This is a genomic window from Cryobacterium sp. PH31-AA6 (assembly GCF_030063195.1).
Lineage (GTDB): Bacteria > Actinomycetota > Actinomycetes > Actinomycetales > Microbacteriaceae > Cryobacterium.
The window spans coordinates 225875-281940 of the sequence record NZ_JASISS010000002.1; the positions used below are offsets into that span (position 1 = coordinate 225875).

General features: G+C 66.7%; 59 protein-coding genes (2 of these 59 running past the window's edge). 25 read left to right on the top strand and 34 right to left on the bottom strand.

Going from position 1 to position 56066, the window contains the following annotated elements; translation table 11 throughout:
• On the top strand, positions 1–116 hold the 3' end of the coding sequence (locus QMG61_RS02915; RefSeq protein WP_283492827.1) for a TetR/AcrR family transcriptional regulator. Its footprint begins 529 nt before the window's first position; 116 of the gene's 645 nt are visible here — the last part of the coding sequence; its start codon lies beyond the left edge, outside the window; the stop codon is at positions 114–116.
• 152 nt (positions 117–268) lie between these two features.
• Positions 269–2785: an FAD-dependent oxidoreductase gene (locus QMG61_RS02920; RefSeq protein WP_283492828.1), complete on the top strand. Its 2517-nt coding sequence runs from the start codon at positions 269–271 to the stop codon at positions 2783–2785.
• A gap of 79 nt (positions 2786–2864) precedes the next feature.
• Here the strand turns inward: QMG61_RS02920 and QMG61_RS02925 are convergent, their stop codons facing one another.
• The gene (locus QMG61_RS02925; RefSeq protein ID WP_283492829.1) at positions 2865–3227 is read right to left on the bottom strand and encodes a hypothetical protein; all 363 of its coding nucleotides are present in this window, start codon (positions 3225–3227) and stop codon (positions 2865–2867) included.
• A 130-nt stretch (positions 3228–3357) separates the two neighbouring features.
• Here QMG61_RS02925 and QMG61_RS02930 point away from each other — a divergent pair, with 130 nt between their 5' ends.
• Positions 3358–4233 (top strand): hypothetical protein, encoded by an 876-nt coding sequence (locus QMG61_RS02930; RefSeq protein ID WP_283492830.1) that lies wholly within the window; start codon positions 3358–3360, stop codon positions 4231–4233.
• On the opposite strand, the gene QMG61_RS02935 is transcribed toward QMG61_RS02930, so the two are convergent.
• The gene (locus QMG61_RS02935; RefSeq protein WP_283492831.1) at positions 4230–5156 is read right to left on the bottom strand and encodes a DnaJ domain-containing protein; all 927 of its coding nucleotides are present in this window, start codon (positions 5154–5156) and stop codon (positions 4230–4232) included. The genes QMG61_RS02930 and QMG61_RS02935 overlap by 4 nt on opposite strands.
• A gap of 129 nt (positions 5157–5285) precedes the next feature.
• On the opposite strand from QMG61_RS02935, the gene QMG61_RS02940 reads away from it, so the two are divergent.
• Positions 5286–5936, top strand: coding sequence for a DUF1345 domain-containing protein (locus tag QMG61_RS02940; protein ID WP_283492832.1), 651 nt, complete (start codon positions 5286–5288; stop codon positions 5934–5936).
• A 1-nt stretch (position 5937) separates the two neighbouring features.
• Here QMG61_RS02940 and QMG61_RS02945 read toward each other — a convergent pair whose 3' ends face one another.
• The 3 genes from QMG61_RS02945 to QMG61_RS02955 form a co-directional block, all read right to left on the bottom strand.
• The gene (locus QMG61_RS02945) at positions 5938–6783 is read right to left on the bottom strand and encodes an SMP-30/gluconolactonase/LRE family protein (protein ID WP_283492833.1); all 846 of its coding nucleotides are present in this window, start codon (positions 6781–6783) and stop codon (positions 5938–5940) included.
• 6 nt (positions 6784–6789) lie between these two features.
• Positions 6790–6954 (bottom strand): hypothetical protein, encoded by a 165-nt coding sequence (locus QMG61_RS02950; RefSeq protein WP_283492834.1) that lies wholly within the window; start codon positions 6952–6954, stop codon positions 6790–6792.
• Positions 6955–7046: 92 nt separating this feature from the next.
• On the bottom strand, positions 7047–7760 hold the full coding sequence (locus QMG61_RS02955; RefSeq protein ID WP_283492835.1) for an SOS response-associated peptidase: 714 nt from the start codon (positions 7758–7760) through the stop codon (positions 7047–7049).
• A gap of 169 nt (positions 7761–7929) precedes the next feature.
• Here QMG61_RS02955 and QMG61_RS02960 point away from each other — a divergent pair, with 169 nt between their 5' ends.
• Positions 7930–8781, top strand: a complete 852-nt coding sequence (locus QMG61_RS02960) for a DUF3097 domain-containing protein (protein WP_283492836.1) — start codon at positions 7930–7932, stop codon at positions 8779–8781.
• 248 nt (positions 8782–9029) lie between these two features.
• Positions 9030–9233: a transcription antiterminator/RNA stability regulator CspE gene (gene cspE / locus QMG61_RS02965; RefSeq protein ID WP_035840308.1), complete on the top strand. Its 204-nt coding sequence runs from the start codon at positions 9030–9032 to the stop codon at positions 9231–9233.
• 106 nt (positions 9234–9339) lie between these two features.
• On the opposite strand, the gene QMG61_RS02970 is transcribed toward cspE, so the two are convergent.
• Both QMG61_RS02970 and QMG61_RS02975 read right to left on the bottom strand, forming a co-directional pair.
• Positions 9340–9927: a TMEM175 family protein gene (locus tag QMG61_RS02970; RefSeq protein WP_283492837.1), complete on the bottom strand. Its 588-nt coding sequence runs from the start codon at positions 9925–9927 to the stop codon at positions 9340–9342.
• A gap of 58 nt (positions 9928–9985) precedes the next feature.
• Entirely contained in the window at positions 9986–10465 is a 480-nt protein-coding gene (locus tag QMG61_RS02975) for an Lrp/AsnC family transcriptional regulator (protein WP_134506540.1), read from the bottom strand.
• 106 nt (positions 10466–10571) lie between these two features.
• Between QMG61_RS02975 and QMG61_RS02980 the strand changes: the two genes are divergently transcribed.
• Positions 10572–11801: a trans-sulfuration enzyme family protein gene (locus QMG61_RS02980; RefSeq protein ID WP_283492838.1), complete on the top strand. Its 1230-nt coding sequence runs from the start codon at positions 10572–10574 to the stop codon at positions 11799–11801.
• A gap of 12 nt (positions 11802–11813) precedes the next feature.
• Here QMG61_RS02980 and QMG61_RS02985 read toward each other — a convergent pair whose 3' ends face one another.
• Positions 11814–13628 (bottom strand): DEAD/DEAH box helicase, encoded by a 1815-nt coding sequence (locus tag QMG61_RS02985; RefSeq protein ID WP_283492839.1) that lies wholly within the window; start codon positions 13626–13628, stop codon positions 11814–11816.
• Between the two features lie 90 nt (positions 13629–13718).
• On the opposite strand from QMG61_RS02985, the gene QMG61_RS02990 reads away from it, so the two are divergent.
• Positions 13719–14507 (top strand): SGNH/GDSL hydrolase family protein, encoded by a 789-nt coding sequence (locus QMG61_RS02990; RefSeq protein ID WP_283492840.1) that lies wholly within the window; start codon positions 13719–13721, stop codon positions 14505–14507.
• A gap of 21 nt (positions 14508–14528) precedes the next feature.
• Here the strand turns inward: QMG61_RS02990 and QMG61_RS02995 are convergent, their stop codons facing one another.
• Together QMG61_RS02995 and QMG61_RS03000 are read right to left on the bottom strand one after the other, a co-directional pair.
• Positions 14529–15767: a D-alanyl-D-alanine carboxypeptidase family protein gene (locus QMG61_RS02995; protein ID WP_283492841.1), complete on the bottom strand. Its 1239-nt coding sequence runs from the start codon at positions 15765–15767 to the stop codon at positions 14529–14531.
• Complete coding sequence (locus QMG61_RS03000; protein ID WP_283492842.1) at positions 15767–16597, bottom strand: TrmH family RNA methyltransferase; 831 nt, start codon at positions 16595–16597, stop codon at positions 15767–15769. Before QMG61_RS03000 ends, QMG61_RS02995 begins: the two co-directional genes overlap by 1 nt.
• 103 nt (positions 16598–16700) lie before the next feature.
• Between QMG61_RS03000 and QMG61_RS03005 the strand changes: the two genes are divergently transcribed.
• Together QMG61_RS03005 and QMG61_RS03010 are read left to right on the top strand one after the other, a co-directional pair.
• Positions 16701–17552 carry a Sir2 family NAD-dependent protein deacetylase gene (locus QMG61_RS03005; RefSeq protein ID WP_283492843.1) on the top strand — a complete coding sequence of 284 codons (852 nt, stop codon included), beginning with the start codon at positions 16701–16703 and terminating at the stop codon, positions 17550–17552.
• Between the two features lie 32 nt (positions 17553–17584).
• Entirely contained in the window at positions 17585–18184 is a 600-nt protein-coding gene (locus QMG61_RS03010) for a histidine phosphatase family protein (RefSeq protein ID WP_283492844.1), read from the top strand.
• Between the two features lie 21 nt (positions 18185–18205).
• Here the strand turns inward: QMG61_RS03010 and QMG61_RS03015 are convergent, their stop codons facing one another.
• Positions 18206–19318 carry a glycosyltransferase family 4 protein gene (locus tag QMG61_RS03015; RefSeq protein WP_283492845.1) on the bottom strand — a complete coding sequence of 371 codons (1113 nt, stop codon included), beginning with the start codon at positions 19316–19318 and terminating at the stop codon, positions 18206–18208.
• Entirely contained in the window at positions 19315–20238 is a 924-nt protein-coding gene (locus tag QMG61_RS03020) for an alpha/beta fold hydrolase (RefSeq protein WP_283492846.1), read from the bottom strand. Before QMG61_RS03020 ends, QMG61_RS03015 begins: the two co-directional genes overlap by 4 nt.
• Positions 20239–20304: 66 nt before the next feature.
• Between QMG61_RS03020 and QMG61_RS03025 the strand changes: the two genes are divergently transcribed.
• Together QMG61_RS03025 and QMG61_RS03030 are read left to right on the top strand one after the other, a co-directional pair.
• Positions 20305–20508 (top strand): hypothetical protein, encoded by a 204-nt coding sequence (locus tag QMG61_RS03025; protein ID WP_283492847.1) that lies wholly within the window; start codon positions 20305–20307, stop codon positions 20506–20508.
• A gap of 25 nt (positions 20509–20533) precedes the next feature.
• Positions 20534–21220 (top strand): exonuclease domain-containing protein, encoded by a 687-nt coding sequence (locus QMG61_RS03030; protein ID WP_283492848.1) that lies wholly within the window; start codon positions 20534–20536, stop codon positions 21218–21220.
• A gap of 106 nt (positions 21221–21326) precedes the next feature.
• Here QMG61_RS03030 and QMG61_RS03035 read toward each other — a convergent pair whose 3' ends face one another.
• The 3 genes from QMG61_RS03035 to glgA form a co-directional block, all read right to left on the bottom strand.
• Positions 21327–21578 (bottom strand): type B 50S ribosomal protein L31, encoded by a 252-nt coding sequence (locus tag QMG61_RS03035; protein ID WP_134506572.1) that lies wholly within the window; start codon positions 21576–21578, stop codon positions 21327–21329.
• Between the two features lie 158 nt (positions 21579–21736).
• The gene (locus tag QMG61_RS03040) at positions 21737–22519 is read right to left on the bottom strand and encodes an ABC transporter ATP-binding protein (protein ID WP_283492849.1); all 783 of its coding nucleotides are present in this window, start codon (positions 22517–22519) and stop codon (positions 21737–21739) included.
• 50 nt (positions 22520–22569) lie between these two features.
• Positions 22570–23751: a glycogen synthase gene (gene glgA / locus QMG61_RS03045; RefSeq protein ID WP_283492850.1), complete on the bottom strand. Its 1182-nt coding sequence runs from the start codon at positions 23749–23751 to the stop codon at positions 22570–22572.
• An 80-nt stretch (positions 23752–23831) separates the two neighbouring features.
• On the opposite strand from glgA, the gene QMG61_RS03050 reads away from it, so the two are divergent.
• Both QMG61_RS03050 and serB read left to right on the top strand, forming a co-directional pair.
• Positions 23832–25076, top strand: coding sequence for a glucose-1-phosphate adenylyltransferase (locus QMG61_RS03050; protein WP_283492851.1), 1245 nt, complete (start codon positions 23832–23834; stop codon positions 25074–25076).
• The gene (gene serB / locus QMG61_RS03055; protein WP_283492852.1) at positions 25073–25720 is read left to right on the top strand and encodes a phosphoserine phosphatase SerB; all 648 of its coding nucleotides are present in this window, start codon (positions 25073–25075) and stop codon (positions 25718–25720) included. The genes QMG61_RS03050 and serB overlap by 4 nt, the downstream gene beginning before the upstream one ends.
• On the opposite strand, the gene fabG is transcribed toward serB, so the two are convergent.
• Positions 25717–26427: a 3-oxoacyl-ACP reductase FabG gene (fabG, locus tag QMG61_RS03060; protein ID WP_283492853.1), complete on the bottom strand. Its 711-nt coding sequence runs from the start codon at positions 26425–26427 to the stop codon at positions 25717–25719. The genes serB and fabG overlap by 4 nt on opposite strands.
• 137 nt (positions 26428–26564) lie before the next feature.
• On the opposite strand from fabG, the gene QMG61_RS03065 reads away from it, so the two are divergent.
• The 3 genes from QMG61_RS03065 to QMG61_RS03075 are packed head-to-tail and all read left to right on the top strand — an operon-like array spanning position 26565 to position 27909.
• Positions 26565–26846, top strand: coding sequence for a DUF3099 domain-containing protein (locus QMG61_RS03065; protein WP_283492854.1), 282 nt, complete (start codon positions 26565–26567; stop codon positions 26844–26846).
• Entirely contained in the window at positions 26843–27070 is a 228-nt protein-coding gene (locus tag QMG61_RS03070; protein WP_283492855.1) for a hypothetical protein, read from the top strand. Before QMG61_RS03065 ends, QMG61_RS03070 begins: the two co-directional genes overlap by 4 nt.
• On the top strand, positions 27067–27909 hold the full coding sequence (locus QMG61_RS03075) for an SURF1 family cytochrome oxidase biogenesis protein (protein ID WP_283492856.1): 843 nt from the start codon (positions 27067–27069) through the stop codon (positions 27907–27909). Before QMG61_RS03070 ends, QMG61_RS03075 begins: the two co-directional genes overlap by 4 nt.
• A gap of 73 nt (positions 27910–27982) precedes the next feature.
• On the opposite strand, the gene QMG61_RS03080 is transcribed toward QMG61_RS03075, so the two are convergent.
• Positions 27983–29581 (bottom strand): ABC-F family ATP-binding cassette domain-containing protein, encoded by a 1599-nt coding sequence (locus QMG61_RS03080; protein ID WP_283492857.1) that lies wholly within the window; start codon positions 29579–29581, stop codon positions 27983–27985.
• A gap of 95 nt (positions 29582–29676) precedes the next feature.
• Complete coding sequence (locus QMG61_RS03085; protein WP_283492858.1) at positions 29677–30306, bottom strand: TetR/AcrR family transcriptional regulator; 630 nt, start codon at positions 30304–30306, stop codon at positions 29677–29679.
• Positions 30307–30389: 83 nt separating this feature from the next.
• On the opposite strand from QMG61_RS03085, the gene QMG61_RS03090 reads away from it, so the two are divergent.
• On the top strand, positions 30390–31469 hold the full coding sequence (locus QMG61_RS03090) for a flavin-containing monooxygenase (protein WP_283492859.1): 1080 nt from the start codon (positions 30390–30392) through the stop codon (positions 31467–31469).
• A 33-nt stretch (positions 31470–31502) separates the two neighbouring features.
• Here the strand turns inward: QMG61_RS03090 and QMG61_RS03095 are convergent, their stop codons facing one another.
• From QMG61_RS03095 to sufB, 5 genes are all read right to left on the bottom strand, one after another.
• Positions 31503–31832, bottom strand: coding sequence for a metal-sulfur cluster assembly factor (locus QMG61_RS03095; protein ID WP_283492860.1), 330 nt, complete (start codon positions 31830–31832; stop codon positions 31503–31505).
• A 4-nt stretch (positions 31833–31836) separates the two neighbouring features.
• On the bottom strand, positions 31837–32601 hold the full coding sequence (gene sufC, locus QMG61_RS03100) for a Fe-S cluster assembly ATPase SufC (protein WP_283492861.1): 765 nt from the start codon (positions 32599–32601) through the stop codon (positions 31837–31839).
• An 80-nt stretch (positions 32602–32681) separates the two neighbouring features.
• Complete coding sequence (locus tag QMG61_RS03105) at positions 32682–33008, bottom strand: non-heme iron oxygenase ferredoxin subunit (protein ID WP_283492862.1); 327 nt, start codon at positions 33006–33008, stop codon at positions 32682–32684.
• Position 33009: 1 nt separating this feature from the next.
• Positions 33010–34179 (bottom strand): Fe-S cluster assembly protein SufD, encoded by a 1170-nt coding sequence (sufD, locus tag QMG61_RS03110; protein WP_283492863.1) that lies wholly within the window; start codon positions 34177–34179, stop codon positions 33010–33012.
• 81 nt (positions 34180–34260) lie between these two features.
• Complete coding sequence (gene sufB / locus QMG61_RS03115) at positions 34261–35679, bottom strand: Fe-S cluster assembly protein SufB (RefSeq protein ID WP_283492864.1); 1419 nt, start codon at positions 35677–35679, stop codon at positions 34261–34263.
• Between the two features lie 267 nt (positions 35680–35946).
• Between sufB and QMG61_RS03120 the strand changes: the two genes are divergently transcribed.
• Positions 35947–36888, top strand: coding sequence for a COX15/CtaA family protein (locus QMG61_RS03120; RefSeq protein ID WP_283492865.1), 942 nt, complete (start codon positions 35947–35949; stop codon positions 36886–36888).
• A gap of 79 nt (positions 36889–36967) precedes the next feature.
• On the opposite strand, the gene QMG61_RS03125 is transcribed toward QMG61_RS03120, so the two are convergent.
• Positions 36968–37888, bottom strand: a complete 921-nt coding sequence (locus tag QMG61_RS03125; RefSeq protein ID WP_283492866.1) for a heme o synthase — start codon at positions 37886–37888, stop codon at positions 36968–36970.
• A 291-nt stretch (positions 37889–38179) separates the two neighbouring features.
• Between QMG61_RS03125 and tkt the strand changes: the two genes are divergently transcribed.
• From tkt to pgl, 6 genes are all read left to right on the top strand, one after another.
• Positions 38180–40273 (top strand): transketolase, encoded by a 2094-nt coding sequence (gene tkt / locus QMG61_RS03130; RefSeq protein WP_283492867.1) that lies wholly within the window; start codon positions 38180–38182, stop codon positions 40271–40273.
• Positions 40274–40329: 56 nt separating this feature from the next.
• Positions 40330–41463, top strand: coding sequence for a transaldolase (gene tal, locus QMG61_RS03135; RefSeq protein ID WP_283492868.1), 1134 nt, complete (start codon positions 40330–40332; stop codon positions 41461–41463).
• A complete protein-coding gene (locus QMG61_RS03140; RefSeq protein ID WP_283492869.1) occupies positions 41460–43067 on the top strand; it encodes a glucose-6-phosphate isomerase in 1608 nt (535 codons plus the stop codon). The genes tal and QMG61_RS03140 overlap by 4 nt, the downstream gene beginning before the upstream one ends.
• Positions 43068–43150: 83 nt before the next feature.
• Complete coding sequence (gene zwf, locus QMG61_RS03145; protein WP_283492870.1) at positions 43151–44692, top strand: glucose-6-phosphate dehydrogenase; 1542 nt, start codon at positions 43151–43153, stop codon at positions 44690–44692.
• Positions 44689–45657 (top strand): glucose-6-phosphate dehydrogenase assembly protein OpcA, encoded by a 969-nt coding sequence (locus QMG61_RS03150; RefSeq protein WP_283492871.1) that lies wholly within the window; start codon positions 44689–44691, stop codon positions 45655–45657. The genes zwf and QMG61_RS03150 overlap by 4 nt, the downstream gene beginning before the upstream one ends.
• On the top strand, positions 45654–46424 hold the full coding sequence (gene pgl / locus QMG61_RS03155; RefSeq protein WP_283492872.1) for a 6-phosphogluconolactonase: 771 nt from the start codon (positions 45654–45656) through the stop codon (positions 46422–46424). Before QMG61_RS03150 ends, pgl begins: the two co-directional genes overlap by 4 nt.
• A gap of 142 nt (positions 46425–46566) precedes the next feature.
• Here pgl and QMG61_RS03160 read toward each other — a convergent pair whose 3' ends face one another.
• The 10 genes from QMG61_RS03160 to uvrA form a co-directional block, all read right to left on the bottom strand.
• A complete protein-coding gene (locus tag QMG61_RS03160) occupies positions 46567–46935 on the bottom strand; it encodes an RNA polymerase-binding protein RbpA (RefSeq protein ID WP_283492873.1) in 369 nt (122 codons plus the stop codon).
• 129 nt (positions 46936–47064) lie between these two features.
• Positions 47065–47316, bottom strand: coding sequence for a preprotein translocase subunit SecG (gene secG, locus QMG61_RS03165; RefSeq protein ID WP_283492874.1), 252 nt, complete (start codon positions 47314–47316; stop codon positions 47065–47067).
• A 148-nt stretch (positions 47317–47464) separates the two neighbouring features.
• Entirely contained in the window at positions 47465–48265 is an 801-nt protein-coding gene (tpiA, locus tag QMG61_RS03170; protein ID WP_283492875.1) for a triose-phosphate isomerase, read from the bottom strand.
• Positions 48259–49470 (bottom strand): phosphoglycerate kinase, encoded by a 1212-nt coding sequence (locus QMG61_RS03175; RefSeq protein ID WP_283492876.1) that lies wholly within the window; start codon positions 49468–49470, stop codon positions 48259–48261. Before QMG61_RS03175 ends, tpiA begins: the two co-directional genes overlap by 7 nt.
• Positions 49471–49482: 12 nt before the next feature.
• Positions 49483–50487 (bottom strand): type I glyceraldehyde-3-phosphate dehydrogenase, encoded by a 1005-nt coding sequence (gene gap, locus QMG61_RS03180; protein ID WP_283492877.1) that lies wholly within the window; start codon positions 50485–50487, stop codon positions 49483–49485.
• Between the two features lie 87 nt (positions 50488–50574).
• Positions 50575–51201 (bottom strand): superoxide dismutase, encoded by a 627-nt coding sequence (locus QMG61_RS03185; protein ID WP_283492878.1) that lies wholly within the window; start codon positions 51199–51201, stop codon positions 50575–50577.
• A gap of 105 nt (positions 51202–51306) precedes the next feature.
• Complete coding sequence (gene whiA / locus QMG61_RS03190; protein WP_283492937.1) at positions 51307–52287, bottom strand: DNA-binding protein WhiA; 981 nt, start codon at positions 52285–52287, stop codon at positions 51307–51309.
• 89 nt (positions 52288–52376) lie between these two features.
• Entirely contained in the window at positions 52377–53252 is an 876-nt protein-coding gene (gene rapZ, locus QMG61_RS03195) for an RNase adapter RapZ (RefSeq protein WP_283492879.1), read from the bottom strand.
• Positions 53253–53316: 64 nt separating this feature from the next.
• The gene (uvrC, locus tag QMG61_RS03200; RefSeq protein ID WP_283492880.1) at positions 53317–55185 is read right to left on the bottom strand and encodes an excinuclease ABC subunit UvrC; all 1869 of its coding nucleotides are present in this window, start codon (positions 55183–55185) and stop codon (positions 53317–53319) included.
• Positions 55186–55203: 18 nt separating this feature from the next.
• Positions 55204–56066: the final stretch of an excinuclease ABC subunit UvrA gene (gene uvrA / locus QMG61_RS03205; protein ID WP_283492881.1), read on the bottom strand. 2005 nt of this gene lie beyond the right edge of the window; only the last 863 of its 2868 coding nucleotides appear in the window; its start codon lies off the right edge, out of view; its stop codon occupies positions 55204–55206.

A 56066-nucleotide genomic window follows, 5' to 3' on the forward strand; every position in this document is an offset into this window, starting at 1 on the left:
CGCTGCACATGGAACTGATCCGGGTCAGTCTCGGCCGCCAGGACCCCCAGACCCTGACCGCGACCCTCGCCTCCCACATCGACGTGCTCCTGCTGGGAATACTCGACCCCGAGTAGGCACAGGCCGCCGGAGGCCAGAGGTCAGGCGCCGTCCATGCGTGCGCGCTCGCCGCGCCTGAGGTGTACCCTGAGCAGAAGCCCCAACATACCCGTGGGGGTATCTGCCGGGTTGGCCCCACCGCTCGTCCGGCCAACCGAAAGGCATTCCCATGAAGATCGTCGTCGTTGGCGGGGTCGCCGCTGGCGCCTCTGTCGCCGCACGAGCTCGCCGTCTGGATGAGTTCGCTGAAATTATCGTCCTTGAGCGGGGCCACCACGTCTCGTTCGCCAATTGCGGGCTGCCGTACCACATCGGCGAAGTCATCGCCGATCGCAGCCGACTCCTCTTACAAACCCCGGAAAGCCTGCGTGAGTCCCTCGACATCGACGTGCGGGTCGGGAACGAGGTCACCGCGATCGACCGGGTGAATAAGACGGTGACCATCCGAGAGGTCGACAGCGGACGAGAATACATCGAAAATTACGATGCTCTGGCCCTGTGCACCGGCGCCGAACCCTTACGCCCGCCCCTTCCCGGCATCGACCTCCCCGGCGTACACGTGCTGCGGCGGATCGGCGACATGGACGTGATCAAAGCCGAGCTCGATGCCGCCATCGGCCAGGCGGCCGGCGGAGCACGAGGCCCGGTCCGGGCCGTCGTGATCGGCGCCGGCTACATCGGTCTCGAAATGGCCGAGAACCTCAAACACCGCGGCGCCCTCGTCGATGTGGTCGAGATGAGCGACCAGATCCTCCCCCCGCTCGACCACGAGCTGTCCGTGCCGGTGGAACACCACCTGCGCAGCAGGGGTATCACCCTGCATCTGTCGACCGCAGCCGCCGCTTTCACCGAGCGGAAGGGCGGCGGGCTGAATGTCGAGCTGACGGACCTGTCCGTGCTCGAGGCCGACCTGGTCATCCTCTCCGCCGGCGTGCGCCCGAACACCGTGCTGGCCAAGGCCGCCGGGCTGGACCTCGGCGCGCGCGGCGGCGTGACCGTCGACACCCACATGCGCACCTCCGACCCTCACATCTGGGCGGCCGGTGACTCCGTCGAAACCCCGCACACAGTACTGCCCGGTCAGTGGCTGGCCCCTCTCGCCGGACCGGCGAACCGGGAGGCTCGAGTCGCCGCGGAGAACATCTGCGGGCGCACGACCGAATACCGGTCAACCCAGGGCACCTCGATCGTGAAGATCTTCGACATGGTCGCCGGCGGCACCGGCGCCACTGAACGACAGCTGCTCGCCGCCGAGGTGCCGTACCGGGCGGTGCACGTGCACCCCTCCGGGCACGCCGGCTACTACCCCGGCACGTCGATGATGCAGCTCAAGGTGCTCTTCTCCCCCGAGACCGGACGCATCCTCGGCGCGCAGGCCGCGGGCTTCGACGGCGTGGACAAGCGTCTCGACGTGCTCGCCACCGCGGTGCGCGCCGGCTTGACGGTCTACGACCTCGAGGAACTCGAGCTTGCCTACGCCCCGCCGTTCGGTTCGGCCAAGGACCCGGTCAATATGGCCGGTTTCGTCGCCAGCAACGTGCTGCGCGGCGACCTCACCCTCTGGTACGCCCAGGATTACCCGGAAGCAACCAGAGGCACCCGCCTGATCGACGTGCGCACTCCGGAGGAATTCTCCATCTGGCACCTGCCGGGTGCCGAGAACGTGCCGCTCGGCAGCATCCGCGAGATCAGCGAGTCCTGGGACAGGGAAGTGGCCATCCGGCTGTACTGCGCCGTCGGCTTCCGAAGCTACCTGGCGTACCGTTCACTGGTGCAGCGCGGATTCACCGACCTCGCCACCCTCTCCGGCGGGTCGGACACGTTCCGGTCCTGGCACGAGGTCAAGCCCGACAGCGACAAGCCGCCCCTGCCGATGACCGCGTACGCGGAATCCGTCGACATCGTCGCGGCGGCGGCCAAGTCGAACGCCCTGAGCCAGGGCACCGGCCTCAGCGTCGACCTGGATTGCTCCGGACTGGCCTGCCCCGGCCCGATCATGAAGCTTTCCGACAAGATGAAGGCACTGACCCCGGGCGACGAACTCGTCGTGCACGTCTCCGACCCGGGATTCGCCAGTGACGCTCCGGTCTGGGCGCGCCGCAACGGCCACCAGCTTCTGGCCATCGAGCCGGAGGGCTCCGGTTACGTCGCCACAATGCGCAAGGGCGGAGCCGTAGCCGCGACCGCCGCGGCGACCACCCCGGCGGAGCCCCGGCCCGGCAAGACGTCCTTCGTCCTGTTCTCCGGGGACCTCGACAAGGTCATCGCGGCCTTCATCATCGCCAACGGCGCCATCGCCATGGGCGAGGAGGTGTCAATGTTCTTCACGTTCTGGGCGCTCAACTCGCTCCGCCGCATTGACCCTCCCAAGCGCGAGAAGAAGTTGATGGACAAGATGTTCGCGACCATGATGCCCTCCAGCGCCGCACGCATGCCGTTGTCCCAGATGAACATGCTCGGCGCAGGAGCCGCGATGATCAAGAAGGTCATGAAGGACAACTCTGTTGCCTCCCTGCCCGAGCTGATCGCCTCGGCCCAGGCCGGCGGTGCGCGCCTGATCGCCTGCACCATGACGATGGATCTGCTCGGCATCGCGCCGTCCGACCTGATGGAGAACGTGGAACTCGGCGGGGTCGCGACGTTCCTCGGCGAGGCGTCGGAGTCCAACACCACCCTGTTCATCTAGACCACGCTCATCCGAGCGCCTGAGGAGCGGGCCACGAACCGGTGGCCCGCCCCTCAGGCGCTCGGGCCGGGGATCAGGTTCAGGGCGTCCCGTCGACGATGCCGATGAACCGACTGCCTATTCCGTCGACCTCTGTGCGGCTGAGGCCGGCCTCCGGGTCGGGAAGCTCATCGGAACCGTGGAAGTCACAGGTCAGGTAGCTGAAGCTGGGCCACCATTTCTTCGGACGTGCCGCCTCGGAGAAACCGCACACGTCACAGCGAAGTTCGACCCACACCGGCTTCTTCCCCGTGCGATTGGCCCGCGACTGCACCAGCCAGGCCGGTGGGTTGCGCTCGATGGCACTGAGTTCGGCCTCGGTCATCCGCGAGGGGAGCTCGTGCCGCTGCGCCATCTCCAGCGGAATATCCAGCCGCAGGGCGGCCATTCGTCTCGTAATCATCTCGATCAAGAATAGGCGCTGGGCGAGCCTTCGTCCGCCTCGGTGCCCGCGGGCGGATCCGCCCTTTCGCGACTGGGAGACGCGGGCAGGGTCGGGCCGGCTCCCCCGCAGCGCATGGAACAATGAGGGCATGCCCGAACCACTCTCCCCCCTTGGCCTCCTTCTCGACGTGGATGGACCGATCGCCAGCCCGGTGACCCGCACGATCGCCACCCCGAGCATCATCACCGACCTGATCACCCTGGCCGGAGCCAATGTTCCGATCGCCTTCGTCACCGGCCGTTCGGTCGCATTCATCAGGGACCAGGTCGTTGTTCCCCTCCGCGCAGCCGGTCTGCCGGGCACGATGCGGATGTATGGCGTCTGCGAAAAAGGCGCGGTCTGGTTTCCGATCACCGCCGACGGCATCGGCGAAGTCGTCGTCGACGACTCCGTGGCTCTCCCGGCTGCGGCGATCGACGGCGTGCGCCGGCTGGTGGCCGACCGGTTCGCCGACACCATGTTCTTCGACGAGACCAAGCAGGCGATGGTGTCGGTCGAGCAGCGCACGGATGCCGACCATGGTGACTACCGGGCCGCCGCCCCCGCGTTCAACGACGCCGCATTCTCGTTGCTCACCGGCCTCGGCCTCGGCCTGCGCTTCGGCGACCGGGTCGTCGCCGACACGGATGGCGAGGTGCCCTTCCGGATCGACCCGACGATCATCTCGACCGATATCGAGTCGGTCACCCTCGACAAGGACCGCGGTGCCGAACGCGCGCTCGCCTTCTTCGCCGAGTCCGGGCCGCTGCCCAGCGTCTGGCGCTCGGTCGGTGACTCACGCAGCGACTATCTGATGGCCGACCACCTGCACGCGGCAGGATACGACGTCTCGCACGTCGATGTGCGGCCGGCCGACGGCATCCTCGACCGGCCGTACCCGATCATCGTCGAGGGCGATCTGATCCACGACGAGGCCGGGGCGGCCTTCCTCGGCTACTGGGTGGACAAGCTCGGCCTGCGCTAATCAGCGATGAGGCGGATGCCGTCCTGTAGGCGGCTCCTCACTTCAAACACCTTCTCGAAGCTGCCGCGTTCCACCCCCGGCAGTCCTTCGCGCAACAGTCCGACCAACCGGGATCGGGGCACGGTGATCATCGTGGGACGCCGCCCCCGGCCGGGAACGGTCAATGGCTCGGACACCGAGTCGTCTGGCAGCACGATGATGATGGCAGTGAACCGGATTCGCAGGGACTTGGCCAGGGCTCGGGCGGCATCCGTGAATTCGCTGACGGGGTGGTCCTCGTCGTGGAGCGCCTCCCCGACGAGCTCGCCCCGCCGGAGCTGAACGGGCGAGCCCCAGTCCTCGGAGAGCACGCCGAAGAGTCCGGCCGGTCCCAGCACGACGTGGTCGACTTTGTCGACATTGCTGCCGGCCGCGACGTCGTGCCACGCGGTGAAACCGATTCCCAAGCCGCTGATCTGCTGCGCCGTCGCCTCCTCGGCGAGTGCCTTTGCGAGGCAGTGGCGGATCTCACGGGGAGCCGAGCGCACGAGGTCCGGCGCGAAGGCGTCCTCGATTGTGGTGCCACGGCCGGCCCACTCCCGAAGGAGTTCCAGGTATCGTTGCCGGGCCAGTCCACCCGGGTGGCCGTACATCCGAGCCTTGGGCCCGGTGCGGGTGGCCGGACCCGACGCGCGCGCCGTGGTGTGCACCGGCTGTTCGGTGGTGTCCGGGTAGCGCCGACGATCGTAGTCCGCCCGCCTGTCGGGGTTGCCCACCCGCTCCCAGGCCACCTGGACCGCGTGGAATTGTGCGGCGCTGCCGCCGACATCGGGATGCGTCCGGCGAAGCAGACGGCGGTAGGCACGCCGAAGCTCTTCGTCACTCGCCGACGGGGTGACGTCCAACACCTCATACGGTGAAGCCGCGGCCGGGCTTTCAGACATCCTCGCGGTCACTTTCAGGTTCAACGTTCGGGTTTGCTGACTTCACCCTATCGATCGTTGCTGGACTCTCGCCGGACGCGCCGCGCAGTCCGCCCCTGCCGAAGGCGGATTCTGTGCGACGATCAGCGTGTGAAGTCGACCATTCGCCTGAGAGTCCACCACTCGAGCACGCGCCTGATCGTCATGGCCGTCGTGGGGATGCTGATCGGGGTGCTGACCGGGGCCACGTTCGGCTGGGAGCTCGCGCCGATTCTCGGTTGGGCGGCCGCCTGCGTCGTGTATGTGGCCTGGGTGTGGCTGACGGTCGCCCCGATGGATGCCGCAACGACCGCCGGGCACGCGACCAGAGAGGATCCCTCCCGCGGAGTGGCCGATCTCCTCATCCTGCTCACCAGCCTGGCCAGCCTGGGCGTCCTCGGTGTGTTGCTGATCGGAACGCAGGCGCCGGCTGGTGGCCAACGGGGCCTCCTGGCGGGGATCGCCGTGCTCAGCGTCGCCCTGTCCTGGGCCCTGCTGCACACGCTCTTCACCCTCCGTTACGCGTCCCTCTACTACTCCGGCGTCGACGGCGGGGTCGATTTCAACCAGGCAGAGCCGCCCTGCTACGGCGACTTCGCCTACCTGTCCTTCACCCTGGGGATGACCTTCCAGGTCTCCGACACCAACCTGCAGAACCATCTGGTGCGGATGACGGCGCTACGGCACGCTCTGTTGTCCTACCTGTTCGGGTCGGTCATCCTGGCGACCCTGATCAATCTCGTCGCAGGTCTGCTGCACTGATTCAGCCGGCGAACTCCCGCACGGGCCGCCCGGTCACGCCCACATCGGCCACGAACAGTGATCCGGCCAAGGCATCCTCCCCCGGTGCCAGGCCTTCCCTGGACGTGGTGATGAACAGGCGATCGAGACGAGCGCCGCCGAAGGTGCACGCCGTCACCCGGTGCGCCCCCACTTCTACGACTCCGTCGAGGACGCCGGCGGGCGTGTAGCGGCGCACAGCGCCACCGGCATACAGCGCCACCCAGACCCCGCCCTCACTGTCGACGGTCAGGCCGTCCGGATACCCGGCCTCCGAGGGGATCTCTGCGAAGGTGCGCATCCCGGTCAGGCCCGATTCGGCGTCGTAGTCGAAGACGGCCACGCGGCCGGTCGGAGTGTCGTTGTAATAGGCCAGGGAGCCGTCGGGGCTCCACTCCAGTCCGTTGGAAATGGTCACGTTGTCCCGCACCACGGTGACCCGGCCGTCACCGTCAAGACGGTAGAGCGCGCCGGCTCCCTGCCGCTGGTCCCAGGCCATCGAGCCGCAATAGAACCGTCCGTCGGGGTCGCAGCCACCCTCGTTCAGGCGCAGGTCAGCGCCACTCCACAGCTCGTCCTGTCTCGTCAGTCGCCCGGAGGCATCCTCCAGGGCGAAGCCGCGCTCGAGGGCGATCACGGAGCCCCCCGCCCGGCGGGGACGCAGCGCGGCCACGAAGGAGCCGACGTTGCGGCGGTTGACCGTGTCACCGTCGAGGGAGAGGATGTCGCCGGCGAACATGTCAACCCAGCGCAGGCCGCCCCAGGCCTCCGACCAGACGGGGCCCTCCGCGTGGAAGGCGACCGGGTCGGTGAACTGCTCGGCGAGCACGGCGGGTTAGTCGCGCAGCAACTGGACCGGGATGAAGACGGCCAGGGAGACGCAGAGGATTCCGGCGAAGAAGATCGGCAGTTGGCCGGCGGTCACCGCAAAGGCGAGCCCGAAGAGCCAGAATCCCAGGATGAAAATCGCCAGGGCGACGATGAAGGCGACGACATTCACGGTGTGGTCCTCTCGAGCGGTGCCCGCACAGGTTTGCCGGGCCGATGAGTCGAGCGTACCGGTTCGCCGCCGTGCCGGCGGCACCGCCGAGATCAGATCGAGGCGCGTTCGCCCACCGGTTCGATCAGCTCCGGGCCGTTGCCGGTCACCGGGGCGACCTCATGGAAACGCAGCGCCGCTCCGGTCTCTCTGGACGCCGCCACGGCCGCGTCGAGGAGGGCCTGGTCGCCGAGCGTGTGCGGGTCGAGCCACTGGTCCCACCATTCCTCGGCGAGAACAACGGGCATCCGGTCGTGGAGGCCTCGAAGCGGCCCCTCGGCCTCGGTGGTGAGGATCGTGGCCGTGAGCACCCAACGCGCCGGATCGTCGGCGGCGAGCACCGGATTGCGCCACCAGGAGTAGAGGCCGGCGAACGCCAGCGGAAGACCGTCATCCGAGTGAATGAAGTACGGCGTTTTCGTCGTGCCGACCGTGTGCCACTCGAAGTAGCCGGTTGCGGGGACGAGCGCGCGTTTGGCCGCGACCGAAGCCCGAAAGGAGGGCTTCTCGGCGGCCGTCTCCGCGCGGGCGTTGAAGGTGGGGTAGCCGACCGCGAGCTCCGTCGCGGATGAGGGGACGAGCGACCAGCGCGCCGATTCGAGACGACGCACGACCGGACCGGACTTCGCCGACTCGAGGACGACCGGGATCTGTTCGGTGGGCTTGATGTTCCACGAGGGTTCGGGGAGGTTCTCACCCTCGTGCTCGACGTCGAACATGGCGGCGAGGTCAGGCGCCGTCTCCGTGATGATGAATCGCCCGCACATAGCCACAGGTTACTACCCGTCCCGTCCGGTGCGCCGGACGATGCGAGCCGCCCACCATCGCGGTAGCGACGTCGTCACGCGACTTCCGCTAGCGTCGATCGAGGCGGACTTCCCCGCCCGCACGGCTGAGGCCGGAGCCGGGCGACACTCACGAACGGACGAACGAGACATGCACGATCGCAACCCGCAGGACAGGTACAGCGCGGACGTGCTCAAACCGGGCTGGCGCGACGTGGGCCGAACGGCGATACCAACGCAGGAGGCCACCGCAGACCTTGTCGTCGAGGAGGTCGCCACCGGTTTCTGCGGTGCGGTCGTGCGGATCGAGAAGAGCATCGTCACGCTCGAGGACCGGCACGGCAAACTGCGACTCTTCCCCCTCGGCGGAGGTTTCCTGATCGACGGCCGGCCGGTCGTGCTCGTCGCTCCCACCCGCACGGCACCCCGAAAACCCGCGCGCACCGCGTCCGGCTCCGTGGCGGTGGCGGATGCCCCGGCCAGGGTCGCCCGCGGCAGCCGGATTTTCGTCGAGGGTCGGCATGACGCCGAGCTGGTCGAGAAGGTGTGGGGCGCCGACCTGCGGATCGAGGGCGTCGTCGTCGAGTACATCGAGGGCGTGGACAACCTCGAAGAGCTCCTGGCCGTGTTCAAGCCGGGCCCGACCCGCAAGATCGGGATGTTGGTCGACCACCTCGTCGCCGGGTCCAAGGAAAGCCGGATCGCCGATGCCGTGGGGCGTGGCCCATACGGCCAACACGTGCTCGTGGTCGGGCATCCCTACGTGGATGTCTGGCAGGCGGTCAAACCGGCGCGCCTCGGACTCACAGCCTGGCCGGCCGTTCCCCGCAGCATCGAGTGGAAGCACGGGATCTGCGCGGCCCTCGGCTGGCCGCACGACGATCAGGCCGACATCGCCAGGGCCTGGCAGCGAATCCTCGGCCGGGTTCGCACCTTCGCCGACCTCGAGCCCCAATTCCTCGGCCGGGTCGAACACCTCATCGACTTCGTGACCGTGGAGTAGAGCGTGCAGCCCCCTGATTGTGTATATCTTTCAGCGAACGTAACGCTTTAGCCTCGAAATCTCCCAGGATTCAGTTTGTTTCGGGCAATGTGAGCTAGTGTTATCTCAGTAGTTGTAGTGCTTGCACGTCTTAAAACGCGTTGACCTCGGTCATCGCGGCGTATTCCTTTCGGAAGCGGACGACGAATACCGCGACGAACGGCCTCGAAAGTCGAGGTCTTTCTAACACTCCTGGAGGAGTTTCAAAAATGGCAACAGGTACCGTGAAATGGTTCAACGCTGAAAAGGGCTTCGGCTTCATCGCTCCCGACGACGGAAGCGCCGATGTCTTCGCGCACTACTCCGCGATCGCATCGAACGGCTACAAGTCGCTCGACGAGAACCAGAAGGTCGAGTTCGAGGTAACCCAGGGCCCCAAGGGTCCCCAGGCCGAGAACATCCGCGCCCTCTAAATAACAGCTACACACAAAGCTGCTTCAACGCTCCCCGCTTCGGCGGGGGGCGTTGTTTTTTAACGCCTCGCGGGCGAGTGCGTGCCGGCCCAGGTGACTCCCCGGCTCATTCCCCCGTAGACGCAGCGACGAACCGCTCGGCCCTTCGGTCCGGCACAAGCCAGATCAGCGCGACGACGAGGTAGGCCGCCATTCCCGCCAGCGGGTGCGCCAGTGCCAGCACGAGCCCGGCAAGGTAGATCACCGGCGAGGACTTCCCCTTCCAATCCCGGCCGAGCGCACGGGCGAGCGGACCATCCCTGCCCTGCTGGCGCACCAGAGTCGACTGCAGGATGTAGAACGCCAGGGCCGCCAACAGCAGGTTCCCGCCGTAGACGAGCACAGGCACGAGTGCGAAACCGGAATCATCGGTCCACCGGGTCGTGAACGGGAACAGGGACAGCCAGAACAACAGGTGCAGGTTCGCCCAGAGAATGGCGCCGTTCACGCGGCCGGCCAGCTGGAACAGGTGATGGTGGTTGTTCCAGTAGATGCCCACATAGACGAAGCTCAGCAGGTAGCTCAGGAAGGTGGGCACCACCCCGGCCACCCCGGCCCAGCTCGGCTCCTCCGGCACCCGCAACTCAAGCACCATGATCGTGATGACGATGGCCAGTACCCCGTCGCTGAAGGCCTCGAGCCTGCTCTTGTTCATGCCGCATCCTCCTCGACGGCACACTAGTCGCTCCGGGCGTATCCCGCCCGGCTGCGGCCTACTTCACCAGGTCCTGCCAGCCGTCACCGTCGACGTACTCGAAGATCAGATTGGTTTCGGTGTGAGCGACGGCCGGGTGCTCCGCCAGGTGTTCCAGCACGAAGTCCCGCAGATCGGAGGCGTCGGCGGCGGCCACGTGCAGGAGGTAGTCATCGGCGCCGGCCGTGTGGAACAGGCCGATCACTCCGGGCCAGTGCGGGGCGGCGTTCCGGAAGTCATCGATCTGCACCCTGGCATGCTTGACCAGCCGCACCGAGATCAGCGCCTGCAGGGAGGCGCCGAGGGCGGCGAGGTCGATGTTCGCGCGGTAGCCCCGAATGTGGCCGAGTTGTTGCAGGCGGCGCAGTCGGAGGGACACGGTCGACTCGGCAACACCGATCTCCGCGGCCAGCGCAGCCCCCGATGCCCTGGCATTGACCGACAGGGCACGCAGAAGAGCGCGGTCGACCCGGTCGATTTCGGACTTCTTCGGTTCCATGGATCCACTCTTTCCTCGCAGTACAGTTTATGCGACATTCCGGGGCGTAACAGAAGACCCTGCAGGCACTCTTGCGTTCGGGCACAGAATCTGTTTTCGTCGGGGGATGATGCCAAAGACGCCGCACCTGGAAACCATCGCCGTCCACGCTGGGATGGGTGGCCTGACCGAGTCAGGAGTCCACGTTCCCGGGATCGACCTCTCCACCACGAATCCACTGGCCGGGGTCGAGTCCGGCGGTGACTCCTACGAGAACCTCGCGACGGGCGGCACGATCGTTCCCGGCGAGTCAGCGGTCTATCAGCGTCTCTGGCAGCCGGGTGTCGCCAGGTTCGAGACCGCGCTCTCTGCGCTGGAGGGCGCCGAGGCCACCGTCGCCTTCGCCAGTGGGATGGCCGCCCTTTCCGCCGTGCTGATCGCGACCGTTGCCGCCGGTAAGCCGCACGTGGTGGCGCTGCGGCCGATCTACGGCGGCACGGACCATGTGCTGGCGACCGGGCTGCTCGGCACGACGGTGACCTGGGTTGACGCGTCCGGTGTTGCGGCCGCGATCCGGGCCGACACCGGGCTGGTGCTGCTCGAGACGCCGGCCAACCCGACCCTGGAACTGACCGACATCCGTGCCGTTGCGAATGCCGCCGGCCGGGTTCCGGTGCTGGTTGACAACACGTTCGCGACGCCCGTCCTCCAGCGTCCGTTGGAGTCGGGGGCCACCCTGGTGTTGCACAGCGCCACGAAGTTCCTCGGCGGCCACGGCGACGCGATGGGCGGGACCGTGTCCGGTCCGGCCGACTGGATCGTGCGCCTGCGCCAGGTGCGCGCGCTCACCGGAGGGATTCTGCACCCGTTCGGGGCCTACCTGTTGCACCGGGGACTGCGCACCCTGCCGGTTCGGGTGCTCGCCCAGCAGGCGACGGCCGCGGAGATCGCACGGCGACTGGTCGGTCACCCGGCCCTGGTCAGGGTCGCCTACCCCGGCCTGCCCGGCCAGGACCCGAAGGCACTGCTGGGCCACCAGAGCAGCGGAGCCGGGTCGATCATCGCCCTCGAGCTGGCCGGCGGCTTCGACGCGGCCGTGCGCTTCACCGAGGCCTGTCGTCTGATCACCCACGCGGTCTCGCTCGGCGGCATCGACTCGCTCGTGCAGCACCCGGCGTCGCTCACGCACCGCCCCGTCGAGGCGAATGCCCGGCCGGCCGCCGCCGTCGTGCGGCTCTCGATCGGGCTGGAGCACGTGGACGACCTGATGGCGGACATCCAGACCGCCCTCAGCGCGGCGCTGGCAGAGCCGGTCAGTGCCGCATTCGCGGACCTGGTCGAGGCCGGCACGAGCTGATCGCCTCAGGGCTCAGCTGCGGCCGAGGCGCCGACGGAGCAGGTCGATCCGCTTCTGGAGCTGGGTGACGCTGGCCTGGGCAACGGCGGGGCCGCCGCATTCGCGACGGAGTTCAGCGTGCACCATGCCGTGCGGCTCACCGGCGAGCTTGGACCACATGCCGACGAGGCTGGCGAGCAGCGTGCGCTGTTCCTTGAGCGTCCGGTACAGCGGTTGCGGCTCCTCCGGCGCGATCTCCCCGGTGACCGGGTCCTTACGCCGGTCGGTCGACCGCTTCGCCTGGCGGGTCTGGCGCTGGCGGAGCAGCTCGGAGACCTGTTCCGGTTCGAGCAGACCCGGGATCCCGATGAAATCGAACTCCTCGTCGGTTCCGGGTTCCGCCAGTTGGCCGAACTCGTCGCCGTTGAACATGACCATGTCGAAGGTGGCCTGGGAATCGATGGCCTGCCAGAGGAATTCCTCCCCGAGTTCGTCAGAGCCCTTCTCCTGCTTGTTCGCGGCGGCCACCATGGCGTCCTCCGGGTTGTACATCCCATCGTCGCCGTCATCGCGGTTGCTGCGATCAAGGGCGTGGTCGCGCTCGAGCTCCAGCGCGTTCGCGAGGCTGAGAAGACCCGGCACGTTGGGCAGGAAAATCGAGGCGGTCTCGCCGCGACGCCTGGCGCGCACGAACCTCCCGATCGCCTGGGCGAAGAACAGTGGGGTGGACGCGCTGGTGGCGTAGACGCCGACGGCGAGCCGGGGCACGTCGACGCCCTCTGACACCATCCGCACCGCCACCATCCAGCGCCGGGTGTTGTGCGAGAACTCGTCGATCCGGTCGCTGGATTCCTTTTCGTCGGAGAGCACGACCGTGACCGGCTCGCCGGAGATCTCTTCCAGGATCGTTGCATACGCGCGCGCCGTGGTCTGGTCGGTCGCGATGACGAGCCCTCCGGCGTCGGGAATGCCGTGACGCACCTGGCTGAGTCGGGAGTCCGCAGCGCGCAGCACGGCGGGGATCCACTGCCCGGTCGGTTCGAGGGCCGTGCGCCAGGCTTGCGAAGTGATGTCCTTCGTGTTGCCCTCGCCGAGCTTGGCCTCCATCTCGTCGCCGGCCCTGGTGCGCCACTTCATGTGACCGGCATAGACCATGAACATCACCGGGCGCACCACGCCGTCCTCGAGGGCGCGGCCGTAACCGTAGTTGTAGTCGCTCTGGGACAACCGGATGCCGTGCTCGTCGGGCAGATAGCTCACGAACGGGATCGGGGACGTGTCGGAACGGAACGGGGTCCCGGTCAAGGACAGCCGGCGGGTGGCCGGCTCGAAGGCCTCCCGAATCGCGTCGCCCCAGCTCAGGGCGTCGCCGCCGTGGTGCACCTCGTCGAGGATGACCAGGGTGCGGCTGGACTGGGTCAGCTCCCGGTGCAGGGCCGCCCGGCTGGCCACCTGGGCGTAGGTGACGGCCACACCGTGGAAATGGCTGCCGTAGCGCCCGTTCGCGTTCTTGAAGCTCGGGTCCAGCCGGATACCCGCCCGCGCCGCGGCATCAGCCCACTGGCGTTTGAGGTGCTCCGTCGGCGCGACCACGGTGATCCGGTCGATCAGCCGACGCGCCTTGAGCTCGGCCGCCAGCCGGAGCGCGAAGGTGGTCTTTCCGGCGCCGGGGGTGGCTGCGGCCAGGAAATCGCGCGGCTGGTGCAGGAAGTACGCCTCGAGGGCCTCGGCCTGCCAAGCCCGGAGCTTGTTCGCGGTGCCCCAGGCGGCGCGCTCGGGGAAGGACGGGGACAGGTGTTCGGCTGCACTCGTTCCCTGGATTGGTTCGAAGGCAGGCAAAGTAGTCACTCCCTAAAATCTAGCAAGGTGCGCCGACAGTTTGGTGCGAACGGGGACGAGGTGCGCCGACAGTTTGCTGCGAACGGGGACAATGGAAGCATGACGACGCCGATGCATCCGTGGTCCCGTTACATCGCCCTCGGCGATTCCTTCACCGAGGGTGTGGGCGATCCGGAGCCGACCAGCCGGGGCGGGCACCGCGGCTGGTCGGATCGGGTGGCCGAGGTGCTCAGCCAGGGTACCGAGGATTTCGCCTACGCGAACCTTGCGGTGCGCGGAAAATTGATCGGCCAGATCATCGACGAGCAGCTCGAGCCCGCCGTCGCCCTGCACCCTGACCTGATCACGATCTCTGCGGGCGGAAACGACGTGCTGCGCCCCGGCTCCGACCCCGACCTGATCGCTGCCAGGTGTGAGGAGGCCGTGCGGCGGCTCGCCGTCGACGGTGCGACGATCGTGCTGTTCACGGGCGCCGACGTCGGGTTCTCCCCCGTCTTCAGAGGAATCCGGGGCAAGGTCGCGATCTACAATGAGAATATCCGCGCCGTCGCGGCCCGATACGACTGCGTGGTCGCCGACCTCTGGTCGCTGACCGAGATTCAGGAGGCGGGCATGTGGGCTCCGGACCGGTTGCACCTGAACGCCCTCGGCCACCACACCGTCGCGCGAATGGTGCTGGGGGTGCTCAATGTGCCCAACACGCTCGAGGCGACGGCTCCGGAGCCGATGCCGGGAACGACCTGGCGCAAGGCCCGCAGCGAAGACATCCTCTGGGCGCGCGAGTACCTGGTGCCGTGGGTGTTGCGGCGAATCCGCCACCAGTCGTCCGGCGACCACGTTCTGCCCAAACGCCCGGAGGCCGGACCGCTCGAGCACACTTCTGCCTGAGCCGGCCACCCGTTCCGGGTGCTAATTCTCCGCTGAGGCCAGCACGCCCGGATGGCTGAAGCGCCACTCCGGTCCGGGGTCGCTGATCGTCTTATCGAGCACGAGCGGCACGCTCACGATCTTGCCGCCCACGGTGAAGTCGACCGCTCCCACCGCGTCACCGGCGTCACCGAGCGTGATCGGGCGCGCCACGGCAGAGGCGGTCACCGGGGTATCGGACCAGACGAGAGCGGATGCCGCCTCGGCGGTGACCGCCTGACTGTCCTGGCCCCATTTCGTCCCGTAAGAGGCATAGGCCGCTCCCTTGTCGGTCAGGGTGACTTCCCGGAACCCGGGCTTGACGCTCTCGATCAGGGCCGTGATCCCGGCGTTCAGCTCGGTGTGGGTGTCGCCGCCGAGCATGACGCCGACCAGCGTGACGGTTTCAGCACCGACGGCGAATTCCGCGGAGAAGAGCAGGCAGGCTCCGGCTTCGTCGGTGGTGCCGGTCTTCAGCCCGGTCACACCGTTCTTGCCGAGGAGCTTGTTGGTGTTGGTGACGGTCCCGATGGTGGGCAGGTCGGCGGTGCGCTCCGAGACGATGGAGGCCAGCGCCGGATTCGCGAGGACGAGTTTGCCGATTTCGATCAGGTTCGCGGGGCTGCTCTTGCTGCCCGGCGAGAGACCGCTCGTGTCGGCCACGGCCGTCGCGTCGAGGCCGTGCGCGTCGAGCCAGTCCTGCGCGGCCGCGAGATAGGCGTCCATCGAGCCGAACGCCCAGACGGCCAGGGACACGCTGTAGTTGTTCGCCGAGGGCAGGATCATCGCTTCCATGGTCTGGCGCTGGGTGAGTACCATCCCCGCGGAGACGGGCGCGACCGAGCCGTCCTCGGCGATGGTGTCGTAGTAGATGTCGACGTCCTTGTCGGTGAAACGGATCTCCGGGCCGGGCTCCGTGCCGGTCAGGGGCTTCTTCTCCAACACGACGAGTGAGGTGATCATCTTGGTGATGCTCGCGATGGGAACGGTGTCCTGTGTTCCGGCGGAGCCGAGCACGCCGGGGTAGCCGACGGCACCGATGGCACCGAAACCCTGGCCAGGCCAGCTCAACTCGGCGACGGGCTGGGTGAGGGCGGCCGGCTGGCTGAGTGCGGCCGTGACCTCAGGGACCGGGGCCAGGCCGGTGCCGGCGAGATAACCGACGCCGCCGAGGAAGACGACGAGAACCCCGACGAAGGCCAGGCGTCGGCGGCGGAAGGTCTGTTCTCGGGTCAGCGACATCAGTCGATTCTACCGAAGCCGGGAGTGGGGACGCGCAGCGCGTACAGGGCGACGGCGCTGGCCGACGCGACATTGAGGGAGTCGACGCCGTGCAGCATCGGGATCGTCACGACCGTGTCTGCGGCGGAAATGGCCTGCGGGCTGAGCCCGTCTCCCTCCGCGCCGAGAATCAGCGCCAGGCGCTCCGGCGGATCGGCGGCGAAGGTTTCGAGACTGACGGCGTTGTCCGAGAGGGCAAGCGCGGCGAGGTGGAATCCGGCCTGGTGGAGAAGTGGGGCGGCATCGGCCCACTCCGGCAGCCTGGTCCAGGGAACCTGGAGCACGGTTCCCATGCTCACCCTGACGCTCCGCCGGTAGAGCGGGTCGGCGCAGCGCGGGGTGATCAATACGGCGTCGGCTCCGAGGCCCGCCACGGAGCGGAAGATCGCGCCGACGTTGGTATGGTCGACGATGTCCTCGAGGATCACTATTCGGCGGGCATCCCGAATCAGGTCGGCGGCCGCGGCGAGCGGCGGCCGGTGCATTGCGGCGAGGGCGCCGCGGTGAAGGTTGTACCCGGTGAGCCGTTCGAGTACGGCGGCCTCGCCGACATAGACCGGAACGTCCGGCCAGGTTTCCAGGAGCGGCAGCACATCGGGCAACCACTGTTCCTGCACGAGCACGGACCTGGGCCGATGTCCGGCCGCCAGGGCACGCACGATGACCTTGCTCGACTCGGCGATGTACAGGCCGCCGGCCGGTTCGGCGACACGCCGCAGGGCGACATCCGTGAGTCGCGCGTAGTCGGAGAGACCGGGCAGGTCAAGGTCGGTGATGTGAACGATCTGCACCAGATGACGCCTTTCGAGGGAGTGAGCGACTCCAGCCTGTCAGGAACGTCACCCAGACGAAAACCAGCGAGTTTAGACTCGGGTGTACAGAGGATGGAGCACCATGACCACCGAGACGATTCCGGTCTCCGACGCGGTCGCCGCCGAGGCGCTGGACACCGTCGCCGAATTGCTGCGCGGCAAACAGACCGTGGTGCTCACCGGAGCCGGGATGAGCACTGACTCCGGCATCCCCGATTACCGGGGTAAGGGCGCTCCGGTGCGCACCCCGATGAATTTTCAGACCTTCGTCGGTGACGAACGGGCGAGGAAGCGATACTGGGCCGGCAGCCACCTCGGCTGGCACCGCTTCCGGGCCGCCGAGCCCAACCTCGGCCACCGTTCGCTGGCGCGGCTCGAGCAGCACGGCGCCATCTCCGGCGTGATCACCCAGAACGTCGACGGCCTGCACACGAGGGCCGGTTCCCGGCACGTCGTCGATCTGCACGGATCGATGGACCTCGTGGTGTGCCTGGCCTGTGGGCAGGCGTTCGGTCGGGACAGCGTCGCGGCCCGTCTCGAAGCGGCGAACCCGTTCCTGGAGTCTTCGGACTCGGTTCGGGTGGCCCCGGACGGCGACGCCGAGGTCACCGACGTCGACGCGTTCGTCATCCCGGCCTGCACGGTCTGCGGCGGCATGCTCAAACCGAACGTCGTCTTCTTCGGCGAGCTTGTGCCGACGGTCAAGTTCACCGAGGCCACCGCTCTGGTCGCCGGGGCGGAGGCGCTCGTCATCGCCGGGTCGTCGCTCGTGGTGAATTCGGGCATCCGCCTGCTCGAACAGGCGAGACGCCGCAAACTGCCGATTGTGGTCATCAACCGGGGATTCACCAAGGGCGATGGGCGGGCGCTGATTAAGCTTGAGGCCGGGACGTCGGAGACGCTCGCGGGTCTCGCGGTCCGTCTGGTCGGCTGACCCGGCCCATGCTCGAGGACGGAACGGCGGCAATGACCAGACTCTCGATAGTGCGGCACGGGCAGACCGAGTGGAACCTGCGGACCAGGATTCAGGGCAGCACGGATATTCCGCTCAACTCGACCGGTCGCGCCCAGGCTGCCGAGACGGGCCTGCGTCTGCGCGCCAGGCACTGGGACGCTGTCGTGACGAGCCCCCTGGATCGGGCGCACGAGACGGCACGGATCCTGGCCGGCGAGTTGGGACTTGCCCAGCCTGAGGTGGTTGCGGCGCTCACCGAGCGTCATCACGGCCAGATCGAGGGGCTCACTTTCGCCGAACGTCAGTCCCGCTTCCCCAACGGCGTCGCGGTGCCCGGCCTGGAGACACGGCAGGAGGTGCTGGACCGGGTGGTGCCGGCCCTCGGCCTGATCGCCGCGGCCCGACCGGGACAGGCCGTGCTCGTGGTCTGTCACGGCGGGGTGATCGGCACCCTGCTCCGCGAGAGCACGGGCGGAGAACGGCCACGGCACGACGAGCTCATCGCCAACGGCTCCGTGCACGACTTTGTCTGGCGTGATGGGCGGCTCGACCTCGAGTTCTTCGACGCGACCGTGCGTACCCTGGCGGAGAACACCCACTACACCGGCTGAGAGCGGGCGGGCTGTCCAGGGTCAGTGCGGCGCGGCCTCGGCCGAGTCGGGATCAGAGGACGCAACAGAAGCCGGGGCCGTGTCCGTGATGAGCGCCAGCAGTGTTCGGGCGGATTCGGCCCAGGTGAACCGTCCCGCCGTGGTGATCGATCGCCGTGAGCGTTCGGCCCACTCCCCCGGCTGGTCCAGCCGGGTGACGGCCTCGACCAGGGCCCGCGGGTCCGTCGGGTGGAAGTAGAGCGCGGCATCTCCCCCGATTTCGCGGAAGATGGGGATGTCGCTGACCACGATGGGGATGCCCTGACTCATCGCTTCGACCAGGGGAATTCCGAATCCCTCGTCGAGGCTGGCGGTGACCAGCGCCGTCGCCCCGCGCAGCACCCTCGAGTACTCCTCGTCGCTGGCGCCGTCGTGGAAAATGAGCTTCGCCTGCGGGGCGAGCGCGGTCAACCTGGCGCGTTCCGGCCCGCCGACCCGGCTCATCAGGTGCAGTTCGTGTTCCGGCAACTCGGCGACGGCTCTCACGAGCGTATCCACGTTCTTGTACGGCATGAACGAACCCATGTAGACGAGCCGCCCGGTCTCCGCCGTCTCGCGGCGCACCGGACCCTGACCGAGCGCACCCGCGGCGTTGGGGACCACGGTGACCGGCCGGTGGGTGAGATGATGTTTCCGGATCAGATCGCGGGTGGTGTCCGAGACCGTGACAATCGCGTCCGCCCGGTTCAGGAGCATCCGTTGCGGCCACCAGGCCAGGTGGTAGAGACGCCACAGCAGGCGCACGGCGGCGGGGAAATCCCGAGGTGGTGTGCGATTGCGGTAGTAGATCAGATCGTGCACGGTGAGGATGAGCCGGTAGCGGCGCCCCCAGGAGCCCATGGTCTGCATGGGGCTGAAGACGACGTCCGGGCGCAGCCGGTTGACCTGAAGGGCGACCAGGGGTTCCCGAATGCTGGTGGGGGCGCTCACGAGCTGCCAGGGCAGGGCGGGCAGGAGGGCCAGCTGCCGGTGGTCGCTGATCAGCATGATCACGGGGTGCAGCTTGCCGAGTTCGGTGACCAGACCGGCGGTGTACCGGCTGATCCCGTCATGCCGGTCGAACCGGGTGTAGCGACAATCCACGACGACCCTCATGCGGTGGCCTCCCGGCTGAGGAAGTGACGGATCTCGTCCGCGGCCTGCGCCGGAACCTCGTAGTGGATCAGGTGCCCGACGTCGGGGATCACCCGCAGGCTCGCGTTCGGGAACAGCGTCTGCAGCCGGTGCTGGGCGGCAACCGGGGTGATGTCGTCCTTCTCAGCGGCCACGAGCAGGGTCGGTTGCGGAATGGAGCCGGCGAACTCGGTGACATCGGAGCCGACTGACGCGGTGAACGCCTCGAGCACGACCGATCGGTCGGCAAAGGCGGAGAAGTACCGGTCGTGCTGATCATGAATCCAGCGGCGGAGCTCCCTGTCCCCGGTCTTGGCCATCGTGATACTCATCACCCGAACAATCGCTCGGTTGCGGAGCAGGGCGAAGCCGAGCCGTTCCGGCAGTTTCGCCGCCGCCCAGTAGTAGAACACGGCCAGGCGGGTCAGGAGGCCCCGAGGCCCCGAGAGCGCGGGCGCGGCAATCGGATTCACGAGCACGACCTCGTCCGCGTCGAGGCCGCCCGCCATCGCCGCGGCGACGATGATCGAACCGAATGAGTGCCCGAGAATCACGGTTCGCCCGCCGAGGGGCAGCACATCGACCAGTTCGGACAGCCAGCGACCGTAACCGGCGATGTCGTGCCGGATCGGGGTGAGCGGGCCGGACTCTCCGAAGCCCGGCAGGTCAGGGGAAATGATCCGGAAACCGGGTAGTTGGGCGACGACCGGCTCGAGACCGTGGTGGTCACCCCGGAACCCGTGGACCATGACGATGGTCGTGGTCGTGGTCGTGGTCGTGGTCGTGGTCGTGGCCGGATCGCCGTATTCCCAGTACCTGGTCCGGCTGCCGAGCACGTCAACGGTGTGCACGGTGACGGGGATCCGGGCGAGCAGTTCGTCGTACGGCGAAGGAACATTCATCAGTCCCAGTTTAGGGCTGACTCTGCACAGGGGCTGGACAGATGAGGTGCCGATGAATCTAGACTCGTGCTGCCCTACGGAGACTTCTACGTGTGGAGCGACGACGACAAGAAGTATCCGTCCATCCGGATCATCTTCACCGACACCGACACCGAGGAATCCAATGCGGTCGGAGACGACGGACATCCCCAAGGCGGCCGGCTGCGGCGTGAGATCGGCCTGGGCGACACGATCTGGCTGCCCGACCGGGACGGTGGCGGCGGCCGGTGACGGTGGTCGCCCGTAGGCTGTGCCCATGAGCAACTGGAGCGACACCCTGGCCGTATTCGACCTCGAGACGACCGGCATCGATGTGGAGACGAGCCGGATCGTGTCGGCGACCGTGGCCATCATCGACCGGGAAGGGGCGGTGCTCGAACGGGTTGACTGGCTTCTCGACCCGGGCATCGAGATCCCCGCCCAGGCCACCAATGTGCACGGCATCACCACCGAAGACGCCGTGGCGAACGGGAGAGGAGCCGCTGAGGGTGTCGCCGAGATCGTGGCGACGATTCGTGAGCACCTCGGTCGCGGACTGCCCCTGGTGGCCTACAACGCCCCCTACGACCTCACGCTGCTCAACCGGGAGTCGCTGCGCCACGGCGTTCTGCCGCTCGTGGCGCCCTCGCCGGTCGTCGACCCGCTCGTGATCGACAAGGCCATCGACCGGTACCGTAAGGGCAAGCGCACCCTGGAAGTGACCAGTGCGTTCTATGGCGTCACCCTCGACGACGCGCATGATTCCGCGGCCGATGCGATCGCGGCGGGCCGGGTGGCGCAGGCCATCGTGCGCGCCCACGGGGGCAAACTCCCCGCCACTGTCACGGAACTGCACGAGCTGCAGGCGAAGTGGTCGCTCGAGCAGGCAGAGAGCTTCCAGGCGTACATGCGCCGAGAACGCGACCCGGAGTTCGTGGCGGCCGGCGGTTGGCCAGAACGCTGACCCGGCTCCCGGAACGCCGGTCACGTGAAAATGAAGAAGGCGACCAGCCGAAGCTGGTCGCCTTCTTCGTTGCCGCGCGACGTGGCGCCGCGGGCCTGGGGCCTGGTTACTTGCCGAAGCCCTTGTAACGCGAGTTGAACTTCTCGACCCGTCCGGCGGAGTCCATGATGCGCTGCTTGCCGGTGTAGAACGGGTGCGACTCTGAGGAGATTTCCACGTCGATGACCGGGTAGGTGGCGCCGTCTTCCCAGTCGATGGTCTTGGAGCTGGAGACCGTCGAACGGGTAAGGAACGTCGCACCCGACGCGAGGTCGCGGAAAACCACGGGAGCGTACGTGGGGTGAATGTCAGACTTCATGAAGACTTCCTTATTGCTGTTCGATTGGTGAGGTGCGCTTCGATCGGCGAGATCAGTCTCGCCAGGTGCGGCAGAAAAACTCTGTGGTCCTAGGACCGACTGTCGAGTTTAGCAGAACAAGGCCGCGGCGACGGCCATTTCGCCGGGGTGGGTGCCGGTCACACCGCTCGCGCGCTGTAGCGACCGTCGATTTCGTTCAATTCGATCGGCAGTCCGAACGTTTCGGTGAGCAAATCCGCGGTGAGCGCCTCGGCGAGTGGTCCGGCACTGACCACGCGGCCGCCGGAGAGGAGCAGCACGTGGGTGAAGCCGACCGGGATCTCCTCGACGTGGTGGGTGACCATGATGATGGCCGGCGAGTTAGCTTCGCTGGCGAAACCGCCGAGCAGGCGAAGCAGTTCCTCACGGGCCCCCAGATCGAGGCTGGCGGCCGGTTCGTCCAGGAGCAGGGCTTCCGGGTCGGTCATGATCGCGCGCGCAATCTGCACGCGCTTCTGTTCCCCGTCGCTGAGCGTGCCGAATTTGCGTTCGGCGAGGTGGTCCAGGCTCCATTCGGCCAGCACCCGCAGCGCGCGGCGTTCGTCGATGGCCTCGTACTCCTCGTTCCAGCGTCCCGTCACCGAATAGGCGGCCGTCATGACGACATCGAGGACCTTCTCGTTCGCAGGGACCTTGCGTGCCATCGCGGTCGACGCGAAACCGATCCGGGGGCGCAACTCGAACAGGTCGGTGCCGCCGATCGGCTCCTCGAGAACCTCGGCGCGACCGCTTGACGGGTGCATCAGCGCCGCCGCAATCTGCAGCAGCGTCGTCTTCCCCGCGCCGTTCGGACCGAGAATGACCCAGCGCTCATTGTCATCAACGCTCCAGTTCACTGAGTCGAGGATGGTTGTGCCAGCCCGGACGACGGAGACGTCGGTGAAGTGAAGAACGTTGACCATATAGCCATGTTATCTGCCGCCGCGGGGCGCCGGGCACGCCCGGCCGGTCGCTACAGCAGCGAGGCGTAGATCTCGCGGGTACGGGTGGCGATCTGGCTCCAGCTGAACATTTCCTCCGCGCGGACCCGCCCGGCGCGGCCCATTCCGGCGGCGAGATCCGGATCGGAGAGCACCTCGACCAGGGTCCGAGCCAGATCGGCGACGAAACGTTCAGGGTCGAGCGGCGTCCCGGTGCCGTCGGTCGCCTGGTCGATCGGCACGAGCCGTCCGGTGACGCCATCGGCGACGACCTCGGGGATTCCACCGGTTGCGGTGCCGACGACCGGCAGGCCGCAGGCCATCGCCTCAAGGTTGACGATTCCGAGCGGCTCGTAGACCGACGGGCAGACGAAGACGGTTCCGGCGGTGAGAACGGCCGCGAGCTCGTGTTGTGGGAGCAACCGATCGATCCAGACGACGCCGGTGCGCTCGCGTTGCAACGCCTCGACCCCGGCGGTGACCTCGGCGAGGATGCCGGGAGTGTCGGGCGCCCCGGCACAGAGGACAAGCTGTACGTCTGCGGGAAGGGTCGCGGCGGCCCGGAGGAGGTAGGGCAGGCCTTTCTGCCGGGTGATGCGGCCGACGAAGACCACGGAGGGTCGATCGGGGTCGATGCCCAGCGCGCGTACCGTATCGGTGTCGACGGTGGGCTTCCACCGTTCGAGGTCGATGCCGTTGTACACCGTCTGCACCCGGGACTCGTCCAGTGCCGGGTAGCTGCGGAGGATGTCGCGGCGCATGCCATCGCTGACGGCGATCACGGCATCCGCACCCTCGAACGCTGTGCGCTCGATCCAGCTGGACACCCGGTAGCCGCCGCCGAGCTGTTCGGCCTTCCACGGCCGAAGCGGTTCCAGGCTGTGCGCCGTGACCACGTGCGGCACCCCGTGGAGCAGCTTGGCGATGTGGCCGGCTCCGTTCGCGTACCAGGTGTGCGAGTGCACGATATCGGCACCCTGCACGTCCTGGGCCATCTGCAGGTCGACGCCCAGGGTGGCCAGCGTCGCGTTTGCGTCCGCGAGTTGGGCGGGGACGCCGTAGGCGAAGGTGTCGGCGGCTTCTCGTGGAGCACCGAAACAGCGAACGACCACCTCGATGTCCGTGCGCAGGGCTCGCACGAGTTCGGCAACGTGCACGCCGGCTCCGCCGTAAATCTCCGGGGGGTATTCCTTGGTCAACAGATCCACTCGCATGCAGTAAAGCTAGCGCAGGCGGACCGAAGACACACCCATCCGTGCTGGTCCGGTGCCCCGGTTGGCCCTACTGTAAGGGTATGGAGTCGAAGAAGATCTTTGGAATCGTGCTTGCTGGCGGCGAGGGAAAACGGCTGATGCCGTTGACCGAGGACCGCGCGAAGCCGGCAGTGCCGTTCGGCGGCCACTACCGGTTGATTGACTTCGCGCTGTCCAATCTCATCAACTCGGGGCTCACCCAGATCGTGGTGCTCACCCAGTACAAATCGCACAGCCTTGACCGGCACGTCTCACAGACGTGGCATGTCACCGGCGGCCTGTTCAACTCGTACATCGCCTCGGTGCCTGCTCAGCAGCGGCTCGGCAAGCGCTGGTTCAGCGGCTCGGCCGACGCCATCCTGCAGAGCCTGAACCTCATCCACGATGAGAAGCCGGACATCGTCGTCGTCGTCGGCGCCGACCACGTGTACCGCATGGACTTCAGCCAGATGATCGCCGCACACATCGCTTCGGGGGCTGCCGCCACCGTGGCCGCCATCCGCCAGCCGATTGAGCTGGCCGACCAGTTCGGCGTCATCGAGGTCGACGCGGCCACCCCGGACCACATTCGGGACTTCCGCGAGAAGCCGAAGGATGCAGTCGGGCTCGCCGACGCCCCGCACGAGGTCTTCGCCTCGATGGGTAACTACGTCTTCAACGCTGACGCGCTGATCGAGGCCGTTCTCCGTGACGGCGAACGCACCGACTCCAGCCACGACATGGGTGGCGACATCATCCCGGACTTCGTGTCCCGTGGTGAAGCCGGCGTCTACGATCTGCAGCGCAACGTGGTGCCCGGCTCGACCGACCGCGACCGGTATTACTGGCGCGATGTCGGAACCATGGACTCCTTCTTCGAGGCTCACCAGGACCTGATCAGCGCCCTGCCCGTCTTCAACCTGTACAACCAGAAGTGGCCGATCTTCAGCCAGCAGCTGAACTCGCCTCCTGCGAAATTCGTGCGTGACGCCCATGGTGCCCTCGGCACCATGATCGACTCGATCGTCTCCCTCGGCTGTGTCATCTCCGGCGCGCACATTGAACGGAGCGTGCTCGGCCCCTGGGTCGCGATCGACTCCGGTTCCCAGGTGGTGGACTCGATCGTCTTCGACCGGGTGCAGATCAAGCCGGGCGCGATCGTGCGCCGGGCGATCCTCGACAAGGACGTTTTGGTTGAGGCCGGAGCCGAGATCGGGGTCAACCGTGACCGAGACCTCGCCAGGGGCTTCAGCGTGACCGATTCCGGCATCACCGTGGTCGGCAAGGGCGTGCACGTACACCCGTGACCGTTCCTGCCCCATTCCTCGTCGTCCTTGACGCCGATTCCACCCTGATCGAAAACGAGGTCATCGAGTTGCTGGCGGATGAGGCCGGCTCCCTCGAACTCGTCGCCGACGTCACCGAGCGGGCGATGCGTGGTGAGATCGACTTCGCCGAGAGCCTCCGGGCTCGGGTGAAGACTCTCGCGGGGCTGTCCACCGGTGTCTTCGCGGACGTCTTGCCGATGATCCGACCGACGCCGGGGGTGCACGAGCTGATCGCCGGGCTGCACGCCAACGGCTGCAGGGTCGGCGTGGTGTCCGGCGGCTTCCACGAGGTGCTCGATCTCCTCGCGGTCGATTTCGGCCTCGACCACTGGCGGGCAAACCGGCTGGAAGCCATCGACGGCAAACTGACCGGGGGTCTGGTCGGGCCCATCATCGACGCCGGGGCCAAGGCCGCGGCCCTCACCGAATGGGCCGCGGCGGAGTCGTTGCCGCTCCGTCAGACCGTCGCGGTCGGGGACGGCGCGAACGACCTGCTGATGATGCATGCCGCCGGACTCGGCGTCGCGTTCAACGCCAAGCCGCTCGTACGGGCGAGGGCGGACCTGGCGATCGACGTCTGCGATCTCAGCCAGATCCTGCCTCTGCTCGGCCTGCGGGGTTAGTGGCCCATGCCCAATCCGCCGTCAACGGGGATGACCGCCCCGGAGATGTAGGCGGCGTCGTCTCCGGCCAGCCAGGCGACAACCCGGGCGACCTCACCGGGGGTGGCGAACCGGCCGGCCGGGATGCTCTTCCGGTAGTCGGCTTGCTGGGTTTCCGACAGCTGGGCGGTCATGTCTGTTTCGATGAAGCCGGGCGCGACGACATTCGCCGTGATTCCCCTGGCCCCGAGTTCCCTGGTGACGGAGCGGGCCAGCCCGATCAGTCCGCTCTTGGACGCGGAGTAGTTCACCTGTCCGGCGGAACCGTACAGGCCGACGACGCTCGAGATCAAGACGATCCGGCCGAACCTGGCCTTGAGCATCCCCTTCGAAGCCCGCTTCACGACCCGGAACGCGCCGCTGAGGTTCGTGTCGATCACCGTGGTGAAGTCGTCTTCCGTCATCCGCATCAGCAACGTGTCGCGGGTGATTCCCGCGTTGGCCACAACGACCTCGACCGGGCCCAGCGCGGCCTCGATCTCGGTGAACGCGGCGTCGATCGACGTCGCGTCCGTGACGTCCGCGCGCACGGTCAGGCTGCCCTCGGGGCCCTGCCCGGAGCGGGCGGTCACCGCTACCCGGTGACCTTGCCTGACGAATTCCTCGGCGATGGAAAACCCGATTCCCCGGTTTCCCCCGGTCACGAGAACGGTCCTGACAGTCGTCATGCGGTGGTCCTATCTTTTCCCAGCGAACGAACAGCCGCGCGCACGTAGATTTCAGTTTACGGCGTCGTCGTCGACGGTCGACGAGACGTAGGCTTATCAGGCAAATATTTCGCGGGCTGACCGAAGCGATGACATCCATGAAACAGCAGTCGATCACCTCTTTACCTCCCTCACCGGAGGCCGAACGACGCGCCCGGATGATCAAGTATTCGATTGCGATGGGCATCCGCATGGTCTGCATCCTGCTCATGCTGTTCGTGCACGGCTGGTGGCTGCTGGTCTGCGCCGTCGGGGCGATCGTCCTGCCCTATTTCGCCGTGGTTGCCGCGAACGTTCACGGCGGTGCCGCGGCGGGCACCGTGGTGCGGCCCGGCGCGATCGAGGTCTACCGCAAACCCGACGATCGGGGTCGGCAGTGATCGGTCTGGGCGCCGACCTGGAGACGCCCACCTGCTCGAGGGCAGGCTGCCGTCTCGATGCCCTCTGGCGCCTGGACTGGCGCAACCCGCGCATCCACACTGGAGAACGCTTCAAGACCTGGCTCGCTTGCGACCTGCACCTCGACTATCTCCGGGACTTCCTCACGACACGCGACTTCCCGCTCACGGTTTCTCCCCTCTCCGGCGAGACGGCCCAGGCGTGATCGGCTGGAAATTCGCCTTCACCCGCCGGTGGGCCGGCTATCTCGCGCTCACCATCGTTTTCGCCGCGATCTGCGCGGGACTCGGCACCTGGCAGCTCGCGCGCCGCGCCGAGGCCCTGGCCGAGATCGTCAAAGTGGACACCAATTACGATTCGGAGCCGGTCCCGCTCGCGGAGGCCCTGCCGGATCGGACGGACTTCACCGAGTCCCAGAAGTGGTTGCCCGTCGTGATGACCGGCACCTACCTCAAGGCGGACGAGCTCATCGTGCGGAATCGTCCGTTGAACATCCACCCCGGCTTCGAGGTGCTCACCCCGCTCCGGCTGGTCGACGGCACGGTCTTCATCGTCGATCGAGGCTGGCTGCCCACCGGGGACACACCCGACGCTCCTTCCTCGGTCCCGGAGGCACCCGACGGAGTGGTGACGGTCGTCGCCAGACTGAAGGCCGGCGAACCCCAGCTGGCCGGTCGCACCGCCCTGGGGAACCAGATCGCCACGATCAACCTCACCGAGGTGCAGGGCAGGCTCGACCTGCCGACCTACACCGGAGCCTACGGACTGGTGAAGTCAGAGGACCCGGCGCCGGGCGAACGGCCGGTGCCGGTCACCAGGCCGGTCAGGGACGAGGGCCCGCACCTGTCCTACGCCTTCCAATGGTTCGTCTTCGCGCTGATGGCGTTCATCGGTCTTGGCTGGTCGGTTCGCCAGGAGTTCAGGGCGGTCAACGCCGACGACCCGCAGGAGCGTTCCCGGGCTCAGGAGCGGGCCAGGCGCCAGGCCGCGAAGCCGCGCAGCGACGCCGAGATCGAGGACGATCTCATCGATTTCCCCCGCTGACGCCCGAAGCCCGGGCGTCAGGCCAGGGTGATCAGGCCAGGGTGATCAGGCCTGGGTGATCAGGCCAGGGTGATCAGGCCAGGGTGATCAGGTCGAGGTAGTCCTTGTTCCAGTGGTCCTCGGTGCCGTCCGGCATGATCAGGACCCGCTCGGGGTTGAGGGCCTCGACGGCACCCTCATCGTGGCTGACGAGCACCACCGCGCCGCTGTAGTGCGCGAGGGCATCGAGGATCTCCTCGCGACTGGCCGGGTCCAGGTTGTTGGTCGGTTCGTCCAGCAGCAGCACGTTCGCCCCCGACACGACAATCATGGCCAGGGCAAGCCGGGTCTTCTCGCCACCCGAGAGTACGCCAGCCGGCTTGTGTGAATCGTCTCCGGTGAAGAGAAACGAGCCGAGCACCCGCCTGGCCTCCATCTCGGTGATGTTGGGTGAGGACGAGACCATGTTCTCGAGCACGCTGCGCTTGACGTCGATGGTCTCGTGTTCCTGGGCGTAATAGCCGATTCGCAGGCCGTGGCCCGGCTCGATCCGTCCGGTGTCCGGCTTGTCCACGCCCGCGAGCATTCGCAGCAGGGTGGTCTTGCCCGCGCCGTTCAGGCCGAGGATGACGACCTTGGACCCGCGGTCGATGGCGAGGTCGACCGCGGCGAAGATCTCCAGGGAACCGTAGCTCTTGGACAGGTCGGTCGCCATCAGCGGGGTGCGGCCACACGGGGCCGGCTCGGGGAAACGCAGCTTGGCCACGCGATCGACGGCGCGCACGGCGTCGAGCCCCGACAGAAGCTTCTCGGCGCGGGCCACCATCTGGTGGGCCGCGGCCGCCTTGCTCGCCTTGGCACCGAACTTGGCGGCCTGCAGCTGCAGCGTGGAGGCCTTCTTCTCCGCGTTGGCGCGTTCCTTCTTGCGGCGGTCGGCATCCGCGACGCGCTGGCGCTGGTAGTTCTTCCAGTTCATGTTGTAGATGTCGATGACCATGCGGTTGGCATCGAGGTAGAAGACCCGGTTGACGGTGTCTCCGACGAGTTCGATGTCGTGGCTGATGATGATGCAGCCGCCGCGGTAGCTCTTCACGAATTCGCGCAGCCAGACGACGGAGTCGGCGTCGAGGTGGTTGGTCGGTTCGTCGAGGATCATCGTTTCGGCGGCGGAGAAGAGGATGCGCGCGAGTTCGATCCTGCGCCGCTGGCCACCGGAGAGCGTCTTCAGCTGCTGGTCGAGGATGCGGTCGGGAAGATTGAGGTTGCTGGCGATCGAGGCTGCTTCCGCCTCGGCGGCGTACCCGCCCAGGGCGTTGAACTGGTCGGTCAGCGACCCGTAAGTGCGCATCGCCTTGGCGGAGACCTTGGGGTCCGTGCTGCCCATGTCGAGGCCGGCCTGGTTGAGTCCCAGGGAGATCGTGCCGAGACCGCGGGCGTCCAGGATCCGGGTGCGGGCGAGCATCTCCGGGTCGCCGGAGCGGGGGTCCTGGGGCAGGTAGCCGATCTCGCCGGTGCGGCCGATCTCGCCCTTCGTCGGCACGGTCTCCCCCGCCAGTGTCTTGGTCAGGGTCGTCTTTCCCGCACCGTTGCGGCCGACCAGGCCGATTTTGTCACCGGCTGAGACCCGGAAACTGACGTCTTCCATGAGCACGCGCGCCCCAACTCGGATCTCGAGATTTTGCACACTGAGCACAGCAATAGTCCGTTCACGGGGGTTGTGGGATTTATCGGCCCAACCGGGCCAGCTATCCAGTATATTTGTTCGCTCGTCCCCGCGCGCGCAGGGAGCTAAGTCAGTGCCCCGCTGAGCGTCTTGAGCACCCACTCACGGTAGGCCGGGACAGACCAGCCCAGGTCGATCACCAGCGACCGGTAGACCTGCGGATGACCGATCGCCCAGATCGCGGCGGCGGCCTCATGATCGCTCAGGCCCGAGCGAAGTCCGCGCAAAGTCCGCAGGGTGGATGCGGCCTCACCGTAGTTGTGCAGACGCTGCGCCGCCCGACGCAGTTCGAGCTTCGCCACCTCCGGGTCGACGCCCGCGGCCTGGGTGATCACCCGGTGAACGCCCGCGGTGCGGGCGTTCACCTCGACGAACCAGTCCGCGAGGATTCCGACCACCTCCGCTGACGTACCCGCGGCCGCGACTCGCTTCCGCATGAAGGTCGGCACGAGCGTCGGAGCATCGGGACCGGCGGCCGAGCGATCGAGCACGGCCGACAGCACGTCGGCCTTTCCACCGATCGAGTTGTAGATGGTCTGCACGGCGACGCCCGCGCTCTCCGCGATGGCGGCGATCGAGGTCGGTACATAGCCCCGTTCGAGCATCAGGCGCGAGGCGGCCTCGACGATCACCGCTCGGGTGGCCGCACTCTGTCTCGTGCGCCGCGTGGCCTGTGTTTCAGGGGGGAAATCCATTTCATTAGCATATCGTTCCAGTGACTGTAATGGTATTCTAATTGCATCATCGGAGCGTGCGACGAGGAAAAACGGAGGTCAGAATGACCGGGCCAGTGGAAACGACGGATGTCTGCATCATCGGAGCGGGGCAGGCAGGCCTGGCGATGGCCCGCGAGCTCGCCGGCCGGTCTCGCGAGTGTCTCGTGATCGACCGGACGGAGCGGATCGGCGATTCCTGGCGGGAACGTTGGGATTCGCTTCGACTCTTCACCCCCGCCGAACACGACGGCCTGCCGGGACTCCCGTTCCCCGGCGCGCGGGGCACGTTTCCGACCAAGAACGAGATGGCGGACTACCTGGCCGTCGCTGCGGCGGATGTCGGTGACCGGCTCCGACTTGACCGGGAGGTGCGCGCCATCGCGCCGGAGGGCGGAGGCTGGCGCGTCGAGACCGCTGTCGGCACCGTGGCTGCCCGGTTCGTCGTGGTGGCAACGGGTGCGCACGACCGGCCCCACGTCCCCGCCCTGGCCGGCGGCCTCGCACCGGAGATCCGGCAGATCCACTCTGCGGAGTACCGGAACCCGTCGTCGGTGGCCGACGGCCCGGTCATCGTGGTCGGGGCGGGCACGTCGGGCACGCAGATCGCGATCGAGCTGGCCGCCTCGCGCCCGGTCTTCCTCGCCGGGCGACCGACCCCCGAGATCCCGCCGGTTCTGCTGCGGCGCGCCGGCGGGCTGTACTGGCGGTTCGTGAACGGAGTGCTGACCAGGCGCACGCCGATCGGACGCCGCGTCGCCGCCGGGTTCCACGACCGGGGCGCGCCCCTGATCGGCGTCGGCGCGAGGCAGCTGAGCGCGGCAGGGGTTCGGCGCCTGTCCCGCTTCGAATCGGTGGGGAACGGGCGCCCGGTCACGCCGGAGTACCCGTCAGCGGGTGAGAGCGTCGCAACGGTCGTCTGGTGCACCGGATACCGGCCCGATTTCGACTGGGTTCCCGGTCTCCCCTGTGACGCCACGGGCTGGCCGGTGCATGAGCGCGGCGTCGTGTCGGCCAGGCCCGGGCTCTTCTTCCTCGGGCTGCCGTTCCAGTACGCCCTGACCAGCGCCCTGATCGGCGGCGTCGGCCGTGATGCGCGCCACCTCGCCGACCAGATGACACAGCGGATGCCCACGCGAGTGTGATCGCGCGGGCATCCGCTGGCTGAACGAGGTCGGCTAGATCGAGAAGCCGAGGGCGCGCATCATGTCGCGGCCGTCGTCGGTGATCTTCTCCGGGCCCCACGGCGGCATCCACACCCAGTTGATCCGGAACTGGTCGACGACGCCGTCCAGGGCCTCGGCAGTCTGCTCCTCGAGCACGTCGGTCAGCGGGCAGCCCGCCGAGGTCAACGTCATGTGGATGATCAGGGCGTCATTCTCTTCGTCCCAACCCAGGTCGTAGATCAGACCGAGGTCGACGACGTTGATGCCCAGTTCGGGGTCCATGACGTCTTTGAGCGCCTCTTCGATTTCGTCGAATCGCGCCGGTGTGAGCGATGAAACCATGCTTTTAGCCTACGTTCGATTCGGTCAGAAAGCGATCGTAGCCCTCGTCCTCAAGCCGGTCTGCGAGCTCAGGTCCACCCTGCTCCGCGATGCGTCCGTCAACGAAGACGTGGACGAAGTCGGGCGTGATGTACCGCAGGATGCGGGTGTAGTGAGTGATCAGGAGCAGACCGAGGCCGGTGTTCTCCTTGGCCCGGTTCACGCCTTCCGACACGATCTTGAGCGCGTCGACGTCGAGGCCGGAGTCCGTCTCGTCGAGAACGGCGAACCGGGGCTTGAGCAGTTCGAGCTGGAGGATCTCGTTGCGCTTCTTCTCACCGCCGGAGAACCCTTCGTTGACGTTGCGCTCGGCGAAGCTCTTGTCCATGCGCAGTCGGGACATCGACTCGCGAACGTCCTTGATCCAGGTGCGGATGGCCGGCGCCTCACCGTCGATCGCCGTCTTGGCCGTGCGGAGGAAGTTGGTGACGGTGACGCCGGGAATCTCGACCGGGTACTGCATGGCCAGGAAGAGTCCGGCCCTCGCGCGCTGGTCGACGGTCATGGTGGTGACCTCTTCGCCATCGAGCAGGATGGAACCGCTGTCGACGTGGTACTTGGGGTGGCCGGCGATTGTGTAGGCGAGGGTGGACTTGCCCGAGCCGTTCGGGCCCATGATGGCGTGGATTTCGCCCTCGTTGATGGTCAGGTTGACCCCGCGCAGGATCTGCTTGGTGCCCTGGTCGGTCTCGACGCTGACGTGCAGGTCTTTGATCTCAAGAACAGACATGAATTCGCAATCTCTTTCATTCTTCGGCGCTGAGGCCGGTAAGTTGGTGGCGCTTCGGCCGGGGAGGAAGGTGCCGAGGTTCAGACGGGAACGATGACGGCAGGGTCGATGTAGACGTCACCGTCGATCAGCTCGACCTTGAAGACCGGGACGGGCTCATAGGCCGGCAGGTTCAGGGGCTTGCCCGTCTTCAGGGAGAACTTGGAGCCGTGAGCCCAGCACTCGACGGTGTCGTCCTCGACGAACCCCTCGGACAGGGAGATGTCCCCGTGCGTGCACGTGTCGCCGATGGCGAAAACATCGCCGGCCGCGTCACGGACGACCACGATGGGCACCCCGTCAATTTCGACCTTGACGGCCTCATTGGCTTCGAGTTCGTCGAACGCGCAGATTTTCGTGGACGCCATGTTACTTTTCCTCTGTTCCGCGGAGTTCCGCTTCGATCGCTGCCTGGAGGCGGTCTTCGAGTGCTGGGGAGCCGATCTGCTGCACGATTTCAATGAGGAAGCCACGCACGACGAGTCGGCGAGCTTCCTCTTCCGTGATGCCCCTGGACTGCAGGTAGAAGAGCTGCTCGTCGTCGAAGCGTCCGGTCGCGCTGGCGTGGCCCGCACCCTTGATGTCGCCGGTCTCGATTTCCAGGTTCGGAATCGAGTCGGCGCGGGTGCCCTCGGTGAGCACCAGGTTGCGGTTCTGCTCGTAGCTGTCAGTGCCGGCCGCCTGTCGGCCGATCAGAACGTCGCCGATCCAGACGGTGCGTGCGCCCTTGCCCTGCAGCGCACCCTTGTAGGTAACGCGGCTGCGGCTGTTCGGGGCGTCGTGGTTGACGTAGACCTGCTGTTCGAGGTGCTGTCCGGCATCGGCAAAGTAGAGGCCGAGGAGCTCGGTGTCCGAACCCGAACCGGCCAGGCGTACCGACGGGTTCACCCGCACGATGCTGCCGCCGAGCGAAACGACGATGTGCTTGAGGCGCGCGTCTCGTCCGATCGTCGCGAAGTGATTCGCGAGGTGCACGGCACCGTCGTTCCATTCCTGGAGGGTCACCACCGTGAGGTTCGCCGAATCGCCGAGGATGATCTCCACGTTCTCAGTCAGTCGTGCCTCGCCGACGTTCTCGAGGATCACGACCGCCTGGCTGAACGGCTTCGCTTCGATGATGGTGTGCGCCCCGCGCGGCGCGGAGCCGAGGTGAGCGCGGGACACCGTGATCTCCTTGGCTTCCTCGCCACCGACGGTGATCGCGAGGGCCTGCTCGAAGCTCGTCCAGGCATTGGCCGCTGCTCGTTCTTCGGGCGCGCCGGCGGTACCGATCCGGGGATCGGTCCGATCGACCCAGGCGACGGTCACGTCGGCGCTCGGGGTGGAGTCGACCTGGTAGGTCGATCCGTCGAGGTCACCGGCCGTGAGATCGGTGAACTTGGCGACAGGGGAGAGCTTCCAGACGGCTTCCCGACCGGTCACCGGCGCGAAGTCCGCGACGTTGACGCTCTTGAACCGGCCGGAACGGGTCTGGACCGGCACAAAACCGAACCGCCCGTCCGAATGTTCCTTGATTCCGTGCTGCTCTTCGGTGGGCATTGCTTCGGTTGTAGGCACCGTGGGGGTCACTGCCGATTCTTGAGTGGGTGAGACGTGTGTAGGTGTGGGGGCGGCGGACATTTAGCCGACGGATCCTTCCATGCCCATTTCAATGAGCTTGTTGAGTTCGAGGGCGTACTCCATCGGGAGCTCCCGTGCGATGGGCTCGATGAAGCCGCGCACGATCATGGCCATGGCTTCGTCCTCCGGCATGCCGCGGCTCATCAGGTAGAACAGCTGCTCTTCACTGACCCGTGAAACCGTGGCCTCGTGGCCGAGCTGCACGTCGTCGACACGGATGTCGATCGACGGGTAGGTGTCGGAGCGCGACTTGGTGTCGACCAGAAGGGCGTCACAGCGCACGGTGTTCGCCGAGTGGTGCGCGGTGGCATCCACCCGCACTTCGCCGCGGTAGCCGGAGCGGCCGCCGCCTCTGGCGATGGACTTCGACACGATCGACGACTGCGTGTACGGCGCCATGTGGATCATCTTGGCGCCCGCGTCCTGGTGCTGGCCGGGGCCGGCGAAGGCCACGGAGAGGGTTTCGCCCTTGGCGTGCTCCCCCATCAGGTAGATCGACGGGTACTTCATCGTCACCTTGGAGCCGATGTTGCCGTCGATCCATTCCATCGTGGCCCCCTCGGCGGCCGTGGCGCGCTTGGTGACGAGGTTGTAGACGTTGGTCGACCAGTTCTGGATGGTCGTGTAGCGAACGCGGGCGTCCTTCTTCACGATGATCTCGACGACCGCGGAGTGCAGCGAGTCGGACGAGTAGATCGGGGCGGTGCAGCCCTCGATGTAGTGCACGTAGCTGCCCTCGTCGGCGATGATCAGCGTGCGCTCGAACTGGCCCATGTTCTCGGTGTTGATCCGGAAGTAGGCCTGGAGCGGGATTTCAACGTGCACGCCGGGCGGCACGTAGACGAAGGAACCGCCGGACCAGACCGACGTGTTCAGCGCGGCGAACTTGTTGTCGCCGGAGGGAATGACGGTGCCGAAGTACTCCTCAAAGATCTCCGGGTGCTCCTTGAGAGCCGTGTCGGTGTCCATGAAGATGACACCCTGGGCTTCGAGCTCCTCGTTGATCTGGTGGTAGACCACCTCGGACTCGTACTGGGCCGCGACGCCGGACACGAGGCGCTGGCGCTCAGCCTCGGGGATGCCGAGCTTTTCGTAGGTGTTCTTAATGTCGTCGGGCAGGTCGTCCCAGGTCTGGGCCTGCTTCTCGGTCGACCGCACGAAGTACTTGATGTTGTCGAAGTCGATGCCGGACAGGTCGGCACCCCAGGTCGGCATGGGCTTGCGCTCGAACAACTCGAGGGCCTTCAGCCGTCGCTTGAGCATCCAGGCCGGCTCGTTCTTGAGCTTGGAGATGTCGGTGACAACCTCCGGCGAGATTCCACGGCGGGCGGATGCGCCGGCCGCGTCGGAGTCGGACCAACCGAATTCGTAGACACCGAGCCCCGCGAGTTCGGGGCGGTCGAGCAGGACGTCAGACATATTTACCTCTTCTCCCATCCACGGCAACCCGGATATTAGTCCGGTCATTCCCGGACAGGTCTTCCGAAGGAGGCCTGTCAGGGAACGGGTTGCGTGGGCGGCTACGTTGCGTACCTAAGATGTTTCAAGACGACGTGGTTCTCTTCCGCGGTTGAGTCAACCGCGGTCGAGCCGCCCAGGAAACACCTAATTCTACAGGCTAGCGATGGGATTAGTAGTGCGATCCGGCGTTTTCACATGTGCCACAGCGAAGAGGAAGTAGAACCGGTGAAGCGGATTTTGGAATGGTTGCCGATGAGCGTCGACGGACGGGTCCGGGTTATCGCCTGGATCTACCTCGCCACCCAGATCCTTCTCGTCGGCACCGGAGGCCTCGTGCGCCTGACCGGCTCCGGCCTCGGCTGCCCCACCTGGCCGCGCTGCACGGACGGATCCTTCGTCAATACACCCGAGATGGGCATCCACGGGGTGATCGAATTCGGCAATCGCCTGCTCGGCGTCGTGCTGGGACTCGTGGCCATCGCCGCGTTCCTGGCCGTCGTGCGGCTGCGCCGTTCTCGCCCCGACCTGTTCCGGATCGCACTCCTGGCGGGCCTGGGCATCCCTGCGCAGGCCGTCATCGGCGGTGTGAGCGTGCTCGTGAAGCTGAACCCGTATGTGGTCGGGCTGCACTTCGTCATCTCGGTGGCTCTGGTGGCGCTCTGCACGGTCTTCGTCTTCCGGGTCTACACCGGCAACTCGCCCAGGGTGTCGGCGGTGCCCGGCTGGTTTCGGTTCCTGGCCCACGTCACGGCGGTGGTCATCCTGGTCACGATTCTCGTCGGCATCGTCACCACCGGGTCGGGTCCGCACGCCGGCGACGCGAACGCGCCACGTAACGGCCTCGACTCCGAACTGCTGCAGCACGTGCACAGCTGGCCGGCCTATCTGACCCTGGCACTCACGATTGCGCTCGTCATCGCCTCGGTCGCGCTCGCACTTCCCCCGCGCGGCTGGGCCGTCCTGCTGCTGATCATCGAGGTCGGCCAGGTCGGAATCGGGCTGCTCCAGGCGAACATCGGGCTGCCGCCCCTGCTCGTGGGAATGCACATGGTCCTGTCCTGCGTGCTCGCCGCGGGAATGACCGCGGTCATCTTGAATCTCTCGGTCCCGGTCGCGGCAGGGACGCCGACGGCGACCCCGGTAACGACCGGCACCGCGGCACGCTAGGCGCTGCTCTCGGCTCGCTCCTCGGGGCGCAGGCACCACGGAATCGTGGTCGACGGAACGCCCACCGGGTGGAGACAGGTCAGAAGGGCAGCAGCGGGTCGACGCCGACGGCGACGAACAGGAGCGTCAGGTAGACGATCGACCCGTGGAAGACCCGCATCGGCGACACCTGTTCGTGACGGATGGCCAGGTCGTACAGGCGGTGGGTCTCGTAGATGAACCAGCCTCCGGTGACCAGGGCCGTGAACGAGTAGACCAGTCCCATCCCGGCGATGGGGATGAGCAGCAGGGAGCAGGCAACGGTCGCCCAGGCGTAGAGGATGACCTGGAGGCCGACCTGGCTGCGGCCACGGACCACGGCGAGCATGGGAACCCCGGCGGCCCGGTAATCGCTGCGGTACTTCATCGACAGTGGCCAATAGTGCGGCGGGGTCCAGAGGAAGATGATCAGGAACAGGATGAACGGGGGCCAGGACAAGTCGCCCGTGACAGCGGCCCAGCCGATCAGAACCGGCATGCAGCCGGCGATGCCGCCCCAGACGATGTTCTGTGCGGTGCGTCGCTTGAGAACCAGGGTGTAGAAGACGACGTAAAGCAGGATCGCGCCGAGCGACAGCAGCGCGGCCAGCCAGTTGGTGAACGCCCACAGCCAGACGATGGACAACACGCCGAGGACCCACGCGAACACGAGGGCCTCTCGGTCGCTCAGCTCCCCCGTCACCAGCGGCCGATTCTTGGTGCGGTCCATCAGCCGGTCGATGTCCCGGTCGATGTAGCAGTTAAAGGCACCGGCCGACCCGGCGCTGAACGCGCCGCCGACGAGGGTCGCGAGCACGAGCCACAGGCTCGGGATGCCCTGCTGGGCGAGGAACATCGTCGGCGCGGTCACGACGAGCAGGAGTTCGACGACTCTGGGCTTGGTCAGCGACAGGTAGGCAAGGAACGTTCGTCGGAACGTACGCGTTGCGCTCACGGTGGGGTTGGAGGCGGGTCCGGGCATGACTCCTCTTACGCTGTGCATTGTGAGACGAGTCTAGGCGATCCGGCGGCCGCGATCCGGCAGCACCCCGGCCATGGCGGGGCACGCGGTCATTCACCGTCACGTACTGGGCCGTTTCCCGGCCATTGCCTATACTGGGGGTGCTCGCCAATCTCGGTGCATGCGCGGATCCACCGAAGTCGGGCTTCTGCGGCAATGCCGCGATGACGTCGATGTCCATGGGCGCGCTCAATCCAATGGGTGCGGGTTCACGACAACCTGCCCCTTTTGTCTACGAAGGGTCAAGACCAAGTGGCAGCACTGCAGTGGGATTCGATTGACAACAAGGCGGTCGACACGGCACGCGTGCTCGCGGCCGACGCCGTAGAGAAGGTCGGGAACGGACACCCAGGAACGGCGATGAGCCTCGCTCCGGCCGCCTACCTGCTGTTCCAGAAGGTCATGCGCCGAGACCCCGCCGACAACGACTGGCTCGGCCGCGACCGGTTCATCCTCTCGGTCGGTCACAGCTCCCTCACGCAGTACGTGCAGTTGTACCTCGGTGGCTACGGCCTCGAACTCGACGACCTCAAGGCACTCCGCACCTGGGGTTCGAAGACGCCGGGTCACCCGGAATACGGTCACACCGACGGCGTGGAGATCACCACCGGGCCGCTCGGCCAGGGTCTCGCCTCCGCCGTGGGCTTCGCCTACGCCGCCCGCTTCGAGCGCGGACTGTTCGACCCGGAGGCTGCCGCGGGAACCAGCCCGTTCGACCACTTCGTCTACGTGATCGCCGGCGATGGCGACCTGCAGGAGGGCATCACCAGCGAGGCATCCTCGCTCGCCGGCCACCAGCAGCTCGGCAACCTGATCGCAATCTACGACAGCAACCAGATTTCAATCGAAGACGACACCAAGATCGCCTTCACCGAGGATGTCGCCGCCCGCTACGAGGCCTACAACTGGCACGTGCAGACGGTGGATTGGAAGAAGACCGGCGTCTACGTCGAAGACCTGCACGCCCTCAACGACGCGATCGATGCCGCCAAGGGCGAGACTGACAAGCCGTCTCTGATCATCCTGAAGACCATCATCGGCTGGCCCAGCCCAAGGAAGCAGAACACCGGCAAGATCCACGGATCGGCCCTCGGCGCCGAGGAGCTGGCCGCAGTGAAGGAAATCCTGGGCTTCGACCCGGCACAGACCTTCGAGGTCGCCGACGAGGTCATCGAGCACACCCGCAAGGCGCTCAAGCGCGGCGCAGCGGCGCACTCCGAGTGGGATGCGACGTTCGGAGTCTGGGCGGAAGCGAACCCCGAGCGCAAGGCGCTGCTCGACCGGGTACTGTCCGGCGAGCTGCCCAAGGGCGTCGAAGCGGCACTGCCCGTGTTCGAGGGCGGCACCGAGGTGTCGACCCGTGCCGCCTCCGGAAAGGTTCTCACCGCCCTCGGCGCGGTCATCCCCGAACTGTGGGGAGGCTCCGCCGACCTCGCCGAGTCGAACAACACGACCATCGGCGGCGCGGCCTCGTTCATCCCGGGCGAGCATTCCACCCACGAGTGGACCGGTAACGAGTACGGCCGGGTGCTGCACTTCGGTATTCGCGAGCACGCCATGGCCGCGATCCTCAACGGAATCGTGCTGCACGGCAACACCCGCCCGTTCGGTGGCACCTTCCTCATCTTCAGCGACTATATGCGCCCCGCAATCCGGCTTGCCGCGTTGATGAAGACACCGTCGATCTTCGTCTGGACTCACGACTCCGTGGCCCTCGGCGAGGACGGTCCGACCCACCAGCCGATCGAGCAGCTCGCCACCCTGAGGGCCATCCCCGGGCTGGACGTGGTGCGCCCCGGCGACGCCAACGAGGTCGCCTGGGCCTGGAAGACCATCCTGGAACGCCGTAACGGTCCGGCCGGAATCGTGCTGACCCGCCAGAACATTCCAGTGTTCACCCGCGGTGACTCCGACGCCGCCGGCGATGTTCTCGCGTCCGCGCGAAACGTGGCCAAGGGCGCGTACATCCTGGCCGAGGCCGCGAACGGAACGCCAGACGTGATCCTGATCGGAACCGGCTCCGAGGTCCAGCTCGCCCTGGCCGCCAGGGAGCTGCTGAAGGCGGACGGCATCAATGCCCGTGTCGTCTCGGCGCCGAGCCTCGAATGGTTCGCCGAGCAGTCGGCCGAGTACCGTGAGTCCGTCCTTCCGAGAAGCGTCACCGCACGGGTATCGATCGAGGCCGGAATCGCGTTGACCTGGAATAGCTACGTCGGTGACCGCGGTCGCAGCATTTCGATCGAGCACTTCGGTGCCTCGGCCGATTACAAGACCCTGTTCCGCGAATTCGGCATCACCACGGAGGCAGTCGTCGCCGCAGCCAAGGATTCGATCGCCGCGATCTGAGAGTCAGACACGCGCTTCACCCACACCTGAATTACCCGCTTCACAAGGAGATAAATATGACCGAGAACACTCCCCTCGCCGAGCTGTCCGCAGCCGGCGTCAGCATTTGGCTCGATGACCTGTCCCGCGAACGCATCGTTTCCGGCGGCCTGGCCAACCTGATCGACACGAAGAACGTCGTGGGCGTGACCACCAACCCGACCATCTTCGCCGGCGCCCTGAGCAAGGGCGAGGCATACGCGGACCAGGTGGCGGCACTCGCCGCTTCCGGCGCCACGGTGCAGGACGCCGTCTTCGAGATCACCACCGACGACGTGCGCGCCGCCAGCGACATCTTCCGCCCCGTCTACGACCGCACCGGCGGAGTCGACGGCCGAGTCTCGATCGAGGTCGAGCCCGGGCTGGCGCACGACGCGGATGGCACGTTCGCCCAGGCCCAGGAACTGTGGGCAAAGGTGGACCGGCCGAACGCCATGATCAAGATCCCCGCGACCATCGAGGGTCTCGACGCGATCACCGCGACCATCGCCCAGGGCATCAGCGTCAATGTCACCCTCATCTTCAGCCTGGAGCGTCACCGCCAGGTCATCAACGCGTACCTGTCCGGTCTCGAGAAGGCCCGTGCGGCCGGCCACGACCTGTCGACAATCCACTCCGTGGCCTCGTTCTTCGTGTCCCGGGTCGACACCGAGATCAACCAACGCCTCGAAGCCATCGGCACCGAAGCCGCCATCGCCCTGAAGAGCAAGGCCGGCGTCGCCAACGCACAGCTGGCCTATGAGGTCTTCCAGCAGGCGTTCTCCAGCGAGCGTGCCCTCGGCCTGATCGCGGCGGGCGCCAACAAGCAGCGCCCGCTCTGGGCGTCGACCGGCGTCAAGGACCCGACCCTGCCCGACACCCTCTACGTGACCAACCTGGTCGCCCCCGAGGTCGTCAACACGATGCCCGAGAAGACGCTCGAGGCGACACTCGACCACGGCGTCGTCCCCGCGGACTCGGTCACCGGCGCCTACGACGAGGCAAACGCGGTGCTCGACGCCCTTGCCAACGAGGGAGTCTCCTACGTCGATGTCACCCAGGTCCTCGAGGCCGAGGGCGTCGCCAAGTTCATCGTGTCCTGGAATGAACTCCTCGAGACCGTCTCCGTTGCGCTTGCCGCCGCGAAAGCGACCACCGGGTCAGCACTGTGAGCTTCCGCATCTCGGTCAGCGGCGCCGCCGCTGACGCCGTGCGCAGCACGGTACCCACCCTCGTGACCGATCTGGTCGCATCCGGCATCACCGCGCTCGACCCGGCCCTCTGGGGACCGGAGGCCGAGGACGAGGCAGGCAAACGCCTGGGCTGGACCGAGTCGGTCTCCGACTCCCGGCCGCTCGTCCCCGAGATCCTGGCGCTGCGCGACGAGTTGCGGGCCGCCGGAGTGGACCGAATCGCTCTCGCCGGCATGGGCGGCTCCTCGCTCGCGCCGGAGGTCATCACCCGCACCGCCGGCGTTCCGCTGACCGTGCTCGACTCGACCGACCCCGGCCAGGTCCTCGCCGCGTTGGGCGTCCACCTCACCTCCACGGCACTGGTCGTCTCGTCGAAGTCGGGCTCCACCGCGGAAACCGACAGCCAGCGTCGCGTCTTCGAACGGGCGTTCCGTGAGGCCGGTATCGACCCAGCCGAGCGGATCATCGTCGTCACCGACCCGGGTTCCCCGCTCGACGCCGACGCACGCGCCGCCGGCTACCGCGTCTTCAACGCAGACCCCACGGTCGGCGGTCGTTTCTCCGTGCTCACCGCCTTCGGCCTGGTGCCGTCCGGCCTCGCCGGTGTCGACATCGCCGGGTTGCTCGACGAAGCAGAGGCGATCTCCGTCGCCCTGGCCGTCGACAGCCCCGAGAACCCGGGACTCATCCTCGGCGCTGCGATCGCCGCGACCAGCCCCCGCAGGGACAAGCTCGCGATCCTGTCCGACGGTACCCACATCGTTGGTTTCGCCGACTGGGCCGAGCAGCTCATCGCCGAGTCCACCGGCAAGCAGGGCACCGGCATTCTCCCGGTCGTTCTCGGCCTCGACGCCCCCGAGCTGTCGGAGAACCTTCCGGACGTTCAGGTCGTACGCCTCGTCGCCGACGCCGGCCTCGACGTTTTCTCGGACAACGACGGTGCCGACGAGATCCGCGTCAGCGGAACCCTCGGCGCGCAGTTCCTGGTCTGGGAATACGCCACCGTGATCGCGGGTCGGCTGCTCGGCATCAACCCGTTCGACCAGCCCGATGTGGAGGCCGCCAAGATCGCCACCCGGGGTCTGCTCGACGCGCGCCCCGAGCCGGTGCCTGCGGCGTTCATCTCCGGCGGCATCGAGGTCAGGGGAACCGCCCATGTCATCGGGGCGGCCAGCGACCTGGCTTCGGCCATCGACGCGCTCCTCGAGGAACTCGGCCCGGACGGCTACGTCTCCGTGCAGGCCTACGTCAACCGACTCGCCCTGCCGCAGCTCGCGGAGATCCGCGACCTGCTTGCGGCGCTGTCCAAGCGACCGGTGACATTCGGTTGGGGACCTCGGTTCCTGCACTCGACCGGCCAGCTCCACAAGGGCGGTCCGGCATCGGGCGTCTTCCTGCAGATCCTGGCGACTCCCCCCGTCGACCTGGATATCCCGGATCGTCCCTTCACCTTCGGCGAGCTCATCCAGGCCCAGGCCAGCGGCGATGCGAGCGTTCTGGCCGACCACGGTCGCCCGGTGCTCACGCTGACGCTGACCGATCCGGGCGCGAACGTCGCGACCCTCTTCGCGGCCCTGCGCTAGCCACTCGCGGGCCGGCCCCATCCGGGCCGGCCCCACCCCGGCCGTCCGCGGCCACGCTGTCGTCCACACTCTGAAGGAGCTGCATGTCCCCGGTGGAAATCACCCCGGAGTTCAATCCCCTGCGATCACCCTCCGACTACCGCCTGAATCGAATCGCGGGGCCGAGCAGCCTCGTCATTTTCGGCGTGACCGGTGACCTTTCCCGGAAAAAACTCATGCCGGCCGTCTACGACCTCGCGAATCGCGGCCTGCTGCCGCCCGGATTCGCGCTCGTCGGCTTCGCCCGGCGTGACTGGGACGACGAGGACTTCATGCAGGTCGTGCACGACTCCGTCAAGGAGTTCGCCCGCACGGAGTTCCATGAGGATGTCTGGGCGCAGTTGGCCGAGGGCATCCGCTTCGTCTCAGGGACCTTCGACGACGACAAGGCGTTCGAACGCCTCAAGGAGACGATCGCCCTCCTCGACAAGGAACGCGGAACCATGGGCAACCATGCGTTCTACCTGTCCATCCCGCCGAAGGCGTTCCCGCAGGTCACCGAACAACTGCGACGGTCGGGTCTGGCGGAACAGAAGGACGGGCAGTGGCGACGCGTCGTCATCGAGAAGCCGTTCGGCAGTGACCTGCAGACCGCGCGTGAGCTGAACAACGTCGTGGAATCGGTCTTCCCTCCGGATTCCGTGTTCCGGATCGACCACTACCTCGGCAAGGAGACGGTCCAGAACATCCTGGCCCTGCGCTTCGCGAACCAGCTCTACGAACCCATCTGGAACGCCAACTACGTCGATCACGTTCAGATCACCATGGCTGAGGACATCGGCGTCGGCGGCCGGGCCGGGTACTACGACGGAATCGGTGCGGCCAGGGACGTCATCCAGAACCACCTTCTCCAGCTTCTGGCCCTGACCGCGATGGAGGAGCCCATCTCCTTCGACGCGGCCGACCTCCGCACCGAGAAGGAAAAGGTGTTGGCGTCGATTCGCCTTCCCGACGACCTCGCCACCGGAACCGCAAGGGGCCAGTACGCCGGCGGCTGGCAGGGCGGGGAAAAGGTCCTCGGCTTCCTCGAGGAGGACGGCATGGACGCCGAGTCCGTCACGGAGACGTACGCGGCACTCCGCCTCACGATCGACACCCGTCGCTGGTCAGGGGTTCCGTTCTACCTCCGGGCCGGCAAACGCCTCGGACGTCGCGTCACCGAGATCGCAGTCGTGTTCAAACGTGCGCCCCAGCATCTGTTCGCCAAGGGCAACACCGCTGCCCTCGGCGAGAACGCTCTCGTGATCCGGGTGCAGCCCGACGAGGGCGTCACGATCCGCTTCGGCTCAAAGGTGCCCGGTGTCGGCATGCAGGTACGCGACGTCACCATGGACTTCGGCTACGGCCACGCGTTCACCGAGGCGAGTCCCGAGGCCTACGAGCGCCTCATCCTGGACGTGCTTCTCGGCGACCCGCCGCTCTTCCCCCGCCATGAAGAGGTGGAACTGTCCTGGAAGATCCTCGATCCGATCGAGGAGTTCTGGGCCGAACAGGGACAACCGGAGCAGTACCGTCCGGGCACCTGGGGTCCCTCATCAGCCGATGACCTGCTGTCTCGCGACGGCCGACACTGGAGACGCCCATGATCGTCGATCTTCCCGATACCACCACCTCCAAGATTTCCAAGGCCCTGGTCCGGATTCGCGAGGAAGGCGGTGCGGTCGCTCTCGGCCGGGTCCTCACGCTGATCATCGCGGCGACGATGGGGCACGAGGAAGAGGCCATCGAAGCCGCGAACGATGCGTCTCGCGAACACCCGATGCGCGTCATCGTCCTGTCCACCCAGGCACTCGACGCCGCGGGTCTGGCTACGACGCCGAGGATCGACGCGGAGATCCGGGTCGGCGGCGATGCCGGAGCGAGCGAGGTCATCGTGCTCCGCGCCTACGGAGAGGCCGCCAGCGACCCGGAGAGCCTGGTCACGGGCCTCCTGCTCCCGGACGCGCCCGTCGTGGCCTGGTGGCCCGACGTGGCCCCTCCGGTGCCCGCAGAATCTCCCCTGGGCCGCATCGCCTACCGCCGCATCACGGATGCGTCCGCGCAGCCCGACCCCCAGGCCGCGCTGCATCATCTCTGCACCTCGTACCGCCCCGGCGACACGGACTTCGCCTGGACCCGGCTGACTCTCTGGCGCGCCCAGCTCGCTGCGGTCCTCGACCAACCCCCGTACCTGCCCGTGACGGCCGTCGAGGTGTCCGGTGCCGCAGACTCCCCGTCGACGGCTCTCCTGGCCGCCTGGCTCCAATTGCAGTTGCAGGTTCCGGTCAGTTACGAGTTCACCACCGGGCCCATGTCGAGCGGCATCCGTGCCGTGCACCTCACCAGAGCCGCCGGGGTCATCTCGCTCGAACGCGAGGTTCCCGGCATCGCCAGGCTCACCCAGCCGGGTCAGCCCGTCCAGGATCTCACCCTGAAGAGGCGGAGCCTGCGCGACTGCCTGAGTGACGAGCTGCGCCGCCTTGACCCGGATGAGTTGTATGGTGAGGTCATCACGCGCGGCCTCCCGCACCTTGACGATGTGGTCGCAGATCAAACCGAAGGACGACCGTGACTAACGAACGACGCGTACTCGTACACCCCGACCGGGCAGCCCTGGCGGCGTCCGTGGCGGCTCGATTCATCACAACGACCGTGGACATCCTGCACGAGCAGGGCGACATCAATGTTGTCCTCGCGGGCGGCACCGTCGCCAACGAGGTGCTTGAAGCCATCAACGCCTCCGCGGCCAGAGACACCATTGACTGGGACCTGGTCACGTTCTGGTGGGGTGACGAACGGTGGCTGCCCAAGAACGACCCGGAGCGAAATGAACTCCAGGCGCGCGCGGCGCTTCTCTCCCACATCGCCGTCCCCGAAGGGAACATCCACCCGTTCGCGGCCTCGGACGAAGGCACAGACCTGGACAGCGCCGCTGCCGACTACGCTGCGCAACTCGAGGCCGCGTCGATCGAGGGCACCAACCTGCCGCGGTTCGACATCACCTTCCTCGGCGTCGGACCCGACGGTCATGTCGCCTCACTGTTCCCGCACCAGCCCGGCATCCGTGAATCGGGTGCCAGCGTTCTCGCCGTGCGGGACTCCCCCAAGGCTCCGGCGGAGCGACTCAGCCTGAGCCGCCCGGCGATCAATTCTTCCCGGTGCGTCTGGATGGTCCTCGCGGGGCCGGACAAGGCCTCGGCCCTGGGCCTGGCCCTGGCCGGCGCGAGCCGCGACGAGGTGCCCGTCGCCGGCATCAAGGGCCGTCGGTACACGAATTTCTTCGTCGATCGGGAAGCCGCCGCTGAGGTTCCGGAGAACCTGACCGCGTCCACGTTCTAATCAACACCCCGACGACGCTCGGGTGCAGACAAGAGCGGGCCCCGATTGGATCGGGGCCCGCTCTTGTCTGTCCGCTTTAGCGAAACCGGGCCGAAGCCGTCCGCGGTGTCGGCTCGGCTGCGGCGCTGGCCAGGCGGCAGCCCTAGTTGGTCGCGGAAAGCTTTCCGCGGCGCACCCGCAGCTGCTGCAGGGCCTCCTCAAGCAGAGACTCCGCTTCTTCCTCGGTCCGGCGCTCCTTCACGTAGGCGAGGTGCGTCTTGTACGGCTCGAGCTTGACCACCGACGGCGGGTTCTCTTTGTCACGTCCGGCGGGGAGGCCGGAGGACGGGCAGTCGATGGTCTCCGGGATCTCATCGTCGGGCAGGTTCGCCGCGAAATAGCGGACGGTCTCATTGCCGAGCGCGTCCCAGTAGGACACCTTGATCCGGTCCGCGTGGAAACCGCGGTCCTGCTCGCCCATCGGGCCAGCTCCTACACGGGAGCCACGAATTGCGCTGCCACCAGATGCCATTTTGTTCCTCCGCTAGAAAGGGGCGTTGAAGCTGTTTGGCCACGTCAGCCAATGTTGAATTGAACGGTCATGCCGTTTTGTGCTGCCGCCTCGTGGATCCGCATACTGCCGCCGACCCGGCGAGGGGGGTCAGATTCCCGCGTTGAACTTTGTGATCAGGCCGAGGACGACGATGCACGAGATCCAGAGCAGTCCCAGAATGACGGTGATGCGGTTGAGATTTCGTTCGGCCAACCCTGAGGCGCCGAGGTTCGAAGTCACACCGCCGCCGAACATGTCGGACAGACCGCCGCCACGCCCCTTGTGCAGCAAAATGAGCATGGTGAGCAGGAGGCTCGTAATGCCGAGCAACACCTGCAGCACTACCTGGAGAATTCCCACGCGAAACCTTTCACAGTGCGGTGGGGCACTTGCCCCACCAAGATCAGTGATAATCATAGCCTGACTCACGTCACAGCCCGTCGTCCCCCTGATTCGGGGGGACGACGGGCTGCCTCAAACGATGCTGGCTGAGTTGATGCTGGCTGAGTTACAGGCCAACGTGCTTCTGGAACCGCACGATGCTGGAGAACTCGTCGATGTCGAGACTTGCTCCACCGACGAGGGCACCATCAACATTGGGTTCGCGCATGAAGCCGGCGATGTTGACGCCCTTCACGGAACCGCCGTAGAGGATGCGGGTCTTGGCGGCCACATCTTCCCCGAGGGTCTCCTTGAGCACGTTGCGCAGCTGTGCCGCAACCTGCTCGGCCTGCTCCGGGGTGGCAGCCTGGCCGGATCCGATCGCCCAGACGGGCTCGTACGCCACAACGATGTCCGCAGCGTTGGAGACGCCGGACAGGGCCGTCTTCAGCTGTGCGACCGGCACGGCGCTGGGGCCGTGCAGTTCCAGGTCTGCGGCGGTTTCGCCGACGCAGATGATCGGAACGAGGTTGTGCTTGATCGCGGCCTTGACCTTCGCCGCGACCTGCTCGTCGTCCTCCCCGTGCAGCGTGCGCCGCTCGGAGTGTCCGATCAGCACGTACTGGCATTCCAGCTGGGACAGGAACGCACCCGAGATCTCTCCGGTGTACGCGCCCGAGTCCTGCGCCGAAACGTCCTGCGCGCCATAGGCGAGCGGGAGCTTGTCGGCCGAGACGAGCGTCTGCACGGAGCGGAGATCGGTGAAGGGCGGGAAGACGGCAACCTCGACGGACGAGAAGTCATGCTTCGCGTCCTTGAGGTTCCACGCCAGCTTCTGGACGAATGCGATGGCCTGGAGGTGGTCCAGGTTCATCTTCCAGTTGCCCGCGATCAGCGGTGTCCGCCGTGCGTTGTCGTTTGCTACCATCCGAGGACCTCCAGTCCTGGCAGGCGCTTGCCCTCGAGGAACTCGAGGCTGGCGCCACCGCCGGTTGAAATGTGACCGAACTGGTCATCTGTGAAACCAAGGATGCGCACGGCGGCGGCAGAGTCGCCACCACCGACAACGCTCAGGCCGTCGACCTCGGTCAGTGCGCCGGCAACCGTCCGGGTGCCTTCCGCGAACGGAGCCAGCTCGAACACGCCCATCGGGCCGTTCCAGAAGACCGTCTTGGAAGACCGGATGACTTCCGCGAACGCCGCTGCCGACTCAGGGCCGATGTCCAGGCCGAGACCGGAGGCGCCGAACGGGGTGTCTTCGATGGCGTCAGCCGGGGTGATCGCGAGGTCCGCGTCCGCCCCGAACTTCGATGCCACGACGACATCCGTCGGCAGCACGATCTTGACGCCGAGGCGCTCTGCTTCGACGAGGTAGCCGCGCACGGTGTCGATCTGGTCGGCCTCGAGCAGGCTGGCGCCCACCTTGTGGCCCTGGGCGGCGAGGAACGTGTACGTCATTCCTCCGCCGATCAACAGCGAGTTGACTCGCGGCAGCAGGTGACCGATGACGCCGAGCTTGTCCGACACCTTTGAGCCGCCGAGGACGACCGTGTACGGCGCCTCCGGCTTTTCGGTGAGGCGATCGAGGACATCGAGCTCAGCGGCGATCAGCAGGCCGGCCGCGCTTGGCAGGATCGCTGCCAGGTCGTACACGCTGGCCTGCTTGCGGTGGACGACACCGAAGCCGTCCGAGACGAGGACATCGCCCAGGGCGGCGAGTTCGTTGGCGAAGGCCACGCGTTCCTCGTCGACCTTGCTGGTCTCCCCCGGGTTGAACCGGAGGTTTTCCAGCACGACGACGCCGCCGTCGGCCAGGGCCGCAACGGCAGCCGTCGCGGACTCGCCGACGGTGTCGGTTGCGAACGCGACGTCACTGCCCAGCAGTTCGGCCAGGCGTGCGGCGACCGGAGCCAGGCTGTACCTGTCTTCGGGCGCACCCTTGGGCCGACCGAGGTGCGAGACGATGACGACTCTGGCGCCCTGAACGAGCAGCGCCTTGATGGTGGGCAGCGACGCGCGAACGCGGCCATCGTCCGTGATCTCTCCGTCTTTCAACGGAACATTCAGATCGCAACGGACGATGACGCGCTTGCCGTTCAGCTGCCCCAGTGATTCGATTGTTCGAAGTGTCACCGTGGGCCTCGGTTAGAGGCTCTTGGCGACGAGTTCGGTGAGGTCAACCATGCGGTTGGAGTAGCCCCACTCGTTGTCGTACCAGGACGACAGCTTGACCTGGTCGCCGATGACGCGCAGCAGGCCGGCATCGAAGATGGAGGAGTGCGGGTCGGTGACGATGTCGCTGGAGACGATCTCGTCTTCGGTGTACATCAGGATGCCCTTGAGGGGACCATCGGCTGCAGCCTTGTAGGCGGCCTTGATCTCTTCGACGGTAACCGGGCGCTCGGCGATGACGGTGAGGTCGGTGATGGAACCGGTGGGAACCGGCACGCGAAGCGCGAAGCCATCGAGCTTGCCCTTGAGTTCCGGGAGAACGATTCCGAGAGCCTTGGCGGCACCGGTCGAGGTCGGGATGATGTTGACGGCTGCGGCGCGGGCGCGACGCAGGTCAGAGTGCGGGCCGTCCTGCAGGTTCTGGTCGGCCGTGTACGCGTGGATCGTGGTCATCAGGCCGGACTTGATGCCGAAGTTGTCGTTGAACACCTTGGCGAGCGGCGCGAGGCAGTTCGTGGTGCACGACGCGTTGGAGATGATGTCGAACTTGGCCGGGTCGTAGTCCTGCTCGTTGACGCCCATGACGATCGTGGCGACCTCACCGGTGGCGGGAGCGGAAACGATGACCTTCTTGGCACCGGCGGTGATGTGCTTGCGCGCGTCGTCGGCCTTGGTGAAACGTCCGGTGGACTCAATGACGATGTCTACACCCAGGGCACCCCAGGGGAGGTTCGCGGGGTCGCGCTCGGCGAGGACCTTAATCGGCTTGCCGTTGACGAGGATCGAGTCACCCTCGACCGAGACCGTGGCGGCAAGGCGCCCGGTGATGGAGTCATATTTAAGAAGGTGTGCCAGCGTCTTTGTGTCGGTGAGGTCGTTCACGGCGACGATCTCAATGTCGCTGCCCTGGGCAAGGGCTGCGCGAAGATAATTGCGGCCAATGCGACCAAATCCGTTAATACCAATCTTTACAGACACGAATGTCTCCTAATCTTGTGCGCCGAAGCGCGTTTCTTGTGGGTGAACTGGACGGGATGCCGGCCCCCGGTGCGGGGGCCGATCCTGCTATGAGAGCAGGAGCAACCCGGTGGTCTTTTCGCGTGCGATGGTGAAGCGCTCCTGGACGTTCGCCCAGTTGACGATGTTCCAGAAGGCCTTCACATAGTCGGCACGCACGTTGCGGTAGTCGAGGTAGTAGGCGTGCTCCCAGACATCGAGCATCAGCACGGGAATGGTGCCTGCGGCGAAGTTCGCCTGCTGGTCGAAGAACTGCTGGATGATCAGGCGCTGGCCGATCGAATCCCAGGCCAGGACAGCCCAGCCCGAACCCTGCACGCCCAGCGCGGTGGCCGCGAAGTGGGCCTGGAACTTGTCGAATGAGCCGAAGTTGTCGTCGATGGCGCTGGCCAGGTCGCCGGTGGGCTTGTCGCCGCCGTCCGGGGAAAGGTTGGTCCAGAAGATCGAGTGGTTGACGTGACCGCCCAGGTTGAACGCGAGGTCCTTCTCAAGCTTGTTGACGTAGGTCAACGTTCCGGAGTCACGGGCCTCGGCCAGCTGTGCGAGGGCGGTGTTGGCCCCGGTCACGTAGGCCTGGTGGTGCTTGCTGTGGTGGAGTTCCATGATCGTGCCGCTGATGCTCGGCGCGAGCGCGGAGTAGTCATAGGCCAGGGCCGGGAGTGTGTATTCAGCCATTGTGTATCTCCTCTGTAGTTGTCGGCGCGAAATGCTCCGCCACCAGTTTGTGAGCGACCTATCCAGTCTACTCAGGTCGCGCTTGCCGCGTGACGAGCGGCGGGATCAGGCTTCGTCGAGGTCGGCGGGAAGATCGGCATCCGTCCCGGGAATTCCCAGGTCGGCGGCCTTCTTGTCCGCCATCGCCAGTAGTCGTCGGATCCGGCCGGCGACCGCATCCTTGGTCATCGGCGGGTCAGCGTGGTGGCCGAGCTCGTCGAGGCTTGAATCCCGGAACGACAGGCGCAGCTCGCCCGCGTAGCGCAGATGCTCGGGAATGTCGGTGCCGAGGATCTCCATGGCGCGCTGAACCCTGGCGCAGGCGGCGACGGCTGCCTGCGCCGAGCGGCGAAGGTTGGCATCATCGAAGTTGACGAGCCGGTTGGCCGTGGCACGGACCTCGCGCCGTTGGCGCAGCGCCTCCCAGTTCAGCACGGTGTCCTGGGCGCCCATGTGCACGAGCATGGCGCCGATCGCGTCGCCGTCGCGGATGACGACGCGATGGACGCCGCGTACTTCCCGGGCCTTGGCGACGACGCCGAGCCGGCCGGCCGCGCCGACCAGCGCCATGGCCGCTTCATTGCCGGGGCAGGTGATCTCGAGCGCGGCGGAGCGGCCCGGGTCGGTCAGTGAACCGTGAGCCAGGAACGCTCCCCGCCACACGGCGGCGATCTCTTCCTTCGACCCCGTGGTCAGCCGGTTCGGCAGCCCCCGGATTGGGCGCCGCCTGGCGTCGAGGAGCCCGGTCTGCCTGGCCAGGGTCTCTCCCCCGTCCAGGACCCGCACAAGAAAGTGGCTGGTGCGGCGCAGACCGGAGGCAGCGATCACGGAGACGTCGCTGCGCACTCCATACAACTCGGCCAGGTCCTTGCGAACCCGTCGGGCCAGTAGCGCGGTGTCCAATTCGGATTCGATCGCAATTCGGCTGGAAATCATGTGCAGGCCGCCGGAAAACCGGAGGATGGTGGCCAGTTCCGCGGCTCGAACCGTGGTCTTCGAGACCTCTACGCGAGCGAGTTCGTCTTTAACGTCGGCGGTGAGTGCCAATCGCTTGTCCATTCTGTAGTCCCGGCCTTGTCCCGGCCGGGTAGTGTGCGGGCTGGCCGACGGCTGCTTCCAGGCGCCGGCCGCCGTGGTTATTCTCGGCCGAGGTCGCGGTTCTTGAGACTGATCGCTACCCCGGGAAAGTCCTTGATCCGGTGCGCGATTTCGGCGGCCATGGCAACCGATCGGTGTTTGCCGCCCGTGCAGCCGACGGCAATCGTGACGTGGCGTTTGTTCTCCCGTTGATAGCCGGCGAGAACAGGCTCAAGGGCCGCCGCGTAGCTGTCCAGGAAGGTGATGGCGCCGGTCTGCGCGAGTACGAAGTCCCTGACCTCGGCGTCCTTTCCGGTGTGGGCACGCAGTTCGGGGATCCAGAACGGGTTGGGCAGGAACCGGACGTCGGCGACCATGTCGACATCCGTGGGCAGGCCGTACTTGAACCCGAAGCTCATCAGGGTGACATTGACCCCGGCGGTGTCCGCGGCCGCGAAACGGTCGGTGATCGTCGTGGCAAGTTGGTGAATGTTGAGATCGGAGGTATCGATCACGAGGTCGCATGATTCCCGAACGGCGCTCAGTTTGTTTCGCTCGGCCGAGATCCCGTCGAGGATCGTGCCGTCGCCCTGGAGCGGATGCGGCCGGCGCACCGATTCGAATCGACGCACGAGCGCGTCGTCCCTGGCCTCGAGGAAAATGACCCGGACCTGGGCGCTCTTGCGAAGCCCCTGAACGATCTCCTGAAAGTCGGTGAAGAAGTCCCGGCCGCGGATATCCACGACCGCGGCTATCTTGGGCAGGCTGGTGCCGGCCCGGCTGACCAGTTCCACCAGCGGCCGCAGCATCTGGGGCGGCAGGTTGTCGACGACGTACCAGCCGAGGTCCTCCAGGGCGTTGGCCACGGTCGAGCGTCCCGCTCCGGACATCCCCGTCACGATAAGCATCTCCTGCTTGTCGTTCTGCGTTGTCATATTCGAATTGCGCCTTCGGTCGTTGTGGTATTCGCGTGTCCAGCCTACCGACCGGGCGGCGACTTCAGGCGCGCAAGTGCTGATGGATCGTGCCGGCGAGGCCGGGACCGATCCCCCGCACCTCCGCGATCGACTCGGCGGTTGCCTCTTTCAGTCGCGCGACCGACCCGAAATGTTGCAGGAGAACCTTGACCCTGGCCGGTCCGAGGCCCGGAATCTCGCCGAGCACGGTGGAGATGTCACGCTTGCGCCTGGCCCGTTGATGGGTGATCGCGAAGCGGTGTGCCTCGTCCCTGATTCGCTGAATCAGGAACAGGGCGTCGCTGTTCCTGGGCAGGATCACCGGGTAGTCGGAGTCCGGCAGCCAGATCTCCTCCAGTCGCTTGGCGATGCCGCAGAGGGCTATCCCGGTGACCCCCGATTCCCGGAGTGCCCGTGCGGCGGCACTGACCTGTGGTTGCCCGCCGTCGACGATGAGCAGGTTGGGCTGGTATCGGAACTTGCGCCTCCTGGCCGGGGCTTCGTCACCGTCCGGCTGCTCCGGCTCCTCCTCCGGAACCAGGTAGGCGAGGCGGCGGGTGAGCGTGCGGTAAATCGAGTCGGTGTCATCCGTGGACTCCGGGATCCCGAACCGGCGGTACTCGTCGGTTCGCGGCAGGCCGTCCTCGAAGACAACCATCGAGGCGACAATGTTCGTGCCGCTCAGGTGCGACACGTCGTAGCACTCCATCCGAAGCGGGGCGGAGCGCATCCCGAGCGCCTCCTGAATGTCCTCCAGCGCCTTGGAGCGGGCCACGAAGTCCGAACTGCGCCGCGTCTTGTAGAGCATCAGGGCGTGCTTCGCGTTCTGGGTCGCCGTCGCCAGCAGGGCGGCCTTATCCCCGCGCTGGGCGGCGACGATCCGCACCTTGCGTCCGGCGATTCCGGCGAGCCAGCCCTCGAGTGCGTCCGCGTCGTCCGGGCGAATCGGGACCACGATCTCGCGCGGTGGCACGGTGTCCCCGCCGTACGCGGTCTGCATGATCGAGTCGATGAGCTCACTGGTGGTCAGGTCGAGTTCCTTGTCGACCATCCAACCGCGCACACCACGGATGCGGCCGCCGCGCACGATGAACAGTTGCACGGCGGCAGCGAGTTCGTCTTCGTCGAACGCGAACAGGTCGAGGTCGACGTTGTCGCGCAGCACGACGGCGCTCTTCTCGAGCACCGCGTCGAGGGCTCGGATCTGGTCGCGCCGCTTGGCCGCCGTCTCATACTGCTGCTCGGCCGCCGCCGTCTTCATCTCGCTGGTGAGCCGGTTGATCAGCTTTCGATCCTGGCTGCCCAGGAAACTGACGAACTCGTTGACGATGACGCGGTGTTCCTCGATGGTCACCTTGCCGGAGCAGGGGCCGAAGCACCGCCCGATCTGCCCGGCGAAGCAGGGTTTGCCCGATTGCATCGCCCGCTTGTAGTTGGCGTTGTTGCAGGTGCGGATCGGGAACGCCTTGAGCATCAGCTCAATGGTCTCGTGCACCGCCCAGACCTTCGGGTACGGCCCGTAATAACGAGCCCCGCGGATGCCGGTGGTGCGGGTGACGAGGGCTCGGGGCGATTCGTCGGCGAGGGTAACGGCGAGGTAGGGGTAGGACTTGTCGTCCTTGAACTGCACGTTGAAGGGCGGATCGAATTCGTTGATCCAGGTCCATTCCAGCTGCAACGCTTCGACCTCGGTGCCGACGACGGTCCACTCCACCGAGGAGGCGGTGGTGACCATCCTCCTGGTGCGCTCGTGCAGGCTGCGGAGCGGCGCGAAGTAGTTGCTCAGCCGGGCCCGGAGATTCTTGGCCTTGCCGACGTAGAGCACGCGCCCGGTTTCGTCGCGGAACCGGTACACCCCCGGAGCGGTCGGGATCTCACCCGCCTTGGGACGGTAACTCAGTGCGTCGGACATGTTGAGCCTGGTCTGCGCCTACTGCGCCGCCAGGACCTCCTTGAGGAAGGTGCCGGTGTGGCTCTTCGCGACGGTCGCCACATGTTCAGGGGTACCGGTCGCGAGCACGCGACCGCCGCCCGACCCGCCCTCAGGGCCGAGATCGATCACCCAGTCCGCAGACTTGATGACGTCGAGGTTGTGCTCGATCACGATGACCGTGTTGCCCTTGTCGACGAGGCTGTTGAGCACGAGGAGGAGCTTGCGAACGTCTTCGAAGTGCAGGCCGGTGGTGGGCTCGTCGAGCACGTACACGCTGCGCCCGTTGGAGCGCCGCTGCAGCTCGGTGGCGAGCTTGACCCGCTGCGCCTCACCGCCGGAGAGCGTGGTCGCGCTCTGGCCGAGCCGGACGTAACCGAGACCGACCTCGACGAGGGTCTTGAGGAATCGGTGGATCGCCGAGATCGGCTCGAAGAACTCGGCGGCCTCGCTGATGGGCATGTCGAGCACCTCGGCGATGTTCTTGCCCTTGTAATGAACCGTGAGGGTATCCCGGTTGTACCGGGCTCCCCCGCAGACCTCACAGGCGACGTAGACGTCAGGCAGGAAGTTCATCTCGATCTTGATCGTGCCATCGCCCGAGCAGGCCTCACAGCGACCGCCCTTGACGTTGAAGCTGAACCGGCCGGGCAGGTAGCCGCGCGCCTTGGCCTCGATGGTCTCGGAGAACAGGGTGCGGATCTTGTCGAACACGCCGGTGTAGGTGGCCGGGTTGGAGCGGGGAGTGCGTCCGATCGGGGCCTGATCGACGTGGATGACCTTGTCCAGGTGATCCAGGCCGGTGACCCGGGTGTGCCTCCCCGGCAACTTGCGCGCCCCGTTGAGCCGGTTGGCGAGCACCC

Excerpts from the sequence above, each read along its gene's own strand:
- QMG61_RS02920 (WP_283492828.1), top strand. The coding sequence starts at position 269 with ATGAAGATCGTCGTCGTTGGCGGGGTCGCCGCTGGCGCCTCTGTCGCC.
- QMG61_RS02925 (WP_283492829.1), bottom strand. The coding sequence starts at position 3,227 with ATGATTACGAGACGAATGGCCGCCCTGCGGCTGGATATTCCGCTGGAG.
- QMG61_RS02930 (WP_283492830.1), top strand. The coding sequence starts at position 3,358 with ATGCCCGAACCACTCTCCCCCCTTGGCCTCCTTCTCGACGTGGATGGA.
- QMG61_RS02935 (WP_283492831.1), bottom strand. The coding sequence starts at position 5,156 with ATGTCTGAAAGCCCGGCCGCGGCTTCACCGTATGAGGTGTTGGACGTC.
- QMG61_RS02955 (WP_283492835.1), bottom strand. The coding sequence starts at position 7,760 with ATGTGCGGGCGATTCATCATCACGGAGACGGCGCCTGACCTCGCCGCC.
- QMG61_RS02960 (WP_283492836.1), top strand. The coding sequence starts at position 7,930 with ATGCACGATCGCAACCCGCAGGACAGGTACAGCGCGGACGTGCTCAAA.
- cspE (WP_035840308.1), top strand. The coding sequence starts at position 9,030 with ATGGCAACAGGTACCGTGAAATGGTTCAACGCTGAAAAGGGCTTCGGC.
- QMG61_RS02970 (WP_283492837.1), bottom strand. The coding sequence starts at position 9,927 with ATGAACAAGAGCAGGCTCGAGGCCTTCAGCGACGGGGTACTGGCCATC.
- QMG61_RS02975 (WP_134506540.1), bottom strand. The coding sequence starts at position 10,465 with ATGGAACCGAAGAAGTCCGAAATCGACCGGGTCGACCGCGCTCTTCTG.
- QMG61_RS02980 (WP_283492838.1), top strand. The coding sequence starts at position 10,572 with ATGATGCCAAAGACGCCGCACCTGGAAACCATCGCCGTCCACGCTGGG.
- QMG61_RS02990 (WP_283492840.1), top strand. The coding sequence starts at position 13,719 with ATGACGACGCCGATGCATCCGTGGTCCCGTTACATCGCCCTCGGCGAT.
- QMG61_RS02995 (WP_283492841.1), bottom strand. The coding sequence starts at position 15,767 with ATGTCGCTGACCCGAGAACAGACCTTCCGCCGCCGACGCCTGGCCTTC.
- QMG61_RS03005 (WP_283492843.1), top strand. The coding sequence starts at position 16,701 with ATGACCACCGAGACGATTCCGGTCTCCGACGCGGTCGCCGCCGAGGCG.
- QMG61_RS03010 (WP_283492844.1), top strand. The coding sequence starts at position 17,585 with ATGACCAGACTCTCGATAGTGCGGCACGGGCAGACCGAGTGGAACCTG.
- QMG61_RS03015 (WP_283492845.1), bottom strand. The coding sequence starts at position 19,318 with ATGAGGGTCGTCGTGGATTGTCGCTACACCCGGTTCGACCGGCATGAC.
- QMG61_RS03020 (WP_283492846.1), bottom strand. The coding sequence starts at position 20,238 with ATGAATGTTCCTTCGCCGTACGACGAACTGCTCGCCCGGATCCCCGTC.
- QMG61_RS03030 (WP_283492848.1), top strand. The coding sequence starts at position 20,534 with ATGAGCAACTGGAGCGACACCCTGGCCGTATTCGACCTCGAGACGACC.
- QMG61_RS03035 (WP_134506572.1), bottom strand. The coding sequence starts at position 21,578 with ATGAAGTCTGACATTCACCCCACGTACGCTCCCGTGGTTTTCCGCGAC.
- QMG61_RS03040 (WP_283492849.1), bottom strand. The coding sequence starts at position 22,519 with ATGGTCAACGTTCTTCACTTCACCGACGTCTCCGTCGTCCGGGCTGGC.
- glgA (WP_283492850.1), bottom strand. The coding sequence starts at position 23,751 with ATGCGAGTGGATCTGTTGACCAAGGAATACCCCCCGGAGATTTACGGC.
- QMG61_RS03050 (WP_283492851.1), top strand. The coding sequence starts at position 23,832 with ATGGAGTCGAAGAAGATCTTTGGAATCGTGCTTGCTGGCGGCGAGGGA.
- fabG (WP_283492853.1), bottom strand. The coding sequence starts at position 26,427 with ATGACGACTGTCAGGACCGTTCTCGTGACCGGGGGAAACCGGGGAATC.
- QMG61_RS03065 (WP_283492854.1), top strand. The coding sequence starts at position 26,565 with ATGAAACAGCAGTCGATCACCTCTTTACCTCCCTCACCGGAGGCCGAA.
- QMG61_RS03085 (WP_283492858.1), bottom strand. The coding sequence starts at position 30,306 with ATGGATTTCCCCCCTGAAACACAGGCCACGCGGCGCACGAGACAGAGT.
- QMG61_RS03090 (WP_283492859.1), top strand. The coding sequence starts at position 30,390 with ATGACCGGGCCAGTGGAAACGACGGATGTCTGCATCATCGGAGCGGGG.
- QMG61_RS03095 (WP_283492860.1), bottom strand. The coding sequence starts at position 31,832 with ATGGTTTCATCGCTCACACCGGCGCGATTCGACGAAATCGAAGAGGCG.
- sufC (WP_283492861.1), bottom strand. The coding sequence starts at position 32,601 with ATGTCTGTTCTTGAGATCAAAGACCTGCACGTCAGCGTCGAGACCGAC.
- QMG61_RS03105 (WP_283492862.1), bottom strand. The coding sequence starts at position 33,008 with ATGGCGTCCACGAAAATCTGCGCGTTCGACGAACTCGAAGCCAATGAG.
- sufD (WP_283492863.1), bottom strand. The coding sequence starts at position 34,179 with ATGCCCACCGAAGAGCAGCACGGAATCAAGGAACATTCGGACGGGCGG.
- sufB (WP_283492864.1), bottom strand. The coding sequence starts at position 35,679 with ATGTCTGACGTCCTGCTCGACCGCCCCGAACTCGCGGGGCTCGGTGTC.
- QMG61_RS03125 (WP_283492866.1), bottom strand. The coding sequence starts at position 37,888 with ATGCCCGGACCCGCCTCCAACCCCACCGTGAGCGCAACGCGTACGTTC.
- tal (WP_283492868.1), top strand. The coding sequence starts at position 40,330 with ATGACCGAGAACACTCCCCTCGCCGAGCTGTCCGCAGCCGGCGTCAGC.
- zwf (WP_283492870.1), top strand. The coding sequence starts at position 43,151 with ATGTCCCCGGTGGAAATCACCCCGGAGTTCAATCCCCTGCGATCACCC.
- QMG61_RS03150 (WP_283492871.1), top strand. The coding sequence starts at position 44,689 with ATGATCGTCGATCTTCCCGATACCACCACCTCCAAGATTTCCAAGGCC.
- QMG61_RS03160 (WP_283492873.1), bottom strand. The coding sequence starts at position 46,935 with ATGGCATCTGGTGGCAGCGCAATTCGTGGCTCCCGTGTAGGAGCTGGC.
- tpiA (WP_283492875.1), bottom strand. The coding sequence starts at position 48,265 with ATGGTAGCAAACGACAACGCACGGCGGACACCGCTGATCGCGGGCAAC.
- QMG61_RS03185 (WP_283492878.1), bottom strand. The coding sequence starts at position 51,201 with ATGGCTGAATACACACTCCCGGCCCTGGCCTATGACTACTCCGCGCTC.
- rapZ (WP_283492879.1), bottom strand. The coding sequence starts at position 53,252 with ATGACAACGCAGAACGACAAGCAGGAGATGCTTATCGTGACGGGGATG.
- uvrC (WP_283492880.1), bottom strand. The coding sequence starts at position 55,185 with ATGTCCGACGCACTGAGTTACCGTCCCAAGGCGGGTGAGATCCCGACC.